Here is a 48,560-nt window from a genome sequence, read left to right on the forward strand (position 1 = left end):
CATAGGTCGGCAGGAACGCGATCGCGACCGTCGACCCTCCCATCAGCATCAGACTCGCCACCAGCGTCGACTTACGCCCGACCCGATCCCCGAAATGCCCGAAAGCCACCGCCCCCACCGGCCGCGCCACAAACGCCAAACCGAAACTGGCATAGGACAGCATCAACTGTGCCGCCGGGGATGATGCCGGGAAGAACAACGGCCCGAACACCAGCGCCGCCGCCGTCGCATAGATATAGAAGTCGTAGAATTCGACCGCGGTTCCGGTCAGACTGGCAAGCAGGATGCGGCGGTGTGAGGCAGGACTATCCATGCCCCCGGCCTAGCCCAGTCCCGTGCCAATGCAAACGTTCACGCGGCGCCGACAACCCTCACGAAACCCAGCAACAGCCAGTAGAGCAAGCCGGAAAGCAGCATAGCCGCGGGCAGCGTCATCAGCCAAGCCAACGCCATGTTGCGGATCGTACGCCGCTGCAGTCCGGCGCCGTTCGCCACCGATGCACCCGCCACGCCGGACGACAGGATATGGGTCGTCGATACCGGGGCGCCGAAGCGTTCCGCGAGCAGGATGGTGGAAGCCGCCATCAGCTCGGCCGCCGCACCCATGCCATAGGTCAGGTGCGTCTTCCCGATCTTCTCGCCGACCGTCACCACGATCCGCCGCCAGCCGACCATCGTGCCCAGCCCCAGGGCAAGCGCGACCGTCACCTTTACCCAGAATGGAATGTAGCGCGTGCCACGCTCCAGACCCTCGTCATAGGATTTCAGCGTCGCGACTTCCGCTGCGGTGAACCGTGCCTGAGCGGCGGGATCGGCCACCACCAGCTTGGTCGCGTCGAAGACCAGATACATGTCGTTGCGCAGGTTCGGCACTGCCGCCGCGGGCACCTTGCTCAATGCGCCGTAATCGTCGATCCGGGCGGCGACATCGCGGGACAGCGTTGCCAGCCCGGCATAGACCGCCGGTTTCGCCACGTGTTTCAGGCGCAGGGCCTCGGTGATCGTTCCCCGTGCCGCGTCGACGGTCGGCAGCGTCGTGCCCGCCTTGTCGGCATAGGCGCGCGCCGCGGCCTCGGCAGTCGCCACAAAGGCGGAGGTGGCGCTTTCCGGCATTGTTCGGTTGAGCGCATAGGCGGTTGGCGCGCAGCCGATCAGGATCAGCATGATGAGCCCCATGCCCTTCTGCCCGTCATTGCCGCCATGCGCGAAGCTGACCGCGCTGCAGGTAAAGATCAGCAGCGCACGAATGCCCTTTGGCGGCGGCGTTTGCCCTACGGGTTCGCGGTACAGCACCGGGTTCTTCAGGAAGCGCTTCATCACCAGCAGCAACAGCATCGCGCCGACGAAACCGACCACCGGGCTGAACAACAAGGCAGACAGCACCTTGCGCACCTGCGCGCCGTCCACGCCCGATCCGGGCGCAGCAGTCAGCCACTGATGGGCCAGCCCCACACCTAGAATCGACCCGATCAGGGCGTGACTGGAGGAGTTGGGCAGTCCGACGAACCATGTCGCCAGGTTCCACAGCACGGCCGCGAGTAGCAGCGCGAAGATCATGGCAAAGCCGCCGAGAGAGCCGACGTGCAGGATCAGGTCGATGGGAAGCAGGGTGATGATGGAATAGGCGACCGCCCCGCTCGAGGCCATGACGCCCAGGAAGTTGAACACCCCCGACCACACCACCGCCACGGGGGCGGGCAATGCATGCGTATAGATCACGGTCGCCACGGCGTTGGCGGTATCGTGGAAGCCGTTCACGAATTCGAAGCCGAGCGCGATCAGCAGCGCCAGCCCGAGGAACAGAAACACGCCGCCCGCCAGGGGCGCGCCCACCTCGGCCGTGTCGGCGGCCACGCTCACCCCGGCATAGGCCAGCCCGCCGATCAGCAATGCCAGAAAAGCCCAGCGTCCCCCCGGATGCCATCCGCCATCCAGCCGGGGCCCCCTGTGAGTGGACGCAGGCGCGTCCCCACGATCCAGCGCAATGCTTGTCATGGAATGCGGCCTGCGCCCCTTGGGTGACAGAATGATGACATGGATTAGCGGTACGTCCCGATTCGATACGGGATGTCAGCGACCGGCCAGCGCAACGGGCGCCCGTGCCGCCAGAGCAGCGATCTGAACCGATCCATCGCGCCGCATCTCCGCTTCGCACCGGCGGATGTCCGCGATCACCTTCAACTCGCGTCCCTGCTGACCGCAGGCGGTGTGCGCGGCACGGCGCACCCGCGTGTCCAACATGGCACGGTGATCGGCACGGGAAAGATCAAGATCGCCGTGACGCACCTGGACGCGCACGGGCTGACGATCCTGCGCGACGGCGGCGGACGGCAGGCACGCGAACAACGCCGCCGCAAGGGCAGTTGGAATAAGGCTATTCATGATGGTGGCTCCTGTGGATGGTGCCTGTTCTGCCGGCCTTCACGCCCGGTCATCGGCACACCACGACGCCGTTAGCTGCGATTCGTTGCGTGCCCGCTACGATCATGCGTCAGCGCCGTGACGTGTTGGTCGCGCTTGCTCCTTGGCGCGTCGTTCCCTACCTGTTCGCCGATGAGTCTACCCCAGCCGACGCCCGCCGATCCGCCCTATCTGCGCAACCTGAACGATCAGCAGCGCGAGGCGGTGTTGACCACCGATGGCCCGGTGCTGATGCTGGCCGGCGCGGGCACCGGCAAGACCGCGGCGCTGACCGCGCGGCTGGCGCACCTGCTCTACACGCGCAAGGCGTGGCCGTCGGAAATCCTGGCCGTCACCTTCACCAACCGTGCGGCGCGAGAGATGCGCGAGCGCGTCGGCCGTCTTGTCGGTGAAGCCGTGGAGGGAATGCCGTGGCTGGGCACCTTTCACGCCATCGGCGCGAAGATGCTGCGACGCCACGCCGAACTGGTCGGGCTCCAGTCAAACTTCACCATCCTCGACACCGACGATCAGTTGCGCTTGCTGAAACAGCTCATCATCGCGGCCGATATCGACGAGAAGCGGTTCCCCGCGCGCAGTCTCGCCGGCCTGATCGACGAATGGAAAAACAAGGGCCTCACGCCCGGCGACGTCGATGCAGGGGAGAGCGAACGCTACGCCAATGGCCGCGGCGGCGAACTGTACGAACAATATCAGACGCGGCTTCGCGCGGTGAACGCCTGCGACTTTGGCGACCTGCTGCTCCACATGCTGACCGTCCTGCGCACCAACCGCGAGGTGCTGGAAGCCTATCAGCAGCGCTTCCGCTATATCATGGTGGACGAGTATCAGGACACCAACAGCGTCCAGTATCTGTGGCTGCGCCTGCTGGCCCAGGCCCGGCGCAACATCGCCTGCGTCGGGGACGATGACCAATCCATTTATTCGTGGCGGGGTGCCCAGGTCGAGAACATCCTGAAGTTCGAAAAGGACTTCCCGGGCGCAAAGGTCATCCGCCTCGAACAGAATTACCGCTCGACCCCCCACATCCTTGGCGCCGCGTCCGGCGTGATCGCCAACAACGGTGGGCGCCTCGGCAAGACGCTGTGGACCGAACTCGATGTTGGCGAGAAGGTTCGGGTGCTGGGTGTCTGGGACGGGCCGGAGGAGGCGCGCCGGGTCGGCGAGGAGATCGAGGCGGCACGCCGGGACGGCACCTCGCTCGACAATATCGCCATCCTGGTCCGCGCACAGCACCAGACCCGCGAGTTCGAGGACCGGTTTATCGCGATCGGCCTGCCCTATCGGATCGTCGGGGGCCTGCGCTTCTACGAGCGTGCCGAAATCCGCGATGCGCTCGCTTATCTGCGCGTCGTCAACCAGCCGGCCGACGATCTGGCTTTCGAGCGCATCGTCAATGTCCCCAAGCGAGGGCTGGGCGACAAGGCGCTGGCCAAGATTCATCAGCTTGCCCGCGCCGAACGCGTGCCGCTTACCATCGCCTCCGCGCGGATCCTCGACACCGATGAACTGACGCCGCAGGCGCGTCGCTCGCTCGGCAATCTGGTCGGCGATATCGCCCGCTGGCGCGACATGGCGCGCGACCTGCCCCATGCCGAACTGGCCCGCCAGCTGCTCGATGAAAGCGGCTACACCGCGATGTGGCAGGCCGAGAAGTCGGCCGAAGCCGCCGGCCGGCTGGAGAACCTGTCCGAACTCGTCCGTGCGATGGAGGATTACGAGTCGCTCGGCGCGTTCCTCGACCATGTCAGTCTGGTCATGGATACCGAGGGCGCCGCGCGCGAGCCGCAGATCACGATCATGACGATGCACGCGGCCAAGGGCCTCGAATTCGACACCGTGTTCCTGGCGGGCTGGGAGGAAGGCCTGTTCCCGTCACAGCGTGCGCTGGACGAGGGTGGCACGCGCAGCCTGGAGGAGGAACGCCGCCTCGCCTATGTCGGGATCACCCGCGCGCGGCGCCGGGCGACGATCCTCCATGCGGCCAATCGCCGCATCTATGGGCAATGGACATCCAGCCTGCCCAGCCGCTTCGTCGCCGAACTGCCGCCCGAGCATATCGATGCGGAGACGACGATGTCGGGTGGCGAGAGCCTGTGGCGGGCCAACTGGACCGAACATGCCGATCCCTTTGCCGACGTTTCGCGCGGCACCGGTCGCGGACCCGGCTGGCAGCGTGCCGCCGCCACCAACTCGACCTTCTCCACCAAGCCGCAGCGGATCGTGGAGGCCCGCGCGAGCGCGGTCAGCCTGGGCAACAAGGGGCGTAGCGATGTTTCGCTCGGCCAGCGCGTCTTCCACCAGAAGTTCGGCTATGGCGTGATCGCCGCGATCGAGGGCAACAAGCTGGAGATCGACTTCGAGCAGGCCGGTCGCAAGCGGGTGATGGACAGCTTCGTCACGCCTGGCTGAGCGTCGTTCAGGAACCGTATCGATGGCCGTCCGTATCGCTCTGGTCGCCCGGCCGTCGGGCGCCAGAGGACCGCACCCATGAAGACCTCGCTCCTGCTCGCCATCACCCTGGTCGCTGCCGCGACGCCAGCCGCCGCCCAAAGCGCGTCGGATGAAGCCCGCTTCCGCGCCGCGCAGGAGCGTTTCGACCGCGAATATCAGCGCTACCGGCAGGAGGTGGATCTGTATCAGTCGCGCCGCGCGGGTGACGATTACCGGGAGTTCCCCGGCGCGCGGGACGATGGGCGATACCAGTCGCAGGCCGGGCCCGGCGGCTACCGCGCGGCGCCGGCCATTCCGGCCGATGGCTATGACGGGGACGAACCCTTTTACGATCCGGCGCCAGATTATCGCAGCGGCGATTACCGGGAGCGGACTCTGTCGTCCGACGAGCGTGTCTATGCCGGCACCGACGGGCGCTATTACTGCCGCCGTTCGGACGGCACCACCGGACTGATCGTCGGCGGTGCAGCCGGCGGTATCCTGGGCAATGTCATCGATGGCGGGCGCAGTCGGGTGGTGGGGACGTTGCTGGGCGGCGCCGCGGGTGCGTTGGCGGGGCGGTCTATCGACCAGAACCGGCAGATCCGCTGCCGCTGAGCGCCGTCAGCGCGGCGACGATCACCCGGTCCGCACAGGGCCGGATGATCGTCGGTGTCGCCACCTCTCCCGGCATCTGATCGACGCGATCGGTGAGAACAAGAACGCGGACCGTCGGCCATTGCCGGGCAATCACCGCGGCCAGTTCGGCGCCACGCGCCCTGCCCGGCCGGTCCAGATCGGCAAGCACGATCGCGATATCGCTCCGCTTGGCGAGCATTGCGACGGCATCCTGCGCATCGCCAGCCGTCACCACCATGAACCCCGCCTGTTCCGCCAGATCCACCGCAGCAAGGCTCAGCAAGGGCTGATCTGCCACAACGAGGATCACAGGAGGGATGGCGGACATGGTCATGGCGGTTCGGTAGCGGTGTAGGGTCCGCCCGCTACCCGCCTCAAGCTTTACGTCTGCTGTACCTGTACCAAAGGGGCACGGAAATGTGCCGCAAAACCCGTGGGATGGAAGTGGCGCTCGACATGCCCGGTGCCCACCAGCCCCATGCCGATCAGGCGGGAGCCGAAGCCGCCGCGCGCCGGCGCGACCACCGCCGGCCCGCCGCGCTCGATCCAGTCCAGGCACAGGTCCTCGCCATCGACCCGCCAACTCAGGTCGACATGACCGCCCGCCACGGACAGCGCGCCATGTTTCACCGCATTTGTCGCCAGTTCGTGAAGCAGCAGCGACAGCGACAATACCGCGCGCGATCCCAGTTGCACTGGCGCCCCTGTAACCGCGAAGCGCTCGCTGTCGTCATGCAGCCGCAACGCCGTGTCGACCACCGTCTCGATCGGCGCCGCCGCCCAGTTCTCCTGCAACAGCACGTCATGGGCATGGCCCAACGCGACGATGCGCGCCTGAAAGATTTCCACGGCTTCGCGCTCGACCACGCCCTTCAGCGATTGCGACGCGATCGCCCCGACCATCGCCATCGTGTTCTTCAGCCGGTGGCCCAGCTCGCGATTGAGCATGACCATTTCGGCCCGTGCCCGCATGGCTTCGGATGTTTCGATCAGGATGTCGATGAAGCCGGCAACCTGCCCCTTCGCATCGCGAACCGGGCTGCACGCATAGGAGCAGGAGGCCACCTCGTCCGGATCGTCCCGGTGCAACGCGATCGGGCGATCATCTCCCTTCACCGTCTCGCCGCGCCGCACCTGTTCCACCACGGCGGCACAGCCAGGCCAGTGCCCAGCCCATATGGCGTCGAAAGCCTGCCCGTTCGCATCGAGGCCGATCAGTTGCGCGAAGGCTGCATTGTGGATCGTGACCAACCCGACGCCCCACACCAGCGCCGCCGGCACACCCATGGTCAGCACCATGCCAGCCGCGCTCTGCAATTCGGGCGGCCAAGCAGAAAATGGCCCCAGGACGGTTTCGACGGGCCGGATATGGGCGATCGTGGCCATGTCCGGCCATGCGGTTACAGCTTGGCGTGTGTCACCACTCAACGGCCCTTGCCCCCGTGCTCCCCCGCACCGACAAGAGGCATAGGACCGAAAGGGCCTTGCGGCAATGGTTTACGTCCGAATTGAAACTATTGCCGCCGTGTGATCAGCCCGCTTCGACCGCCATCAGCAGCACGCCGGCATATTTGGGATCATGCGCCAGAAACAGCGAACTGGTCGTGAAGCGGCGCGGCGTCAGGCGCAATGCCCCCAGTCCGGCCAGCTTGAACGTACCCAGCTTCTCCTCCTTGGGCGGCCGCCCGTCGCGCTCCAGCGTGGTCGCGTCGACGTAAAGCTCGCCGTGCCGCGTGTAGATGGCGTGCGGCGCCAGCGTCACGTCCCCGCGATTATAGGTCGCAGCCACCGCGCGCAGCTTCACGATCGCCTCGAAGATGATCGCAGGAGCGCCCGCCGCCGGCTCTGCCGGACTGCGCTCGATCGTCGTCATGTCGGTCATGCCCTCGCTTCTGCCCGCATCGCTGCAATGCAGCAAGACCAATGCGTAACATTTGCCGCATCAAGGCGGCGGAACGCACGAGTGTCGTGCGGGTTCAATCCGCCATGACCGACACCGCCGAGCGCACCGACCCGGATCTGTGGGAAACCGTCAAGGCGGAGATCACCGCCGGCGCAAAGGGCGGCCGAAAGGGCGAATGGTCCGCCCGTAAGGCACAGATGGCGGTTGCCGCGTACAAGAAGCGTGGCGGCACCTACAAGGGCAAGCCCGACGCGGACAACAGCCTGCATCAATGGACCAAGGAAGACTGGGGAACGAAGTCGGGCAAGAAGAGCGGCGACACCGGTGAGCGCTATCTGCCCAAGGCTGCACGCGACTCGCTATCGGACGACGAATATCGCCGCACCACCGCGCGCAAAAAGGCCGATCGCGCCAAGGGCAAGCAATTCTCCGCCCAACCCGAGGACATCGCCGCCAAGACCGCACCGTTCCGCGATCACCGCAGCAAGGCAGAACTGTATCAGGAGGCCCGGCGCCGGAACGTGCCCGGCCGATCGAGGATGACCAAGGCGCAACTCGCGGCGGCACTCCACACCTGATGCCGCAGAAACGGTGGGAGGGGTCGCTCTGCCGGCCTGGCATCCACCGACATGCGCCCCGCCCATTTATCAGGAGAACTGCACCCTGCGGCGCAGTTCCCCTGCTCGTTTAATCCTGGCCGCATCCGTGGCCATGAAGGCTTTCGCAAACAGTCTACCGGGCTGCGGTGGCCGCTCCGGCCGTTGCCGGCCCCATCAGCTTTTGAGCGAAATAGGTGGTCTGCAGCGCCTGCAACCGGGCGCCCTGCCCAATGTCGGCATCGCCCGAATGTCCACCCGCCGTGTCCTCGTAGAACAGGTAGGGAAGACCATATTCTCCCAGCCGCGCCGCAAACTTGCGGGCATGCTGCGGGCCGACGCGGTCGTCCTTGGTCGTGGTCCAGATATAGGGCTCGGGATAGGCGACCCCTTTGCGGATATTCGCATAGGGCGAGATCTTCTCCAGGAACGCCTTCTCCGCCGGATTGGCTACCGACCCATATTCATCGACCCAGGAGGAGCCAGCGGCAATCTGTTCATAGCGCACCATGTCGAGCAGCGGCACCTGGATCGTCACCGCCTTCCACAGATCGGGCCGCTGGGTGAACTCGACCCCCATCAGCAGGCCGCCATTGGAGCCGCCATAGATGCCCAGCTTTTGCGAGCTCGTAATCTTGCGCGCGGTCAGGTCGTTCGCCACCGCGACGAAATCGTCATAGATGATCTGGCGCTTGGTCTTGCGGCCCGCGTCATGCCATTTCGGCCCGAACTCGCCGCCGCCGCGGATATTGGCGAGCACGAACGCACCGCCCCGCTCCGTCCACATCTTGCCGGTCGACCCCAGATAGGTCGGCAGACGCGCGATCTCGAAACCGCCATAGGCGGTCATCAGCGTCGGCGTCGTGCCGTCGAGCTTCACACCCTTGGGCAGAACGACGAAGTAGGGCACCTTGGTGCCATCGCTCGACGTCGCCTGATATTGGTGAACGGCAACGCCCTGCGCGTCGAAGCGCGGCGGCAGGCTCTTGATCGTGCGCGGCGGGGCATTGCCCGCAGCGTCGAAGGTGGACAGCGTGGTGGGCGTGGTAAAGCCGTTCACCGCCAGAAAGACATGGTCGCTGCGATCGGTCGTGGACGCCACGCCGATGCTGACATTCTCGGGCACCGTCACCGCACGCGACGTCCAGCCGGTACCGCTGGGCGCAAAGACGCTCGCGCGGCCCTGTACGTTGTCGATATAGGTCACGATGACGCGGTTCTGCGTCGTGCTGACACCCTGCACCGCCTGCGTCGCGCTCGGCGCGAACAGCACCTGCGGACGCACTGTTCCGCGCTGTACCTCGGCCAGCGGCGCCCAGGCGACGGTACCGGGCGCGATCGATCCCCAGGGATCGCTCGTCTCGAAGATCACGCGGCCGTCGATCATGCCGACGACATGCGCGCGGGCCGGAATGTCCAGCTTCTTCGTGCCCCCTTCCGGGGTCCATACCGAGGTGTCGCCGCCGAAAAACGCCTGGCGTCGCTGCATCAGCACCAGCTTGTTGCCCTTGGCATCGGTCATCACCCCGGCATAGGTGCCCAACTGATCACCCGGCGCGCCGCGGTACAGTTCGGTCGCGGCGGATAGCGGCTGGCCGCGCTTCACCATCTTGACGACGAACGGGTAGCTGGACTGGGTCATGCTGCCGGCGCCCCAGTCGCGGCTGACCAGCAGCGTGTCCTTGTCCAGCCATGCCGCACCTTGTTTGGAGGTCGGCAAGGCAAAGCCGTTCTCCACGAACCGCCCCGCCTCAAGGTCGAATTCGCGGTAGCTGATCGCGTCCTCGCCACCCTCGGACAGGGCGATCAGGCACAGCCGCTCCTCCGGCTGGAGGCAGCTTGCCCCCTTCCAGACCCACTTCTTGCCTTCCGCCTGGCTCAGCTTGTCCAGGTCGATCAACGTCGTCCAGCGCGGCGTGGCCGAGGCATAGTCCGCCTCGCTCGTCCAGCGCCACAGCCCCTGCGGATGATCCGCATCGCGCCAGAAGTTTAGGATCTTGCCCGCCAGTTGCTCGGGCATGGGGATACGGTCCTTGGCCGACGCGATCGCCAGCGCCTCGGCGTAGAAGGTCTTGTAGCGGGGATCGTTCTGCAACCGGGGCAGCGTCTTGGCATTCTCTGCCTCCACCCAGGCCAGCGCCTTCGCGCCGTCCTTGTCTTCCAGCCAGATATATGGATCGTTCGCCGCTGCCGTCTGGGCCACACCGGCGTCGCCCGCTACCATGCCCGTCATCAGGCTCGCCGCTGCCAGAAATCGCCAACCACGCATCAAAATCTCCTTACCGGCACAATGGGTCAGTTGTGGCGCCGTATTTCCGTCGATGCAATGCACCCGGTTGGCCGGCAATGGGTTAAGGGCGTCATGATGCACGATGGCCTGCCCACTCCCCGCCGCTTCGTTGCGATCGCCGCGATCTCTGCCGGTACGGCACTGGTCGTGATCGACGGCGCGATCGCCACCGTGGCGCTACCCACCATCGCCCGCGATCTGGGCGTCGGCTCCAGCGCGGCGGTGTCGGTCGTCACCGTCTATCAATTGACCCTGGTCATGCTGCTCCTGCCCTTCTCGGGCCTGGGCAACCGGATCGGGCTGAAGCGGATGTATCAGACCGGGCAACTCGTCTTCACCGTCGCCACCGTGCTGTGCTTCTTTGCCAAGAGCCTGCCATTCCTGCTGGTGGTGCGCGTCGCGCAGGCAGCGGGGGCGGCGGCGGCGCTCAGCGTGTCCTCCGCGCTTGTCCGGTCGATCTATCCCGCTCGCCAGCTTGGCCGCGGGCTGGGCGTCAATTCGGTCGTGGTGTCCAGTTCCGCGGCACTGGCGCCGACGCTGGGCGGCCTGATCCTCGGCGTCGCGCCGTGGCCCTGGGTGTTCGCCAGCGCGGTGCCCTTTGCCATCCTGTCGCTGGTGCTCGGCCGCGCCTTGCCCGAGCCGCCCCGCGGGGAGGAACCATTCGACGTTCTGGGCGGCGTGCTGTGCGCCGCCATGTTCGGGCTCATCATCGGCGGCCTGGAAACGGCCGTGCACGGCGACAGTCCGATCGTGTCCGCCGCGATCGTCGCACTCGGCATCTTCACCGGCGTCATCTTCATCCGCCGCGAGCGGGGCGAGATCGCGCCGATCCTGCCGGTCGATCTGCTCGGCCGACCGGTGCTGGCGCTGTCCACGCTCGGCGCCTTCACCGCGTTCGTGGCATCGATGACGCTGCTCCTGTCGCTCCCCTTCCGCCTCCAGCACGCCTATGGCCTGTCGCCGTCGGAGGTGGGGGCGATGATCGCGCCGTGGCCGCTGACCACCATGATCGTGGCACCGCTGGCCGGGTGGCTCTCGGACCGCTATCCCGCCGGGCTGCTCGGTGGTATCGGCATGACCATCGCCATCGGCGCGCTCTGCCTGCTTGCCTTCCTGCCCGCCCAGCCGGATTATGGTGATGTCGCATGGCGGATGGCACTATGCGGCGCGGGGTTCGGGATGTTTCTGTCCCCCAACGCCCGGCTCATCATCGGCTCTACCCCGCGGGAGCGGGCAGCGGCGGCCGGCGGGCTCATCTCCACCACGCGCATGGTGGGACAGACGACGGGCGCCACGCTGGTCGCGGCCCTTCTGGCGATGGGGATCGGCGGTGGAAGCGGCCCCGCGCTGATCGCCGCCGGACTGGCGCTGGTCGCCGGGCTGTGCAGCCTTGCCCGCCTGCGCCCCTCGATCCGCAACCCCCAAGGGCTCGAAGCCGACGACGTCCAGCCGGGCGCACAGGTCCGCTAAAGGACCAAGCCCGGCCCGACCGGAACGGGGCATCGTTCGATCCGTTGGCGCTGCGAACTTTTGGAGCCAGGAGACGATCATGCCCTATGTGAAAACCCGCGACGGGACGGACATCTACGTCAAGGACTGGGGATCGGGCCGCCCGGTCGTCCTGCTGCATGGCTGGCCGCTGTCGTCGGATATGTGGGACCCGCAGATGATGGCGCTGGCCGATGCCGGTTTCCGCGCCATCGCCTATGACCGGCGCGGCTTCGGACGGTCCGGCCAGCCCTGGTCGGGCTATGATTACGACACGCTGGCCGACGATCTGGCGGACGTGCTGGAAGCGACGGGCGCGACGCAGGACGTCACGTTGGTCGGCTTCTCGATGGGGGGCGGCGAGGTCGCCCGCTACATGAGCCGCCATCAGGGCAAGGGTGTCGTGGCCGCCGCCCTGGTCGCCTCTGTCGTGCCCTATATGCTCAAGACGGACGACAATCCCGACGGCGTACCGGAATCGATGCTGCAGCAGATCGCACAGGGCATCCAGGACGACCGCCCGCACTTCTTCCGCGATACCTTCTTCAAGCAGTTCTTCGGCGTTGGATACCTGACCAGCCCGGTCAGCGACGATGCGTTGGACTGGGCCACGGCGGTGGCGATGCAGGGCGGGTTGAAGCCGACCCTGGCCTGTGCGGAAGCGTTCGGTCACACCGATTTCCGCCCCGATCTGGCGTCGTTCCGCGTGCCGACCCTCATCATCCACGGCACCAGCGACCAGACGGTGCCGATCGATCCGTCGGGGCGTGCCGCGGCGGCCGGCATTCCGGGCGCGCAGCTGGTGGAATATGACGGCGCCCCGCACGGCCTGAACGTCACGCATGGCGAGCGGCTGACGCACGACCTGCTGACCTTCCTGGGTCGCTGACGATAAAGGGGCCGGCATCGCTGCCGGCCCTTTGTCATTTCAGTGGAACGATCACCTCGTCAGGGTGCGTGACGTTCAGTTCCTTGCGAACCATCTCGTCCACCATGTCCGGATTGGCGTGATCGGGGTCGAGCAGTGCCACCCGGTTCTTCAGCACGGTGCGCTTCTGATCCAGCGTCGCATAATAGCGTTCGCGCTTCGCCAGTTGCTGCTGATAGTCGCCATAGGCGAGCAGACCGTTGCGCCCCAGCACCGCATAGGCGCCGAAAAACGCGATCAACGTCAGCCCGAGCGCCGGCCACGCGGCCCGGCGCATCGTCTTGCGGAAAGGGGACGGCTTCTTCACGCCTGCCATTTTCGTGCGCCCGCCGCCCCGGATCAAGTGGCTTATCGCGTGAACAGGACGTCACGGCCCGCATAGCGCGCCGAGTCGCCCAGTTCCTCCTCGATACGGATCAGCTGGTTGTACTTGGCGAGCCGGTCCGAGCGCGCCAGACTGCCCGTCTTGATCTGTCCGCAATTGGTGGCGACCGCCAGATCGGCGATCGTCGCGTCCTCGGTCTCGCCCGAACGGTGCGACATGACCGCGGTGTAGCGCGCGCGGTGCGCCATCGACACCGCTTCCATCGTCTCGGTCAGCGTGCCGATCTGGTTGACCTTGACGAGCAGCGAGTTGGCAAGGCCGTCCTCGATGCCCTGCTTCAGGCGCTTCGGGTTGGTGACGAACAGATCGTCGCCAACCAGCTGCACCTTGTCGCCGATCAGGTCGGTCAGCGCCTTCCAGCCTTCGAAATCATCCTCGGCCATGCCGTCCTCGATCGACAGGATCGGATAGCGCCGGGTCAGGTCGGCCAGATATTCGGCCATCTCGTGGCTCGACAGGATCTTGTTCTCGCCGGAAATGTCGTACTTGCCGTTCTTGAAGAACTCGGTCGCGGCACAGTCCAGCGCCAGCATCACGTCGTCACCCGGCTTGTACCCGGCCTTTTCGACCGCCGACATGATGAAGTCGAGCGCGTCGGTCGTCGATGCGATATTGGGGGCGAAACCGCCCTCGTCGCCCACGCCCGTCGCCAGCCCCTTGTCGTGCAGCGCCTTCTTCAGCGTGTGAAAGATCTCCGACCCGCAGCGCACCGCTTCCAGGATGTTGGAAGCGCCGACCGGCATGATCATGAATTCCTGGAAATCGATCGGATTGTCGGCATGTTCGCCGCCGTTGATGATGTTCATCATCGGCACCGGCAACAAATGGGCAGAGACGCCGCCGACATATTTATAAAGCGGCAGGCCACGGGCCTCGGCTGCGGCCTTGGCCACCGCCAGGCTGACGCCCAGGATCGCGTTCGCGCCCAGCCGGCCCTTGTTCTCGGTGCCGTCCAGCTCGATCATCACGCGGTCCAGATCGGCCTGGTCCTCGGCGTCCAGACCGATCACCGCCTGCGCGATCTCGTCGTTCACCGCATCGATCGCCTGATCGACACCCTTGCCCATCCACCGGCTCTTGTCCCCATCCCGCTTTTCAACGGCTTCGTGCGCACCGGTCGAGGCGCCCGAGGGTACGGCGGCGCGTCCGAAGCTGCCGTCTTCCAGCAACACGTCGACCTCGACGGTGGGGTTGCCGCGGCTGTCCAGGATCTGGCGCCCGTGGATGTCGATGATTGCGGTCACGTAACGAAGCTCCTAAAATGCCCGTGTGGTCGCGGGCGGCTGTATCTCGCACACGCGTTCAGGGCAATTGCGACCACGATGGAACCTCGTTTCCACTGACGGGGTTAAGCTGCGAACCGCAAAAGAAAGGGTTCCGTCATGGCCGACAACGACACCACACCGCCGGCAGCGACCGGGTTCGAACCGGCAGCGCCGCTGAAGACCGCGGGCGTGAATTTCAACCCGGAATCAAACGCTTCCGCCGAAAGCGGGACGAGCAGCGGTGCCACGGATGGCACAACCTCGACCAGCCCGAAGCAGGCGATCAAGGATGGTGCCGCCAAGGTGCAGCAGCAGGCGACCGACAAGATCTATGCACTCGCCGATGACGGCAAGGCCCGCGCCGGCAATGCGCTCGATCAGTTCGCGCAGTTGCTGACCGATGCCGCCGCACAGGTCGATGAGAAGCTGGGCGAGCAATATGGCCAATATGCCCGTTCGGCCGCCGATACGGTCACCGGCTTCTCCGGCCAGATCAAGGACAAGCAGATCGACGATCTTCTGGACGATGCCCGCGCCTTCGTGCGGAACAGTCCGGCGGTCGCCATCGGTGTGGCTGCGGCGCTCGGCTTCGTCGCCGCCCGCGTCGTTCAGTCGGGTCTGGACCCGCGCGACGCGTGATGCAGGCGTCGTCGCCTATCCGGCCCCCCGCCCCCGCGGATGAGGGCGAGACGCTGACCACACTGGTCGGGCGGCTCGTCGACGACAGTCGCAACCTGGTCGGCGCGGAGATCGCGCTGTACAAGGCACGCGGCCTGGAACGGGTATCGCGGTACAAGTCTGCCGCCATATTCTTCGTCGCGGCGGGCGTTCTCGCCCTCGCAGGGCTGATCGCGCTGCTCGTCGGGTTGATATTGTCGCTCGCGACGCTGATCGGGCCTCTCGGTGCCACCGCCGTTGTCGTCGTCGTGGTGCTGGTCGCGGCCGGCATCCTGGCCATGATCGGCAAGTCGCGCATGAAGCAACCCATCCTGCCGGAGCATGGCGAATGAGCGACGAGCCCGTACGTCACCTCGCCGATGCAGAGGCGCAGGCCGCTGCCGCACGCGAACGGCTGTCCAACACCGTCGGCCAGTTGCAGGCCCGGCTCGACCCCAAGCTGCTCGCGCGCGAGGCCAAGGAGGCCGGCCTGCAGGCGGTACATACCGGCGTCGACAACGCCCGGCGCAATCCGGGCGTTGTCGCCGGGGCCACCGGCCTGCTCGGCCTGTTCCTTATCCGCAAGCCGCTTTGCCGCATGATCCGCCGCCGCCCCAAGAACAATGACATTCCAGCGAAACACCCCGCCTTGCGGGGCCGGTCCGCTGCCGAGAAGGAGTGATCCATGACCGACACCTCTAACGCCGATACGTCGCACACCGACCGCACGCAGGCAGCCAAGGACAAGGCGGCCGATGTCGCCCATCAGGCGGCGACGCGTATCGAAACCAACCCGCTCGGCATCCTGGTGGGTGGTCTTGCCGTGGGCGCGCTGGTCGGGGCGTTGATCCCGCGCTCCACCCGCGAAAAGGCGCTGCTCGCCCCGCTGGGCCGCAAGCTCACGGAAACGGTGAAGACCGCCACTCAGGCCGCTCGCGAAGCCGGCATGCAGGAGCTGGATCAGCGCGGATTGACCAAGGACGCGGCCAAGGACCGCGCAAAGTCGATCCTGTCGGACGTCGCGAAGGCGGCCGGTTCGGCCGGCACCGCCGCCGCACAATCGGCACGCCAGCACTGAGGGCGCGCACCGGGGACGTGTTCCACCACGTTCCCGGTCCAGCCTTGGCGTCCGGACAAACGGTTCGCAGGATTTGCGCCGATCCACTCGCCGCCGTCCCATCCGCCAGCGCGGACCCGACCTTGCGGAAAACCGATCCGCTCCACTAGGCTGTCTCCTCTTCCAGGAGACATCATCCCTTGCTTCCCAGATCCTGTTTCGCGCTTCTGCTCGCCGGCGCTGCCGCACCCGTATTGGCGCAGGCCGTACCGCCCCCCGCTCCGGTCGCCGGTGACAGTCGCGCCGATGTGAAGCTCAAGAGCCTCTTCCACGACAGTGACGAGGCCTCACTGCGTCGCAACCCCTTGTCGGGCGTTTATCGCGGGGATCTGCGCCATGTCTCCGGCCTCGCCGATATCTTCTCCGACGCGTACATGGCCGCCGAGCGCAAGGCGGCGGCGGACGATCTTGCCGCCCTCGGTCGGATCGACCGTTCGCGCCTCAGCCGTGTCGACCAACTAGCCTATGACGTATTCCGCCATCAGGCGGACCTGACGCTGCGGGGCTGGGCACCCGACCTCGTCGCGATATCCAGGCTGCTGCCACTCGATCACTTTGGCGGCATCCAGGCCTATTATCCGGATGTCGCATCGGCCGAGGGGGCCTCACCCTTCCGCACCGTGATCGATTATAAAAACAATCTGCGCCGCAATGCGGACTATGCCCGGCTGCTCGACGCCGCGATCGTCCGCTTCCGGCAAGGCATCGCCGCAGGTGTCGTCCAGCCGAAGCTGGTGGTGCAGAACATGATCGGCCAGTTCGACAATCTGATCGGCCAGGGCGTCGAGGGATCGTCCTTCTATGGCCCGGTAAAGACTTTCCCGGCCGCAATTCCCGCGGCCGAACAGGCGCGCCTGCGAACCGCCTATGCCGCACAGGTCCGCGATGTGATCCTACCGGCCGAACGACGGATGCGTACGTTTCTGGCCGATACCTATCTGCCCGCGGCCCGGCCGACCATCGGCCTGTCGGCATTACCCGGCGGCGACCGGCTCTATGCCTATCTCATCGAGTCGAACACCACCCTGCCCCTCAAGGCCGAGGAGGTACACCAGCTCGGTCTTTCTGAGGTCGCACGCATTCTGAAGGAGATGGAGGCACAGCGGCAGGCCGCGGGCTTCAAGGGCACGCTCCCGGCCTTCTTCACCTATCTTCGCAGCGACCCGCGCTTTGCGCCAAAGACACCGGACGAACTCCGCCGCGCCTATGAGGCGATTGCCGCACGGGTGAACGCCCGTATCGGCACGCAATTCTCGCTGGTCCCGAAAACCCGGCTGGAAATCCGCCCGGTGCCGGCGTTCCGCGAGAAGACCGACGCCGGTGGCTCCTACCAGGGCGGCACGCCCGACGGATCGCGGCCCGGTGTCTTCTATTACAACACCTATGACCTGCCTTCGCGCTACACCTGGGGTACCGAGACGCTGTACCTGCACGAAGCGGTGCCGGGTCACCACTTCCAGATCAGCCTCGCCCAGGAAAATACCGCCCTGCCCGCCTTTATGCGGTTCGGCGGCAATACCGCCTATGTCGAGGGCTGGGCGCTATATGCCGAGACGCTGTGGCCAGAGCTTGGCCTGGAAACCGATCCCTATCAGCGCATGGGCGGGTTGAGCGACGAGATGCTGCGCGCGATGCGCCTTGTCGTCGATACCGGCATCCATGCCAAGGGTTGGACCCGGCAACAGGCGATCGACTATATGCTGGCCAACTCGCCGATGTCGCCGACCGATGCCACGGCGGAGGTCGAACGCTACATCGCCATTCCGGGTCAGGCGCTGGCCTACAAGGTGGGTCAGTTGACGATCCTGCGGACCAAGGCGAAGGCCAGGGCTGCGCTGGGCGACCGCTTCGATCCGCGTGGCTTCCATGCCGCGGTGCTCGACAGCGGATCGCTGCCGATGCCGGTTCTGGAACGCAAGATCGACGAATGGGTGGCAGCGCAGCGCCCGACGGGCTGACGTCATGCCCATAGGCCCGGGCCTTTCCCCTAGCGGACGGGTCCGGCGCCTTACGGCACGTGTCGCTTCTCCAGTTTGCGCGCCAGGGTACGGCGATGCATTCCCAGGCGGCGTGCGGTTTCGGATATGTTGAAACCGGTGTCGGCGAGCGTTTCGTTGATCCGCTCCCATTCCAGCGTCTTGATCGAACTGGGCCGGTCGGTGATCGCGGTGGTGGCGTCGCCGCTCGCCTTGTGGAATGCGGCCTCGATATCGTCGGTGTTCGACGGCTTGGCGAGATAATGGCACGCTCCCAGCTTGATCGCCTCCACCGCGGTGGCAATGCTGGCAAAGCCGGTCAGCACGACGATCAGCATCTCGGGATCATGCGCATGCAGCGTCTTGACGCAGGTCAGCCCGGAGGCCTGCCCCAGTTTCAGGTCCACCACCGCATAGCCCGGCGTCTCGCGCGTCAGCACATCCGCCAGTTGATCCGGCGACCCGGCGACGGTGACGTGATAACCGCGTCGCTCGAACGATCGCTGCAGCGTGCGTGCGAAGGTTTCGTCATCCTCGACGATGATCAGCGACCGGTCGTCCGCCATGTCTGTCCTCTCGCTTCGTGTTCCTGGTCTCGCTCGTTGATGCCTATGGTAGATAAGGGAAGCGTCAACGTCACCTCCGCACCGCCATCGGGACCGCTTCTGTTGCGCGCCTCGGCCGAACCGCCAAGCTTGCGCATCACCATGGCGGCCAGAAACAAACCGACGCCATGCCCTTCGCCCTTGGTCGACTGCGTCGGTTTTCCGAACTGTTCCAGGGTCTTCGGCGTAAAACCCGGTCCACGGTCGCTCACCACCAGCCGTACGGCATCGTCCTCCCGCCGAACCCGCAACCCAACCCACGCCGGAGACGCTTCCCCCGCATTATCCAAAACATTAACCACCGCCTGTTTTATCGCGGGATCGGACACGATGCTGGCATCCTGCGCATCGCATTCATATTCCAGGGTTATCGCGGAATGGCTTGCCCGCCACCCTTCGACGATCGCACCGATGAAGTCGCCGACATTCGACGCCATGGCCGCCTCTCCCCTCGGCTCCCCTGCCGACTGCAGGATGCGCGTCACGATCGCCTTGCAACGCTGCACCTCCCCCTGCATCTCGGCGATCTCCCCCATCAACACCGGATCATCCCGCAACCCCGGCATCCTCCGCCAGTCACCCAGAATGACGGACAGGCTGGCCAAGGGCGTGCCAAGCTCGTGCGCCGCGCCTGATGCGAGCAGGCCCATACGAACGATATGCTCCTCCTCAGACGCCTGCTGGCGCAGATCGGCCAGCCGCCCGGCGCTGTTGCGTTGATTACGGCTGATCCGGGTGACGAACAGGATCAGCAGCGTCGCGACCAACGCGAACCCGAGCCAGTTTCCCCAGGTATGCAGCCCGGCAATATCGCCGAACAGCCAGGGCGGGTATGCCAGCGGACGGTTATGAAGCGACAACAATCCGAAGCACAGGATGGTGAGCGCCGCCAAGGCCCATGCCGACCAGCGCTCCAGCAGAACCGCGCCCAGAACCACCTGCACGAGATAGAGGGAAATGAACGGGTTGGTGGCGCCGCCGGAGAGGAAGAGTTGCAGGGTGAGCGTCCCAACGTCGAACATCAGGGCAAAGAGGAGTTCGGTGTTCGTGACCCTGTCGAAGCGCAGTCTGATGTGATTGGCGAGGTTGACGATCGCCGCCATGGCGACGACGCCGAGCATCGGCGCGATCGGCAGGGGGACGGCCATCACCTGGCTGACGACGATGATGGTCAGCAATTGCCCCGCGACCGCAAGCCAGCGCAAATGGATGAGCTGGCGCATGTTGGCGGTGCCGGCGGCGACATCGGGGTCGCGGGGCCGTATCGTGAAGGGTAGGATCGGGCGGTCGCTCATCGACGGCCGCGGCGGATTGCGATCACCGTCCCCACGACCGACATCAGCGCCAGCGTGTACCAGGTCAGCGCATAGCTGAGATGCGAGTTGGGAAAGGTCGTCTGCGTCAGGCCGGGAATGGGACCGCCGGGCACCGCAGGTCCCGAGGCGTCAATGAAGTAGGGCGCCACCGCCCCCAATCCCTTTGCCGCAGCGATCGCGTCGACATCGCGCGAGTACCAGCGATCGGCGACGGGATCGTTGTTGCGCAGGAAGCCCCCCTTGGGTTCGGACATGCGGATCAGACCGGTGATGCGGACGATCCCCGTGGGGCGCGAAAAGCCGGTGCGGCTGGGGACGAAGCCGCGATTGACCAGCAGGATGAAGTTGGAGGTTTGCAGCGGCGTCACGACCCAGAAACCGGGTCCGTGGACGGTTACCGCCTGGGTCAGCACGGTGCGCTCGTGCAGAAAACGCCCGGTGGCGAAGACGCGGGTGTAGATGTCGTCGGCGTCGGCACTTCGCGGTGCAGGAATGGGAGCTGCGCGCTGCCTGGCCTCTACCTTTGCGATCAGGTCCAGCTTCCATGCGCGGCGCTGCACCTGCCAGGTGCCGAGCGCGAGGAACAGCGCGACGAGCGCCACCCCGAGCGCGGCCAGGACGAACCGGCCGGAACCCCGCGCCGGTTCGCCCTTGCCGGTCACATGGCGCCCATGGCTTCGGCGGCCATCTGCGGCATCATGTTGGTGTTCATGTGATACATGACCCAGATCGATCCGCTGAGTGTGATGACGACCAGTACGACGGTGAAGGCCAGCGCCATGATCGTCCAGCCCCCCTCCGAACTGGTGTTCATGTGGAGGAAGTAGATCATGTGGACGATGATCTGCACAAAGGCGAAGGCCATGATCGTCAGGGCGGTCGCCTGTGTGTCGCCCAGGGCACCAGTCATGACGAGCCAGAAGGGGATCGCCGTCAGGATGACCGACAGGACGAAGCCGATCATATAGCCCTTCATCGAGCCATGGCCGTGCGTGTCGCCGTGCGAGTGCAGGTCGGCGTCGTGATTGGCGTGGTTGTCGAGGCTCACCGGAGGACTCCGAGCAGATAGACGAAGGTGAAGACGCCGATCCAGACGACGTCGAGGAAGTGCCAGAACATCGACAGGCACATCAAGCGGCGCTTGTTGTCCGCGGTCAGACCGAGGCGGCCGACCTGCACCATCAGCGTCACCAGCCAGATGATGCCGAAGGTGACGTGCAGGCCGTGCGTGCCGACCAGCGTGAAGAAGGACGACAGGAAGGCCGAGCGCTGCGGCGTCGCGCCCTCATGGATGAGGTTCGCGAACTCGTAGAGCTCGATCGAAAGAAACGCCGCGCCGAACAGCCCGGTGATCGCCAGCCAGGTCTGAACCTGCCCCTTCAGCCCCTTTTCCATCGCGATCATGGCAAAGCCATAGGTGATCGACGACAGCAGCAGCATTGAGGTGTTGAGCGCGACCAGCGGAAGCTCGAAGATCTCCCGCGGGGTCGGCCCGCCCGCATAGCTCGTCCCCAGCACGCCGTACGTGGCGAACAGGATGGCGAAGATGAGGCAGTCGCTCATCAGGTACATCCAGAAACCGATGGCGGTGCTGCCGCCGGTTTCGTGATGATGGTCATCGTCCTCGACCACGTAGAAGGTCGGGTTCTTGGTGGGGTCCTGGCTCAGGACGTCGGTGGACATGCTCAGGCTCCCTGGGCGAGCAGCTTGGTGCGCTCGTCCTCTTCATGGGCGACTTCGTCGACGGGGATGTAATAGTCGCGGTCGTAGTTGAAGGTGTGGCCGATCGCGACGCCGAGGATGGCGACAAGGCTGAGTGCGGCGAGCCACCACATGTACCAGATCATCGCAAAGCCGAAGGCCACGCTGAGCCCGGCGATGATGACGCCGGTGCCCGTGTTCCGGGGCATGTGGATCGGGCGATAGCCCTTCACCGGACGCTCATACTTCTTGTCCTTCATGTCGTGCCAGGCATCCAGGTCGTGGATGATCGGCGTGAACGCGAAGTTGTAGTGCGGCGGCGGCGACGAGGTCGACCATTCCAGCGTGCGGCCACCCCAGGGATCGCCCGTCAGGTCGCGCAGCTTGTCGCGGTTCAGGATCGACACGCCGATCTGGATCAGGAAGGCGGCGATGCCGACCGCGATGATCGCAGCACCGATTGCGGCGATGATGAACCAGATCTGGAGCGAGGGATCCTCGAAATGGCGCAGACGACGGGTGACGCCCATCAGGCCCAGCACATAGAGCGGCGCGAACGCGACCCAGAAGCCGATGACCCAGCACCAGAAGGACAGCTTGCCCCACTTCTCGTCCAGCTTGAAGCCGAACGCCTTGGGCCACCAGTAGTTGATCCCTGCGAACATGCCGAACAGCACGCCGCCGATGATCACGTTATGGAAGTGCGCGATCAGGAACAGCGAGTTGTGCAGCACGAAGTCCGCCGGCGGCACCGCGAGCAGTACGCCCGTCATGCCGCCGATCACGAACGTCAGCATGAACGCGACCGTCCACATCATGGGCAGCTCGAACCGGATGCGTCCCTTGTACATGGTGAACAGCCAGTTGAAGATCTTGGCGCCCGTCGGGATCGAGATCACCATGGTGGTGATGCCGAAGAACGAATTGACGCTGGCGCCGGAGCCCATGGTGAAGAAGTGGTGCAGCCACACGAGGTACGACAGGATCGTGATGACGATCGTGGCGTAGACCATCGAGGTGTAGCCGAACAGGCGCTTGCCCGAGAAGGTCGAGGTGACTTCCGAGAAGATGCCGAACGCCGGCAGGATGAGGATGTAGACCTCCGGATGGCCCCAGATCCAGATGAGGTTGAAATACATCATCGGATTGCCGCCGGCATCGTTGGTGAAGAAATTCGTACCGACATAGCGGTCGAGCGTCAGCAGGGTCAGCGTGGCGGTGAGGACGGGGAAGCTCGCGACGATCAGCACGTTGGTGCACAGCGACGTCCAGGTGAACACCGGCAGCTTCATCATGGTCATGCCGGGCGCGCGCATCTTGATGATGGTCGCGACCAGGTTGATGCCGGACAGCGTCGTGCCGACACCGGCCACCTGCAAGGCCCATAGATAATAATCGACGCCGACATCCGGGCTGTAATCAAGCTCCGACAAGGGCGGGAAGGCCAGCCAGCCGGTCCGCGCAAACTCGCCGATGAATAGCGACGCCATGATCAGCACCGCACCGCCCGCCGTCATCCAGAAGCTGAGATTGTTCAGGTACGGGAACGACACGTCGCGCGCGCCGATCTGGAGCGGCAGGACGTAGTTCATCAGGCCGGTCACCATCGGCATGGCGACGAAGAAGATCATGATGACGCCGTGGGCGGTGAACACCTGATCGAAATGGTGTGCGTTCAGGTAGCCCTCGTTCGCGCCGAACGACATGGCCTGCTGGCCGCGCATCATCAGTGCGTCGGCAAAGCCGCGCAGCAGCATGATGACGCCCAGCACCATGTACATGATGCCGATCTTCTTGTGGTCGACGCTGGTGAACCACTCCTTCCAGAGATAGCCCCACAGCTTGTACTTGGTCAGCAGGCCGAGCACGGCAAGGCCGCCCACCAGCACGCCGGCAAAGGTCGCCACGAGGATCGGCTCATGGATGGGGAAGGATTCGAACGATAGCCGCCCGAAGATGGTCTTGATGAGTGTTTGATCCATGATCGAATACCTCAGCCGCGATCCACACCGGCAGTGCCGGGGATGTGCGGGGTGTTGGTGAAGCTCATGCGGCGGTTCTTTGCGTTACCGGGATCGGTGTTGCCCGGCGCCGGCAGGGGTTCCTTGCTCTGGTGCGGCGCCGTCTCGATCTCGTCGGGCGACTTCTGGAGCGCGCCCTTGGTGGCGTCGCCATGCATCGGGCCGGTGTTGTTGACGGGCGGATTGCCCTCCCCGGCCTTGATCTTGTGCGGGTCGCCGCCGGCCTTGCGATCGTGCATCATGACGTCGCTCATGCACGGCTTGCCCGGCTCGACGCAGCGATTGACGACCAGATCGAACAGTCCGGGCGCCACCGCCGAAAAGCGCATCGGCGGCACCTTCTCGCTGGGCTTTTCAAGCTGCACGAAGGTCGCGCGGCTGAGGCTGCCCTGCCCACCCTTCACGCCCGCGACCCACTGGTCGAAGGCGCCGTCCTGCATGGCATAGACCTTGAAGTTCATGTCGGAGAAGCCGGCGCCGCTATAGTGCGACGAGAAGCCGTCAAACGTGCCCGGCTTGTTGATCACCGCATGCAGCGCGGTTTCCATGCCCGGCATGGTGTAGATCATGCCGGCCATGGTGGGCACGTAGAAGGCGTTCATCACGCTGGTGCCGGTCAGGCGGAACCGGACCGGGCGATCCACGGGCAGCGCAAGCTGGTTGACGGTCGCGATGCCCTGTTCCGGGTAGATGAACAGCCACTTCCAGTCCATCGAGACGACCTGCACCTCCAGCGGGCGGACGTCCTGCGCCACCTTCTTGCCCGGCGCGGTGCGCTCGATCGGGCGATAGGGATCGAGCAGATGGGTGCTGGTCCAGGTGACCGCGCCCAGGCAGATGATGATCAGCAGCGGCGCGGCCCAGATGACGAGTTCGAGCGGGGTCGAATGGTCGAAATGCGGATCATAATCCGCCTCCTTGTTCGCGGCCCGGTACTTCCACGCGAACAGGCAGGTCAGGATCATGACGGGGATAATGATGAGCAGCATCAGCCCGGTCGAGATCAGCACGAGATCGCGCTGCTGCACGGCAACATCGCCGGCCGGGTTCATCACAACCGCGTCGCATCCACCCAGCATGGCCAGGACCGGCAAGGCAAGGAGGGGCGGGGCAGCCCGGCGAAGGGAGCGCACGCGCGCAAGGCTCGAGGAATGAAGCATATCGACCGCGCCGCTACGCCTTTGCTGCACCTGCGCACATTGGACAGTTTGTCCAATCCCCCCAGGTAGCGGAAAGGCGCATAGGGCCATGCAATCAGAGGGTTTGCGCGCGTTGCACCGCGGGAACCCGGAACGTGATATGCAGTCAGGACCGGCAGCCATGAGCGCAGAACTAACCGCGTCGAGCTCGACGCCCCTCGAGCGGGACGCCCGCCTCGTCAACGCGCGCGAGCATCGCATCGCGCCGGGCGAGATCGCAATCGGCGTCATCATCGGCCGTACCTCCGAATTCTTCGACTTCTTCGTTTATGCGATCGCATCGGTGCTGGTCTTCCCGTCGCTGATCTTTCCGTATGTCGATGCGTTGACGGGTACGATGTATTCCTTTGCGCTGTTCGCGCTGGCGTTCATCGCGCGGCCGATCGGCACCTTCGGCTTCATGGCGATCGATCGCCGGCATGGCCGCGGCGTGAAGCTGACCATCGCTTTGTTCCTGCTCGGCGGATCGACGATGGCGATCGCCTTTCTGCCCGGTTATGCTCAGATCGGCACGGCCGCTGCCGTGTTGCTGGCGATCTTCCGCGCGGCGCAGGGCATCGCGCTTGGCGGCGCATGGGACGGCCTGCCCTCGCTCCTGTCGTTGAACGCGCCGGAGAACAAGCGCGGCTGGTATGCGATGGTCCCGCAGCTGGGGGCGCCGCTGGGCCTGCTGGTCGCCAGCGGCCTGTTCGCCTTCTTCATGGCGACGCTGAGCCGCGCCGACTTCCTCGACTGGGGATGGCGCTACCCCTTCTTCGTCGCCTTCGCGATCAACGTGGTGGCGCTGTTCGCACGGCTGCGCATCGTGGCGACGCCGGAATTCCAGCGGCTGTTCGAAACCCGCGACCTGCAGCCGGCACCGGTGGGCGAGACGCTGCGCGAAGAGGGCCGCACCGTGGTGCTGGGCGCGTTCGCACCGCTTGCCAGCTTTGCGCTGTTCCACCTCGTCACCGTATTTCCGCTGTCCTGGGTGGTGCTGTTCAACCGGGAGCAGCCGACCGACTTCCTGTTGATCGAGATGCTGGGTGCCGTGTTCGGCGTGCTCGCCATCCTCGCCTCGGGCATGATCGCCGATCGGGTCGGGCGGCGCACGCTGCTCGGCACTTCGGCCGCGCTGATCGCGGCCTATAGCGGCTTTGCGCCGCAGCTGCTCGACAATGGCGGCTGGGGCGAGCTGGCATACATGATCCTGGGCTTCGTGCTGCTGGGCCTGGCGTTCGGCCAGTCCTCGGGCGCGGTGAATTCGGGCTTCTCGGCGATGCGCCGTTATACCGGTGCGGCGATTACGTCGGACCTGGCATGGCTGATCGGCGCCGGCTTCGCGCCGCTGGCCGCGCTGTTGCTGGCGGCGCATTTCGGGTTGCTGTCGGTTGGTTTCTACCTGCTGTCGGGTGCGATCTGCACGCTGGCGGCGCTGGGCATCAACAAGGAGCTGGCCAAGCGGATCGAATAATCGATCCGGTCCTTCGCCGGCCTCTCGGAAAGCCGGGCAGTTCATGCTGCCCGGCTTTTTTCGTGGGCGTTCAGCGGGGCAGCATGGAACCCTTTGCGGCGATGTTGCGTCCCCTCCCCCACATGCCACTGGAAGGGACGAGAGTGACAATGGCCGATGACGCGCTGACCATCGTGAAGGGCACGCTGGAGGACAATGCCGGGGACCGGCAGGTCGAGTTCGTGGGCGAGATCGACGGCGAGGAATATCAGTTCGCCGTCCAATATGACCTGCTGGAAGCGCTTGGCGGCGACGCGCCGGATGGCGACGCCATCGAGATCTTCGAACGCTACAGCGACGACATTTTGGAGGCGGCCCTGACCGCGCTGGGCCGTGACATGGAGCAGCCGGTGGTGATCGTCAGCGAGAATGATCTGGAGTGATAATGGCCGCCAACCCCTTGTATCCATTGCGCTGAGGGAGAATATGACGCTTTTGTAACAACTCGCCTGAAAATGGCCTTATTCCACGAACATGGCTGAAGATGTTAATGCCGTGTGCGGCCAGCGAAGGATAAAGTGGTCGATGCCGATCAGGATGCCGATCGACGGAAGTGATGGGTTGATCGGCCGGATCGGCGGCGGGCTGGCGCGGCTCACCTCGGCGGAGTTCCGCGTCCGGCGCCCGGCCCAGACCGTGCGTCTGGACGGGCGGCGAATGGGCGGCGTGCAGCGGATCGGCGTGATCTGCAACGCCCGCGCGCACCGCAACCTTTCCCGTGAATTCTCGCCGTTCACCAGTGCGTCGGGCATCGACTTTGCCGCACCGCGCACGCAGGAGGAATTGCACGCGGTTCTCGCCCGTTTCGCGTCGCGTGGGATCGACGCGCTACTGATCGACGGCGGCGATGGCACGATCCGCGATGTCATCACCGCCGCGGCCCAGCATTTCGGCGATGCAATGCCGGACATCGCGGTCGTGCCGGCGGGCAAGACCAATGCTCTGGCCATCGACCTGGGCGTCCCCACCAACTGGACGATCAAGGCGGCGATCGAGGCGATCCATGGCCCGTCGCGCACGCAGCGTTCGCCCGTGGAAATCCGCCGGGTGGACGGTCGTGAGCCGATGCGGGTCGGCTTTCTGTTCGGCGCCGGCGCGTTCGTGCGTGCCACGGCGCTGGCCCAGGAAACCCACCGGATCGGCGCCTTCAACGGCCTGGCGGTCGGCCTGTCGCTGGCAGGCGGGATCGCACAGACGCTGTTCGGCGGACGCGACAATGTCTGGCGGCGCGGTGATCCGATCCGGGTCGAACTGGATGACGGGCGCAGCGTGGAGCGGCCCTTCTACCTGCTGCTGGCATCGACGCTGGAGCGCCTGCCGCTCGGATTGAAGCCGTTCGGTCGGCCGCGGCCCGGCATGAAGCTGCTTGGGGTTGATGCGCCCCCCAAGGCGCTGTTCGTCTCCGCACCGATCCTGGTGGCGGGGTCGGAGGCGGGATGGCTGGCGCGCGCCGGCTATCATCGGCTGGATGCGAACCGCGTCGGCCTGACGCTAGACACCGGCTTCGTGCTGGATGGTGAGACCTATGCCGGTGGCGAGTTGATCGTTGCCCAGGGCCGCGCGCTCAACTTCGTGGTGCCCTGAGCCGTACGATGACGCTGGACGACTTCGTCGCGGCGGAGCTGGCGACGCCCCTGCCCCCGCCCATCGCGATGATGGCGGAACGCCTGGCGGGCGATGCGGATGTCGCCGCGGTCCTGTTCTATGGATCGGTGCTGCGGACCGGCGATCTGGACGGCGTGCTGGATTTCTACGTCCTGACGGATGCGCGTCGTGGCGGCGTGCTGCACCGGACGGCAACGCGGTGGCTGTGGCCCGATGTGAGCTTTCACGAAATGGCGATCGGTGATGCCGTGCTGCGGGCAAAGGTCGCGACGATGCCGCTGCAGACCTTTGAGGATGCCGCATCGGGGCGGATGCTGGATACGACGATCTGGACGCGCTTCGTGCAGCCGGCGGCGCTGGCCTGGGTTCGGGATGCGGACACTGCAGCCCGGGTTCGCGCGAGTGTGGCGGCAGCGGCGGCGACGGCGGCGGGATACGCCGCGGCGCTGGGGCCTGAGAACGGCACCGCCGACAATTATTGGCGGGCGCTGTTCCGTCAGACCTACCGGGCCGAACTGCGCGTGGAGAAGCCCGGTCGCGAGGACCAGATCCTGCGCTACGATCCGGCGCGGTGGCAGCGTCTGTTGCCGCTGGCCTGGAACGCAGGCGGCATCCGGTACGACACGCACGGTGAGTTGCTGACGCCCTCGGGCGACCGCGCATACCGGCTGCGGCGGTGGCAGGCGCGGCGGCGTGCGGGCAGGCCGTTGAACGTGGCGCGGCTGGTGAAGGCGGCCTTCACCTTCGACGGGGCGGCCCGATACGGCCTGTGGAAGATCGAGCGGCATACCGGCATCCACATTCCCCTGACCCCGTGGCGCGAACGGCACCCCGTGCTGGCGGCACCGGCAGTGTTGTGGCGGGTGATGCGCGCGCGGTCGGCGGAGGCGGCACGATGAGCTTCCACGCGCTGATCCTGGCCGGCTCCCGCGGTGGCCCAGACCCGGTCGCGCTGCATGCCGGGGTGAGCGACAAGGCGCTGGCGGTGGTCGGTGGTCGCACGATGCTGACCAGGGTTGTGGAGGCGGTGCGCGCGGCCGGCGCGGATCGCATCATGGTGGCGGCATCCTCCACCGCTGTGGCCCAGGCGGCGACAGCATTGGGCGCCGAAGTTCTGCAGGCAGCGGCGGGCCCGAGCGCGAGTACGGCCGCAGGATTGGAACAGCTTGGTGCGCCGTTGCTCGTGACGACCGCGGACCATGCCCTGCTGGAGGCCGGATGGATCACCCGGTTCATCGCCGACGTGCCGACGGACGCCGATGTCGCGGTGCTGCTGGCGCGACGTGACGTGATCGAGCGCGACGTGCCCGGTACGCAGCGTACCTATCTGCGCTTTGCCGATGGTGCCTGGTCGGGTTGCAACCTGTTCCTGTTGCAGACTGCCGTGGCGGCCGACGCGGTGGCGCTCTGGCAGCGGGTGGAGCGGGATCGCAAGCGGCCCTGGCGGATCGTGCGTCGGCTGGGGCCGGGGCTGCTGCTGCGCTACCTTGCAGGGCGGCTGACGCTGGACATGGCATTGCAGCGGATCGGGGAGACTGCGCGGGTGCGCGCCGCGATGGTCGCCAGCCCGTTCGGACGCGCGGCGGTGGATGTCGATAAGCCGGAAGATCTGGCGCTGGTGCGGACACTGGATGCCGGTTGATGCAGCGCATCGCCATCTACGATTTGGACCGCACGATCACACGCGCGCCGACCTGGACCCCCTTCCTGCTCCATGCCGCGCGCGGGAGTTGGCGCATGGCGATGGCGCCGGTGGCCGCGGGTGCCGCATTGCTGCACGCGCTGAAGCTGTACGATCGTGACCGGTTGAAGCCGATCATGCACCGGCTGATGCTGGGTGCGGCGCTGGACGAAGCCAGATCGACCGCGCTGGCGGAGGCATTCGCCGCCATGACGGACGACGGCAACATCCGGCCAGGTGCAAGAGAGCGGATGGCGGCGGACCGGGCGGCGGGCTATCGCATCGTCATCGCGACGGCCGCGCATCGCTTCTATGCACAGGCGATTGCCGTTCGGCTGGGCGTGAAGGACCTGATCGCGACGGAGGCGATGCGGGATACCACCGGGCGGATCGTGCCGGCGCTGTCGGGCGCCAACTGTTACGGCCCGGCCAAGCTGGCGATGATCCGGGATTGGCTGGCCGCTCAGGGTGTTGAACGCGAGGAAGCGCATGTGCGCTTTTATTCGGATCATGCGTCCGATGCCCCGACCTTCGCTTGGGCGGACGAGCCGGTGGTGGTCAGCCCGGGTAAGAGAATGACCGCACTGGCGATCGAGTGCGGGTGGCCGATCGAGCGGTGGTGAAAAAGATATGCGCGATATCGGGGTGATGCCGCAGATTAGAACATTTCATCCAGCATGAGATGAAATTGCAGTTTGCGATTGTCCACGTCCGCAATTCCGTAGCGCCTCAGGAAGTGTGAACGAAGCGCATCGTCGAACTCGCCCAGACAGTTCCACAGGATCGCAATGTCCTGGTAGCGGTCGGCGATGCCGACCCGTCCGGCATCGATCAGCCCAACGACTTGGCCATCTTCCAGCAAGATGTTGTCGAGCGAGAAGTCGCCATGGGTCACGACGCGGTCGAGGGTGAACGGCATCAGGTCCTGCATGGCTTGCCATACCTCTTCGGCCGACCAGCCTTCCCGTTCCTCATCGAATTCATCTTCGGCGACGAGACCCTGGTCGATGCGCGTTCTGGCTTGCATCAGGCGATGATGATGGTCGCTGATGAAGGGGCATGTGTCGACCGGGATGGCGTGAAGCTGCCGAAGGAACGTGGCCAATGCATCTACGACGTCAAGGCGATCGTGCGGACGAGCCGTCAGGTGTTGATAGGCCGTCTGGCCGGGTATGGCCGTCATCAACATCCATGCCTCGTCCCCCGTATGGACGAAATGCCGAATGGTCGGCACGGATATGTGCTTGCTCAGCCAGCGCAGGCGGACCATTTCGTCGGCGATGTCATCGGCCACCATGCCCCGACCATGTTTCAGGAAGAGGTCGGGCGCATCCTGTCTGCCGTGCAGGCGATACACGCCGCCGCCGGATTCGCCGATCATGTTGCGCATCCACCGGTAGCCCATCGTTGCGGTCGCGAGTCCCGGCGGCATTGCTATCGCCGCACACGCTTCTTCGCGACCGTCGGTCATGGTTTCCCCCTCCCCTTGGCGTCTTTGCCGAACCGCTCCACGATAGCACGCGCGGCGCGCAGGGCGGCGGGTTCGGCGCCTTGATCGAAGGTGTGGTGGAAGGCCGCTTCCTGCGCCGCGCGGTAGCCGGCGAACTCCGCCTGCGCGCTTTCGATGGCAGGGCCGAGGGCGGAGATATCATCCACCACGCGCCCCAGATGCCAATGGGCAAAATTGGGGTCGGATGTCCATTCGACCTTGGCCGGGTTGAGGAAGACGGCGGGGCGTATGCGAGCGATCCATTCGTAGATCTGGCTGCTGACGTCACCGAGATAGATGTCGGCGGCGCGGGTGTAGGTCATGTCGACGGAGGCGGTGCTGCCGGAGTCGAAGCGGATGTTCGGGCAAGCGCGGTAGCGATGGGCGAGGTCGCGGCGCCAGCGCAGGCGAGCGTGTTCGACGGAAGCATGGATGCGCCTGCGGAACAGCATGACGTGGGGTGCGACCATCAGGTTGAAGCGGTCCTGTCCGGCGAACCAGTCCATCACCCCCTCCCCCATGTCGTACCACGATGACAGGCGGGGTTCGAAATGCGGATTGTAGAGGGCGGTCGGGCGGCCATTGTCGAACAACGGCGCGGGCGGCGTGGCAAAATCGATCGTGTCGAACTTGGGATAGCCGATGATCTGCGCCTGGCCCGGCGCAATCAGGCCCATGACCTGCATCCGGTCATGCACCTTCTGCCCGGACAGCAATACGAGGTCGAAGCCACGCATGACGCCCCGGTACCCCACCGATCGGTCGCCGGCGCCGTGGGGGAGCCAGACATAGCGGAGATCGCGCAGGCCGAAGCGGTCGCGCAGCAGCAGCGAGGTCGTCTCGGGCACCACCAGAACATCGAGCGCCGCAAAGGCGGACAGGTTTTCGCGCAATATCGCGACCCGGCGAAAAGGTGCCATCCAGCGCAGCCCGGCATCGAGCGCACCGGCAAGCGCGCCGACATCGAGCGAAACAAAGGTTACGCGGGCGGCCACCTCCGTGCCGATCACGGCGCGCACCCGCGCCTGCTGCTCGGGCGAGCTTGTCAGGACGTGGACCTGGACATCCGGGAAAGTCGCGATCTGCGCGATGATCGGCGCGGTATGGCCGATCTGATGAAGCGCATCGTGGTTGAAGAGGAAGCCGACCTTCACCGCGCCAGCACCGCCGCTACGGCCTGTGCCGCCCGGGCAGCGGCACCGGGCGACCGGTCGCCGAGCGAGGCATCGGCCATCACTTCCTGCCGGGCGCGGTAGAGGGCGTGACGCGCGGGCGCAGCATGGATCGCCGCCATCAGGTCGGCAGGGTCGTCGACGACGTCGCCGAGGTGCCAGTGGGCGAAGCTGGGGTCGTCGCGCCAGTCGATGCGGTGGGCGTTCAGGAAGACGCAGGGGCGCGGGCGCATCAGGAATTCGTACACCTGGCTGCTGACGTCGCCGACATAGATGTCGGAGGCGACGGCGTAGGTCATGTCGACGGAGCGGTCGGAGCCGGGGTCGATGAGGACGTTGGGGGTACTGCGCGCGCGCCAGTTCGTGCGGTGTCGTTCGGGGTGTCGGCGGAAGAGTTTGACGTGGGGGGCGACGATCAGGTTGAGGGAGGGGTCGGCCGCGAAGCCGGCGAGCATCGGTTCGATGAAGCGATGCCAGGAGGTCAGGCGCGGTTCCTTGTGGGCGTTGTAGAACACGGTGGGCGCGGCCTGCGAAAAGAGCGGCGCTGCGACCTCCCCGACGTGGAAGCCGGTTTCCAGCTTCACCGATCCGGTAAGCGTATAGGCGTCGGGGCGGATCAGCCCCTCGCGCAGCATGCGCTCGGCGGTCTTGGGCCCGGCGAGCAGGACATGGTCGAAGACCGCGATGTCGCGCACGAAGCCGCGTGCCCGGTCGCCGACGCCGTGGGGATGGTAGATCAGCCGGGGGCGCCGGACGCCGAGGCGGCGCAGCGCCGCCGCCGTATCCTCCACCGCGAAGATCGCGTCATAGCCGTCCAGTTCGGCGGCATTGTCGCGCATCACCAGATCCTTGAACATGCCCAGCCGCTTCAGCCGCTGAAGCGCGACGGTGAGCGGCGATCGGTGCAGGCGGCGGGTTTCGATCGGCGGCACGCCGTAGGCGGCGCGTATCCGCTCCAGGTGATGCGGCGTTTCGGGATCGTTATGGTAGTTGACCACCGTCCAGCCGGGGCGGCGCGCCAATTCGAACGCGATGGCCGCGCCATGGTAGCACTGATAGGCTTCGGCGATATAGAGGAAGGCGATGCGCATGATCCGTCACCCCCTTAGCCTCTGATCGCCCTCGGAAGAAAGCCGTTGAACGTGTCCAAGTCCGCGCCGACCCCATTCGGCCGTGCGCTGCGCAATGTCGGCTGGCTGCTGACCGGCAAAGGCGTCGGCGCGGTGCTCAGCCTCGTCTATCTGGCGCTCGCCACGCGCTCGCTGGGCGTCGTGCGGTTCGGCGAGTTCACGCTGATCCTGTCGACGGGCCAGGCGGTCGCCGCGCTGGTCGGTTTCCAGACATGGCAGGTGGTGGTGCGCTACGGCATGGCGCCGCTGAAGGCGGGTGACGGGGCGATGCTGGGGCGGCTGGTGCGCTGGTGCACCGCGCTCGACCTGGGCGCGGCGCTGTTCGGATGCCTGGTGGCGAGCGTCGCGGTCGCCGTGTTGCGGGTGCGGCTGGGATGGGATGCGACCTTCGCGACCGAGGCCCTGCTGTTCTGCTTCGTGCTGCTGCTGACCTTTCGATCGACCGCGGTCGGCATCCTGAGACTGCACGACCGGTTCGCGGTGGGCGCGATGGCGGATGCGGTGACCCCCTTCGCGCGCTGTGCCGGCGCGATCACGGCGGTGCTGATGCATGCGACGGTGCAGGGGTTCCTGCTCGCCTGGGCGGGAGCCGAGGTGCTGACCGCCATCGTCTACTGGACGGCGGCCCACCGGGCGGCGCCGGGCCTGCTGGGATGGTGGCGCGGGGCACAGGCCGCACCGCGCGAAAATGCGGGGCTGTGGCATTTCGCGGTGGTGACCAACATGAACGCGTCGCTGAACGCCGCGAGCAAGCAGGTGGTGGTGGTGCTGGTCGGCTTTGCGACGGGGCCGGCGGCGGCGGGCGCGTACCGGCTGGCCTATCAGTTGAGCCAGGCGTTGACGCGGGTGTCCGATATGTTTTCGCGCGGGGTGCTGCCGGAGTTCACGCGGGCGGGGGCCGAAGGGGACAAGCGGGACATGACGACCCTGTTCCGGCAATCGACGCGGCTGGCGCTGGTGGCGGGTGGGTCGATCTGTCTGCTGGTGCCCCTGCTGGGAGAGCCGGCGCTGCGGCTGATCGCGGGCAAGACCTATCTGGGGGCGTATCCGGTGCTGGTGCTGCTGGGGCTTGCCGCCGGGCTGGAGGTAATGGGCGTGGCGTTCGAGCCGGTGCTGCTGGCGATCGGGCGGGCAGCGACCGCGCTGCGCATCCGCGTCGCATCGGTCGTTGCGCTGTTCGCCGCAATGGCGGTGCTGATGCCCGCCTACGGCGCGACGGGCGCGGCGGGGGCGACGCTGGTCGGGTCGGCCGTCGCGTTGATCCTGTTCGGGCGGGTGGGATACCGGCTGGCGCGGGCGGGATAGCGTATCAGAGTTCGGCCCCGCACAAGGTCGCGGCGGCCTGGATCAGGGCGAGATGGGTCAGCCCCTGCGGCATGTTGCCGAGATAGGCGCCGGTGTCGGGGTCGATCATCTCGGCATAGACGCCGACACCACTGTCCAGCTTTTCGATGGCGGCCTCGAAGGCGGCCTCCGCTTCTGCCTTCTGGCCGAGCATCGCGCGCGCCTCGATCATCCAGAATGTGCAGGCGAGGAAACACCCCTCCTCCCGGTCGACATCGGTGTAGCGATAATGGAACGCGCCCTTGCCGAGGTCGCGGTCGATCGCGTCCAGGGTACGACGCAGCCGGTCCTGTCCGTCGAAGCGGAAGCGGACGGCGAGCGCCAGGCTGGCATCGAGCATGTCGCTGCCCGGATAGAAGAGATAGGCGCCGCGTTCCTCCGACCAGCAATGCTCGTCGATCCAGGCGGCGATCCGGTCGCGCTCGCGCAGCCAGCGGGCGCGGCAGGTGGTCGGGATCTGCCCGTCATCGGCCAGCTCGACCGCGCGGGCCAGCGCCTGCCAGCAACTGATCTTGGACATGGTGTAATGCCGGCTTTCGGGCAGTTCCCACAGCCCGGCGTCGGGCAGGCGCCAGCGGTCCGCGCAGTCGTCGGCGAGATGTGACAGGGTTTCCGCGCTGGCGGCATCGAGGATGTTGCCACAGGCGACGAAGCGGCTCGCCGTCTCGAAAATGTCGCCGTAGATACCATGCTGATGCTGCGACCCGGCAAGGTTGCCGGTGCGGACGGGTCCCGAGCCGCGATAGCCGGGCACGTCGACGATCTTTTCCCCCGGCACCATGTCGCCCTGCAGCGTGTAGCAGACCTGCGGTTCGCTCTCGCCCAACCGCTTGAGCAGCCAGGTAAAGGCCGCCTTGGCCTCGGCCAGCGCGCCGATGCGCAGGAACGCCTTGATCGTGTAGCCCGCGTCCCGGATCCAGGCGTAGCGATAATCGTAATTCTTCTCGCCACCGATCCCTTCGGGCAGCGAGGTCGTCGCGGCGGCGGCGATCGCGCCGGTGGGCGAGTAGAGGAGCAGCTTCAGCGCCAGGGCGCTGCGCATGATCAGCGCGCGAAAGCGATCGTGGCAGCGCAGCCGCTCCGTCCATTGCCGCCATTCGGCATCGGACAGGTCGATACGGGCATCGATTTCCTCGATCGCGGGGCAGACGAGCGGTTCGTCCTCCCCCGCGACGATCGCCACCACCGCGCGCTCGCCCGGCCCGACCGCGACGGTGCCGGTGATCTGCCCGTCGATCAGGGGATCGAGCTGCACATTGTCGGAGTGGCGGAAGAGGCCGAGGACGTGGCCGACATGGAACACGTCATGCCCGCCGGCCTTGGCGAAATACGGGCTGACCGTGTCGGCGCGGCGGCCGAAGCGCAGCGACACGGCGAAGCGGACATGGCCGTCCAGCCCGTCGAGCCGGCGCGCGAACTCCGCCCAGGGCAGGCGACCGGCGGTGCCGCTGTTCATCGACTCGGTCAGCTTGGCCCGGCCGGTGTCGGTGGTGAAGATCGTCTCCAGCACATTGCTGTCGGCGCGGTAGCGCCGCTCGACGGTAAAGGGCGCATCCGGGCTGAGCGCGAAATAGCCCCCCTGCTCCGCATCGAGCAGACGGTCGAACAGGGGCGGCGAGTCCATGTTGGGAACGCACCACCAGTCGACCGCCCCGTCCGCGCCGCTGAACACCACGCTGCGCCCGTCGCCGAGCGTGCCATAGCGTTCGAGCGGCAGATGGCCGTCGGCATGGCGCAATCCCTGTTGCGACAGGGCGGTGGCGGGTTCGGCGCCGTCGCCCAGCGTCGGGCCATCCCCCTCGCCCCGCCGGAACGGGTTCAACATGCGCGCGTGCGGTTAACGTATGTCATCCCGCGTTAACTCGCCAGCGGGGGTTACGCTCCGCGCTCGGGAGTGGGCACAATCGAAGTGCACGCATCCGCACCGAGATGATCGGGCATTTCGGCGATCAGCGCGGCGAGCAGCTTCTGGAGCAGCGTATCGAGCTGCGCGCGGTCATCGTCGTCGAAGGCGACAAACAGCCTTTTGGTCAAGGCGACGCGCATCGGCTCGCTGGCATCGATGGCGCGCTGGCCGGCGGGCGTGATGTGCAGGCGCTTGACCCGGCGATCCTGCGGGTCGGGTTCGCGCCGGACCAAGCCGTCGCGCTCCAGCGCGTCGACCGCGTCGGTGACGCTGCGCGGCGCCATGGTGAACACCTCCGCAATGTCGGCGGCGCGCGCGCGCCCGTTGCCGGCCTGGATCAGCAGGAGCAGACGCGTGCGGGCAAAGGACGCGCCCTGAGCGGTCATCGCCCGGTCGGTCAGGCGATGGGCCATCAGATAGACGCGGGCCAGGTCGCGGAGCAGAACCTCACTGGACTTCATGAGGAACCTCACTAAATGGCCTTGCCTAGTTCGGCAAGCCGGCGCAGAAGGCATGCTGCAGATGCGAGGAAGATGATGGCCGACCTGTCCGATCAGCAAAATGGTGGCACGGATACGCCCGGGGACGAGCATGACGAGACGCCCGCCAAGGCGGCGTCCCCGGCCAAGAAGCGCCGTATCCGCGCGATCCTGCTGGTGGTCGTGGTCGTGCTGTTGGTGGTCGGTGCGATCTGGTTCACGCGGTATCAGAGCTTCGGCAAGTTCCAGCAATCGACCAACGATGCCTATGTCCAGGCGGACAGCGTGATCGTGTCGCCCAAGGTCGGCGGCTATGTCGACAAGGTGTTCGTGCGCGACAACCAGTATGTCCGCGCCGGCACGCCCCTCGCCCAGATCGACTCGCGCGATTATACCGCGCGCGCGGCCCAGTCGCAGGCACAGATCGGCGTCGCCGCCGCCACCGCCCAGGGTGTGGAGGCGCAGATTCGCGAGCAGCAGGCGGCGATCACGCGTGCCGCCGCCGACCTCGCCTCCGCGCGGGCGGATGCGGCGTTCGCCCGGTCCGAGGTGGCACGCTATGTGCCGCTGGCGGCATCGGGGGCCGAACCGCGCGAGCGCCTGTCGCAGTTGCGCAACCAGGCGACGCAGGCGGATGCCCGCGTCAGCGCGGCACAGGCGGCGTTGACCAGTGCGCAGCGCCGCGTCGGCACGCTGCGCGCGCAGATCCGGCAGGCCGAGGCGCAGGCCGAGGGCGCAGAGGCGCAGCTTGCCGCGGCGCAGAGCGATGTGGGCGCGACCCTGCTGCGCGCGGCGATCGACGGCCGGATCGGCGACAAGACGGTGCGCGTCGGCCAATATGTGCAGGCCGCGACCCGGCTGATGACCGTGGTGCCGGTCGATCAGCTTTATATCGAGGCGAATTTCAAGGAAACGCAGCTCGGCCTGATGCGCATCGGCCAGCCGGTCACGATCGAGGTGGATGCGCTGCCGGGCGTTGATATCCCCGGCCGGATCGAGAGCATCTCGCCGGGTACCGGTGCGCAATTCTCGGTGCTGCCGCCGCAGAATGCGACGGGCAACTTCACCAAGATCGTGCAGCGCGTGCCGGTGCGCATCGCGATCCATGCCGATCCGGAAACGCGCAAGCTGATGGTGCCGGGCATGTCGGTCGAGGTCAGCGTCGACACCCGGTCGGCCAAGGGCGCCAGGGACCGCATCGCCCGCGAACAGGAAAAGCATAACGAGAGCATCCGCCGGTGAGCGCGGCCACCGCGGACGGTGTTCGCGCATCCTCCGGCAAGGCATCCGCCGGTACGCCCGAGCGCGCTGATGCCGCCGCCTGGCTGGCGGTGGCGGCGGGCAGCCTGGGTGCGCTGATGGCGACGCTGGACATCTCCATCGTCAATTCGTCGCTGCCCACCATCCAGGGCGAGATCGGTGCGAGCGGCACCGAGGGGACATGGATCGCCACCGCCTATCTGGTGGCGGAGATCATCATCATCCCCTTGGCGGCGTGGCTGGAGCGGTTGTTCGGCCTGCGCACCTTTCTGCTGATCGCGACGACGCTGTTTACGCTCTTCTCGATGCTGTGCGGCATATCGACCAACCTGACGATGATGATCATCGGGCGCGTCGGCCAGGGCTTTACCGGCGGCGCGCTGATCCCCACCGCGATGACGATCATCGCGACGCGGTTGCCGCGCTCGCAACAGCCGATCGGCAATGCGCTGTTCGGCGTGACCGCGATCCTGGGGCCGCTGGTCGGGCCGCTGATCGGCGGCTGGCTGACCGAGAATATCTCCTGGCATTATGCCTTCTTCATCAACCTGCCGATCGGCATCCTGCTGATCGTGCTGCTGCTGGTCGGCCTGCCGCACCGCAAGGCGCACCCGGAGGAGCTGTTCCGCGCCGACTGGCTGGGCATCGCCGGGTTGATCCTGGGGCTGGGCGGGCTGACCGTGGTGCTGGAGGAGGGCCAGCGCGAGCAGTGGTTCGAAAGCGAGACGATCATCATCCTGTCGCTGATCGCGGCGCTCGGCTTCGTGCTGCTGCTCGCCGGCCAGTTCTTGGCGAAGCGGCCGGTGATCAAGCTGTCGCTGGTGCTGGACCGGCAGTTCGGGTCGGTGGTGGTGATGGGCATATTGGTGGGTGCGGTGCTGTACGGCACCTCCTACGTCATCCCCCAGTTCCTGGCGACGATCGCCGATTATAACGCGCTGCAATCGGGCAAGGTGGTGCTGCTGTCGGGTATTCCCAGCATCATCCTGATGGGGTTCACCCCGCTGATGATCCGGCACCTCGACATCCGGTTCGCGGTCGGCGCGGGCCTGCTGATCATGGCGTCGAGCTGCTGGATCGACACCACGCTGACTGCACAATCGGCGGGCGGCGACTTCGTCGACTCGCAATTGCTGCGCGGCGTCGGGACGATCCTGAGCTTCCTGTTCCTGAACCAGGCGGCGATCTCGTCCGTCCCGCCGTCCGATGCAGGCGACGCGGCCGGGCTGTTCAACGCGGCGCGCAACTTGGGCGGGTCGTTCGCGCTGGCGGGGATCTCGACGGTGCAGGACCAGCGCATGTGGTTCCACAGCCGCCGGATCGAGGAAACGCTGAATGCCAACTCGGTGCGCGTTCAGGACTATCTGGGCGGGCTGACCGCCCAGTTCGGGCAGGAGGGCGCGTTTCGCACGCTGGCCGGCCAGATCCAGCGCGATGCGCTGGTCATGACCTTCAACGACATTTTCTGGCTGCTGGCGATCGGGATCACGCTCGTCACGCCGCTCGTGCTGTTCCTCCGGCCGTTGCCGCAGGGGCAGGCGATCGCCATGCATTGAGGAACGCAGTTCGATGCGCACGCTGATCCTTCCCTCCCTCGTCCTTCTCTCCGCCTGCACGGTGGGGCCGAACTATCAGGGGCCCGAAAGCGCCGGTGCGGTGGCGCCGCCCGCCAAATTCGTCCGCGCGCAGCCCGAGACGGTGGCGGCGCAGCCGGTGGTGGCGTCATGGTGGACCGGCTTGCGCGATCCGATGCTCGACCATCTGGAGGCGCGCGCGCTGGCGGGCAATCCCAACATCGCGGTGGCCGAGGCGCGGCTGCGTCAGGCGCGGGCCGGGCTGCGGCTGGAGCGGGCGAACCAGTTGCCGAACGCGAACGCGCAGGCGATGGGCGTCTTTGCGCGCCTGCCCGGCATCGACCTGGGCGGTGCGGAAGCGGGGGCGCAAGGTGGCGGCGGCGACAGCGAGTCGCTGCAATTCTACAATCTCGGCTTCGATGCGAGCTGGGAGGTCGACCTGTTCGGCCTGCGCCGCCGCGGGGTGGAGGCGGCGCGCGCCTCGCTGGGCCGGGCCGAGGCCGGCGTGGCGGACGTGCAGGTGTCGCTGACCGCGGAGGTGGCGCAGGCCTATGTCGCATTGCGCGACCGGCAGCAGCGGCTGGCACTGGGACAGGCAACGGCGGAGCGCCAGCGGCGGATGCTGGCCCTGACGCAGGAACGCTACGGCGCGGGCACCACCTCTGCGCTGGAGGTGGAGCGGCTGCGCACGCAGCTGGAGCAGACCGATGCCACGCTGGTGCCGCTGACCGCGGAGCGCGATGCGTATCTGAACGCGCTGGCGATCCTGGTCGGCGAGGCGCCGGGCGCGCTGGACACGATGCTGGCGACACCGGGTCGCGTCCCCCTGCCCCCGGCCGAGGTCGCGGTGGGCGATCCCGCCGCCCTGCTCCAGCGTCGGCCTGACATTCGCGCGGCCGAGCGGCAACTGGCGCAGAGCAATGCGCGGATCGGCGTGGCGGAGGCGCAGCGCTTTCCGCAGATCAGCCTGATGGGCATGCTGGGGCTTGGCGGCACCGATCCCGGCGACGTGTTCGACACCGGCAACCTGTTCACGCTGGGCATGCCACGGTTGAGCTGGAACTTCCTGGACTTCGGTCGCAACGCGGCGCGCGTGGAACAGGCCAAGGGCGTGCGCGACGAGGCGGCGGCGCAGTACCGCGCGTCCGTCCTGACCGCGCTGCGCGATGCCGAGGATGCCTTGTCGCGCTACGGCGCGCGCAGGCGTACGGTGGCCAGTGCGGCGCGAACCAAGGCGTCGGCGGACCGCGCCGCCGCGCTCCAGCAGCAGCGCTATGCCGCAGGGGCCGCGACGCTGATCGACACACTGGATGCCGAGCGGCAGCGGCTGTCGGCGGAACAGTCGTTGGCGCAGGCGACGGCGGCGATGACCAGCGACTTCATCGCGCTGCAAAAGGCGCTGGGTCTCGGCTGGGGGCCGGCACCGGCGTCGTGAGGTTCAGGCCTCCGCCCAGCGGCGGAGCAGATTGTGGTAGACGCCGGTCAACCGGATGGTGATGGGATCGTCCTGCCCGTCGCGGCCGGCGATGTCCTGCACGCTTTGGTCGAGTTCGAACAGGATGCGGCGGGCGCCGTCGTCGCGCACCATCGACTGGATCCAGAAAAAGGATGCGACACGCGTGCCCCGCGTGACCGGCGTCACCCGGTGCAGGCTGGAGGCGGGATAGACGACCATGTGCCCGGCAGGCAGCTTGACCCGCTGTTCGCCGAACTGTTCCTCGATAACGAGTTCGCCGCCGTCATAGCTGTCCGGATCGGACAGGAAGAGCGTGGCGGACAGGTCGGAGCGGATGCGAAAGTCGCTGCCGCGCTGGATGCGGATGGCGTTGTCGACATGCAGACCGAAGGCGTCGCCCCCCGCATAGCGGTTGAACAGCGGCGGAAACACCTTGAGCGGCAATGCGGCGGCGATGAACAGCGGCGACCGGGCCAGCGCGTCGAGCACCATGCCCCCCGCCTGGCGCGCGGCCGGCGAGCCTTCGGGCAATTGCGCGTTGCGCTTGGCCAGCGCGGATTGCGGGCCGGAGGTAGCGTTGCCGTCCACCCACTCCGCGACATCGATCAAGCCGCGCAGCCGGGCCACGCCCTCCCCGTCCAGCACATCGGGTATCGCGATCAACATGCCCTGCCCTCCCTCAACGTTGCGGCATAGCGGCGGAAGGCGGGGATGTCGCTGGCGGCGCACCAATGGATGACGCGTGCGGCAAAGGCGGGCGTGCCCCCGGCCACCGCGCTTGCCAGCCATTCGAGTGCACCCTCGACCTGTCCCCCGGCACCGAGCATCCGGGCGTGATTGAAGGCGGCGCGGAAATCGCCACCCTCGGCCGCCCGGGCGTAGCAACGCGCGGCCTTTGCCATGTCGCGCGGCCCCGCCCAGCCATCCTCGGCAAAGCTGCCGATGAAGTTCACCGCCTTCGCATAGCCAAGGTCGCCGGCCCGCTGCAGCCAGCGGAGCGCCTCCGCCCGGTCGGTCGCGACGCCGTGGCCGAGCGCCAGTTGCGTGGCATAGTTATACATCGCCTCCGCCAGTCCCTGCCCGGCGGCGATGCGGTAGCAGGCGACGGCGCGCCCGGCATCGACCGCGCAGCCCCAGCCCAGTTCGTAGCATCGCCCGACCATGTTGAGCGCCATCGGGTGATGCTGCGCGGCAGCGCGGGTGAACCAGTCGAGCGCCGCCCGCCGATCAGCCGGCGTTTCGGTGCCATCGAGGAGCATCTGGCCATAGACCAGCTGCGCCTCCGCCTCCCCCGCCTGCGCCGCGGCATGGACCAGTGCGGCCCGGGCCGCGCCGGGGGTCGCCAGCCGCGCGGCCAGTTCCTCGGGCGGCAATGCGGCGGGGGCGGGCCAGGCGGGATCGGAAATGGTCATCAGAAGCGGACGTTGACCGTGCCGAACACCGTGCGTCCGGCAGCGACATTGGCGTTGTGGGTCGTGAAGGCCTGGCTAAAATACGCCTTGTCCGTCAGGTTCTGGGCGTTGACGCTGAGTTCGATCATGTCGGTCAGCTTCAGCGCGGCGCGGGCATCGAAGCGCCAATAGCCGGGGATTTCACGCAACAGCACCTTGGTGGCGGGATTAACGGTCACCACGCCGGCCGCCGTCTGCACCGCGCTGCGATTGTCCTGATAGCCGCCATACATGCGATCCATGTAGATGGCAGTGCCGCCGATGCTGAAGCGGCCAAACAGTTCGACATTGGTGCTGGCCGAGACACTGTTCCGCACCGTCTGCGGCATCTGTCGGCCGGTATTGACGGAGGGCACGGAGACGATCTGCGCGGGCCGTCCGCCGGTGGCCGGTGCGGTCAGCGCGGTGAAACCGCCGTCGAGGATCTTCGGGTCGAGATGGCTGTAGCCACCGAACACCGTCCAGCCGGGCAGGATCATGCCCGACACCGAAAGCTCGATGCCGCGCACCCGGCTGCGCCCGATGAAATCAACCGTATTCGCATCGGTCAGCACGCGCGCGTTGCTGATGTCGGTCTGGAACGCGGCGATGCCCAGTTGCAACCGCTCGCCCATCAGGCTGGCCTTTGCGCCGACCTCGTACGACTTGGTCTTTTGCGGCTCCAGCGCTTCAAAGATCGCGCGGTTGGCCTCGGTGGTCAGGTTGGTGGGCAGCGCATTGTCCTCACGCCCCTCCCCGATCAGGCTGTTGGGCGGCGTGGCAGACGTGGCGTAGCTGGCATAAACGCTCGTCTCCGGCGTCGGCTTGAAGACGAGGCCCGCCTGCCAGTTGAACAGTTCGTCGGTGCGCCGGATGCGGGTCTGGAGTGCGCCCGGCGGGGTCAACACCGATTTGAACCGGTCGAACCGGGCACCCAGGTTCAGGATCAGTTGCGGCACAAGGGTGATCGAGTCGAAGGCATATATCGCCTGCGTCGTCGCATCCTGCTGCGTTTCGGTCGTGGGCGCACCCTTCACGATCGGGGTGGCGACCGTCGAGATGTCGCTGGCATAGTTCACCCACGGATCGCCGGGCGTCGGGGCGAACAGATCGGTACAATTGTAGCGCGCGATGGAAGTGGTGTTGCACCGCGGGCTGACCGTGCTGCCATTGGCGAGGACGAAGGTGCCCCGGCGGGCCTTCTCCCAGGCGAATTCCGCGCCCATCGCAAAGCTATGCTCGATGCCGCCGGTGTCCAGCGTGCCGTACAGATCGGTCTGGTTGACGATGCTGTCCACCACGCTGTGGCGCGTGTTGCTGCGCCGCCAGACATAGCCGCCGTTCAGCCGGTCGCCCCGCGTCGCCGGATCACCGGTGGTCGGATTGGTCGCGGCGGTGCCAAACACATTGCCCTGGCTGTCGTCGGGCTGGGTGAAGATGAACGCCTGCGTCGTATGGGCATAGCGTGCGGTGTTGCGCAGCGTGACCGTGCCGGTCAGGTCGTGCTCGATGCGGACCATCGCCTGATCCGTGGTGGTGTCGCGGAAATCGCGGTCGACAAGGCCATAGAAATTCGCCCGGTCGACTATGCCGGTGCGCCCCCCGATCGTGGTGAAGCGGCCGAGTGCGGGCGTGCTGACGATGGTGCCGGTGCCCGGCGCATTGGCCAGCGTGTAGCGATAGGGCAGTCCGCCATCGGGCAGTTCGTGGGTTTCCAAACGGTAGTAGCTGGCGGTCAACCGCGTCGGCGTGCCCAACCCGACCGTCAGCGAAGGCGCAAAGCCCCAGCGGCGATTGTAGATCGCGTCGCGCCCGGCAAAGTCCTGATCATGCCACAGGCCCTGGATGCGGAAGGCGACCGTGTCGGCCAGCTTGACGTTCATGTCGCCGGTGACACGCTTGAAATCGGCATTGCCGTAGCTGCCGGAAATGGACCCGAAGGTGCCGAGTTGCGGCAGCTTCGACACGATGTTGATCGTGCCGCCCGCGCCGCCGCGTCCGCCCAGCGTCGAATCCGATCCGCGCACCAGTTGCACCCGGTCCACGGCGAAGACCTCGCGGCTCTGCGAACCGATGTCGCGCATGCCGTCGAGATAGATCGACCCTTGCGCATCGAAACCGCGGATGAACGGGCGGTCGCCCATCGGATTGCCGCCCTCGGCCGCGCCGAACGTGATGCCGGGGATGGTGCGCAGCGCCTCCTGCAGGGTCGTCGACCCGGTCTGCTGGATCACGTCCGATGTCAGCACCATGACCGACCGCGGCGTATCGACCAGCGGGGCGACCTGCTTGGGATCGGCGTCTGGCTTGGCGCGGTGACCGTTGACGACGATCTCCGGCCGATCCTGGTCCGGCGCGGCGGCGGGCGGGGTCTTCGCCTCGTCCGCACCGGCCGGCGCGGTCGCGAACGCACCGATGCAGGACAAGGCCAGAAATGCGCTGGTTGAGCGCGTGGCAACAGCAGTCATAGGGTCCCCCTCAGATTTTGAGGGCCTGCTATTGCGAATCTATCGCAGCGTCAATGCAAGTGCGAGGCGGTCGCAGAAATAATTCAGCAATCATTCCTCGTCGGGATAGGGACCCTTGCCGCCCTCCGCGATGAGGCGGTCGACCCGCGCGTCGATGACGCTGAGCGGCACCGAGCCGAGCTGCAAAATGGCATCGTGAAAGGCGCGAATGCTAAAGCGTTGACCCAGCGCCTTTTCGGCACGGGCGCGGGCCGCCTGGATCGCCAACTGCCCCATATAATAGCTGAGCGCCTGACCCGGCCACGCGATGTAGCGGTCGACCTCGGTCGTTATCTCGTGATCGGACAGCGCCGTATTGTCCCGCAGATAGGTTTGCGCCTGTTCGCGCGTCCAGCCCTTGGCATGGATGCCGGTATCGACCACCAGCCGCGCCGCGCGCCACGCCTGGTAGGACAGCATGCCGAACAGGTCATAGGGCGTTTCGTACATGCCCATTTCCTCGCCCAGCGCCTCGGCATAGAGCGCCCAGCCCTCGCCATAGGCGGACAGGTAGGAGTCGCGGCGGAACTTGGGCAGCCCGTCATTCTCCATCGCCAGCGGCATCTGGAAGGCATGGCCGGGTGCGCTTTCGTGAAGCGTCAGCGCCACCTGCGCATAAAAGGGCCGTGCGGGCAGATTATAGGTGTTGACCAGATAGATACCCGGCCCGCCGCGCCCGCCGGTGTAGAAGGGGGCGAGGTCGGCCGGCACCGGCTTGATCGCGAAGCGGCTGCGCGGCAGGCGGCCGAACCACTCAGACGCCTTGCCGTCAAAGGTCTTGGCGATCCACGCCGCGCGGTAGAGCAGTTCCTCGGGCGTCTTGGGGTAGAATTTGGGATCGGTGCGCAGATAGGTGAGGAAGGCGGGCAGATCGCCCCCGAACTTCACCTGTTGCATCACCTGCTGCATCCGCGCGCGGATCTTGGCCATTTCGGCAAGGCCGGTGGCGTGGACCGCATCGGCGGTCATGTCGCGCGTCACATATTCGCGGATCTTGGAGCGGTAATAGGCGGTGCCGTCGGGCAGGTCGGCCGCGGCGGTGGTCGGTCGCGCACCGGGAATATAATCGTTGCGCAGGAAGGTCAGCAGTCGGACATGCGCCGGCACCACGGCGGTGGTGATCGCGGCGCGTGCCTCGTCGCGCAGCGTCTTCTGGGTGGCGGCGGGGATCGAGGCGGGCATCGTCCGCATCGGCTCCCAGAAGGGCGAGTCCTCGACCGACTTGGCCTCGGCCACCTGCGCGACACCGATGTCGCGGCCGGTCAGCGTCACCCGCGGAATGGTGAAGCCGCGCTGCAACCCGGCGCGCATATTGGCGATCTGCTGGTCGAAATAGCGCGGCACGTCGCGCAGCGTCGCGATGTAGCGACGATAGTCACGCTCGGTCACGAGGCGGCCGCGCGCCGCGCTGGCGATGTCGCTCCAGAAGCTGGTGTCCGCGGTCAACGGCATCTCGTAATCGCGGAAGCGTTGCGCGGCGAGCAGCGCGTCGATCTGCCCCTTATAGACAGCATAATCCACCTGCGCGGCCGGCGACAGGGTGGCGGGGCGGATCGCCTGCAGCGCCTTTGCGGTCGCCTCCCAGCGGGCGAGCCGTGCCGCCTGTGCTGCCGGGCCGACATCGGGCAGGCCGCTCGCGGTGGCGTCGGGCTTGTCCTCCCCGGGGCCCTGCTGCCGCTCGCGCCAGGCATATTCCTCGGTGTAGAGCGTCTTCAGCCGGGCATCGGCACTTCCCTGTGCCGTCGCGATGGCCGGCGCCGCGCTGGCCAACAGCAGCGCGGCCAGCGCACCTGCCATGCGCCCCGTCCGCGTGCTGATCCTGCGGGCATGATAGGGCATGGCTTCCTCCGGTGGCGATGGTGACGGCCTCAGGAAGAGGCAGGCAAGCTCCTTATATACAGTATAATATTATCGCCAAGCGGTTTAGGCGGAATCGCGCTCGATCAACAGCGGCGGCATGACGACGCCGGGCGCGTCCTCGCCCCCGATGCGCGCGAACAGCGCCTGCACCATCGCACGCGCGCCCGCCGCAATTTCCTGGCGGACGGTGGTGATGCGCGGCACCGTCTGCATCGCGAGCGGCAGGTCGTCATAGCCGACGACGGGGATCTGGTCCGGCACCCGGATATTGCGGTCGGCAAGGACGCGCATCGCCGTCATCGCGATCACGTCGGATGCGGCGGCGATGCCGTCGATCCGGTCGCCCACCGCGGACAGATGCTGCGCGATCTCCTGCTCCATGATGTCGGAGGCGAGATGCGTGGTCAGTTGCAGCGGACCGTCCGCCAGCCCGGCCGCCGCCATCGCGGCCGCCACGCCCTCGTAACGCTGGCGGATTTCGGGGGCACGCACATCGCCCAGGAACGCGATCCGCTTTGCCCCACGCGCGATCAGGCGTTCGCCGGCCAGTCGCCCGCCCGCGATATTGTCGCTGCCCACCGCACAGTGAACCTGATCCGGCATGGTGCTGCCCCATGCGACGAGGGGGCGATAGCGACGCGCGACCCGCTCGATCACCTCGAACTGGTCCGACTGGCCGATCAGCAGGACCCCGTCCATCATGCCGGAATTGACGATCTGTTCCAGCCAGTCGTCCGCGTCCGGAATGATCCGCGACAGCATGACGTCATAGCCGTTTTCGGTCAGCGCATCGGCAAGATGGCCGAGCATCGTCATGAAGAAGGGGTCCGACAGGTGCTGGCGCCGTTCATGGCCGAGCGGCACCACCACGCCGATCACGCCGGTGCGCTTGGTACGCAGGCGGCTGGCCATCTGGTTGGGGCGGAAGTCGTGCGCAGTGGCCAGCGCCTGGATGCGCAGCCGGGTTTCCTCGTTCACGAGCGACTTGCCCGCCAGCGCGCGCGATACCGTTCCCGCCGAAACGCCGGCCAGGCGCGCGAGATCGGCAATGGTACGAACGCGCGACTGCGCAGGATCGATCAGATTGTCACTCATCCCATTGTGTTTAGACGAAGAATTGCACGCGTAACAATCGGTTATGATAGCGTTCACGGCGATTTCCCCCGCCGCGTCACGGGACGGCGGCGGGGGGTGGTCTTTACAGCTTTTCGGTGAGTTCGGGGACCAGCTTGAAC

The 48,560-nt window shown here is 66.5% G+C and carries 46 protein-coding genes; 20 read left to right on the plus strand and 26 right to left on the minus strand.

Annotation, left to right across the window (positions count from 1 at the left end):
• The 3 genes from OXR08_RS10440 to OXR08_RS10450 all read right to left on the minus strand — a co-directional run.
• Nucleotides 1-313, minus strand: a 313-nt coding sequence (locus OXR08_RS10440; RefSeq protein ID WP_267349614.1) for an MFS transporter, incomplete at its 3' end; no start/stop codon positions are given.
• A 38-nt stretch (nt 314-351) separates the two neighbouring features.
• Nucleotides 352-1,995 (minus strand): inorganic phosphate transporter, encoded by a 1,644-nt coding sequence (locus tag OXR08_RS10445; RefSeq protein ID WP_149682953.1) that lies wholly within the window; start codon nt 1,993-1,995, stop codon nt 352-354.
• Between the two features lie 75 nt (nt 1,996-2,070).
• Nucleotides 2,071-2,382 (minus strand): UrcA family protein, encoded by a 312-nt coding sequence (locus tag OXR08_RS10450; RefSeq protein ID WP_267349615.1) that lies wholly within the window; start codon nt 2,380-2,382, stop codon nt 2,071-2,073.
• A gap of 171 nt (nt 2,383-2,553) precedes the next feature.
• Between OXR08_RS10450 and OXR08_RS10455 the strand changes: the two genes are divergently transcribed.
• On the plus strand, nt 2,554-4,833 hold the full coding sequence (locus OXR08_RS10455) for a UvrD-helicase domain-containing protein (protein WP_112383216.1): 2,280 nt from the start codon (nt 2,554-2,556) through the stop codon (nt 4,831-4,833).
• A 78-nt stretch (nt 4,834-4,911) separates the two neighbouring features.
• The gene (locus OXR08_RS10460) at nt 4,912-5,472 is read left to right on the plus strand and encodes a glycine zipper 2TM domain-containing protein (RefSeq protein WP_267349618.1); all 561 of its coding nucleotides are present in this window, start codon (nt 4,912-4,914) and stop codon (nt 5,470-5,472) included.
• Here the strand turns inward: OXR08_RS10460 and OXR08_RS10465 are convergent.
• The 3 genes from OXR08_RS10465 to OXR08_RS10475 all read right to left on the minus strand — a co-directional run bounded on the left by OXR08_RS10465 (nt 5,438) and on the right by OXR08_RS10475 (nt 7,366).
• Nucleotides 5,438-5,827, minus strand: a complete 390-nt coding sequence (locus OXR08_RS10465; RefSeq protein WP_267349620.1) for a response regulator — start codon at nt 5,825-5,827, stop codon at nt 5,438-5,440. The two genes, OXR08_RS10460 and OXR08_RS10465, sit on opposite strands and share 35 nt — an antisense overlap.
• A gap of 47 nt (nt 5,828-5,874) precedes the next feature.
• On the minus strand, nt 5,875-6,879 hold the full coding sequence (locus OXR08_RS10470) for a sensor histidine kinase (protein WP_267349622.1): 1,005 nt from the start codon (nt 6,877-6,879) through the stop codon (nt 5,875-5,877).
• Between the two features lie 145 nt (nt 6,880-7,024).
• Nucleotides 7,025-7,366 (minus strand): hypothetical protein, encoded by a 342-nt coding sequence (locus tag OXR08_RS10475; protein ID WP_112383366.1) that lies wholly within the window; start codon nt 7,364-7,366, stop codon nt 7,025-7,027.
• Between the two features lie 113 nt (nt 7,367-7,479).
• On the opposite strand from OXR08_RS10475, the gene OXR08_RS10480 reads away from it, so the two are divergent.
• Nucleotides 7,480-7,974: a hypothetical protein gene (locus tag OXR08_RS10480; RefSeq protein ID WP_267349624.1), complete on the plus strand. Its 495-nt coding sequence runs from the start codon at nt 7,480-7,482 to the stop codon at nt 7,972-7,974.
• A 154-nt stretch (nt 7,975-8,128) separates the two neighbouring features.
• Here OXR08_RS10480 and OXR08_RS10485 read toward each other — a convergent pair whose 3' ends face one another.
• Nucleotides 8,129-10,261, minus strand: coding sequence for a prolyl oligopeptidase family serine peptidase (locus tag OXR08_RS10485; RefSeq protein ID WP_267349626.1), 2,133 nt, complete (start codon nt 10,259-10,261; stop codon nt 8,129-8,131).
• Between the two features lie 96 nt (nt 10,262-10,357).
• Here OXR08_RS10485 and OXR08_RS10490 point away from each other — a divergent pair, with 96 nt between their 5' ends.
• Nucleotides 10,358-11,752, plus strand: a complete 1,395-nt coding sequence (locus tag OXR08_RS10490; RefSeq protein ID WP_267349679.1) for an MFS transporter — start codon at nt 10,358-10,360, stop codon at nt 11,750-11,752.
• A gap of 79 nt (nt 11,753-11,831) precedes the next feature.
• Nucleotides 11,832-12,659: an alpha/beta hydrolase gene (locus OXR08_RS10495; RefSeq protein WP_267349628.1), complete on the plus strand. Its 828-nt coding sequence runs from the start codon at nt 11,832-11,834 to the stop codon at nt 12,657-12,659.
• Between the two features lie 34 nt (nt 12,660-12,693).
• On the opposite strand, the gene OXR08_RS10500 is transcribed toward OXR08_RS10495, so the two are convergent.
• Entirely contained in the window at nt 12,694-12,975 is a 282-nt protein-coding gene (locus tag OXR08_RS10500) for a septum formation initiator family protein (RefSeq protein ID WP_235904105.1), read from the minus strand.
• A gap of 71 nt (nt 12,976-13,046) precedes the next feature.
• Nucleotides 13,047-14,327 (minus strand): phosphopyruvate hydratase, encoded by a 1,281-nt coding sequence (gene eno / locus OXR08_RS10505; RefSeq protein ID WP_267349630.1) that lies wholly within the window; start codon nt 14,325-14,327, stop codon nt 13,047-13,049.
• A 138-nt stretch (nt 14,328-14,465) separates the two neighbouring features.
• Between eno and OXR08_RS10510 the strand changes: the two genes are divergently transcribed.
• The 5 genes from OXR08_RS10510 to OXR08_RS10530 all read left to right on the plus strand — a co-directional run bounded on the left by OXR08_RS10510 (nt 14,466) and on the right by OXR08_RS10530 (nt 18,080).
• The gene (locus OXR08_RS10510; RefSeq protein WP_267349632.1) at nt 14,466-14,987 is read left to right on the plus strand and encodes a hypothetical protein; all 522 of its coding nucleotides are present in this window, start codon (nt 14,466-14,468) and stop codon (nt 14,985-14,987) included.
• Nucleotides 14,987-15,358, plus strand: a complete 372-nt coding sequence (locus OXR08_RS10515; protein WP_267349682.1) for a phage holin family protein — start codon at nt 14,987-14,989, stop codon at nt 15,356-15,358. Before OXR08_RS10510 ends, OXR08_RS10515 begins: the two co-directional genes overlap by 1 nt.
• Nucleotides 15,355-15,687 carry a DUF3618 domain-containing protein gene (locus tag OXR08_RS10520; protein WP_112383207.1) on the plus strand — a complete coding sequence of 111 codons (333 nt, stop codon included), beginning with the start codon at nt 15,355-15,357 and terminating at the stop codon, nt 15,685-15,687. Before OXR08_RS10515 ends, OXR08_RS10520 begins: the two co-directional genes overlap by 4 nt.
• A 3-nt stretch (nt 15,688-15,690) precedes the next feature.
• The gene (locus tag OXR08_RS10525; RefSeq protein ID WP_175580850.1) at nt 15,691-16,083 is read left to right on the plus strand and encodes a hypothetical protein; all 393 of its coding nucleotides are present in this window, start codon (nt 15,691-15,693) and stop codon (nt 16,081-16,083) included.
• A 179-nt stretch (nt 16,084-16,262) separates the two neighbouring features.
• Nucleotides 16,263-18,080 carry a DUF885 domain-containing protein gene (locus OXR08_RS10530; protein ID WP_267349636.1) on the plus strand — a complete coding sequence of 606 codons (1,818 nt, stop codon included), beginning with the start codon at nt 16,263-16,265 and terminating at the stop codon, nt 18,078-18,080.
• Nucleotides 18,081-18,130: 50 nt separating this feature from the next.
• Here OXR08_RS10530 and OXR08_RS10535 read toward each other — a convergent pair whose 3' ends face one another.
• The 7 genes from OXR08_RS10535 to cyoA form a co-directional block, all read right to left on the minus strand.
• Nucleotides 18,131-18,664 carry a response regulator transcription factor gene (locus OXR08_RS10535; protein ID WP_112383205.1) on the minus strand — a complete coding sequence of 178 codons (534 nt, stop codon included), beginning with the start codon at nt 18,662-18,664 and terminating at the stop codon, nt 18,131-18,133.
• Nucleotides 18,643-19,998 carry an ATP-binding protein gene (locus OXR08_RS10540; RefSeq protein ID WP_267349639.1) on the minus strand — a complete coding sequence of 452 codons (1,356 nt, stop codon included), beginning with the start codon at nt 19,996-19,998 and terminating at the stop codon, nt 18,643-18,645. Before OXR08_RS10540 ends, OXR08_RS10535 begins: the two co-directional genes overlap by 22 nt.
• Nucleotides 19,995-20,681, minus strand: a complete 687-nt coding sequence (locus tag OXR08_RS10545) for an SURF1 family protein (protein WP_267349641.1) — start codon at nt 20,679-20,681, stop codon at nt 19,995-19,997. Before OXR08_RS10545 ends, OXR08_RS10540 begins: the two co-directional genes overlap by 4 nt.
• Entirely contained in the window at nt 20,678-20,995 is a 318-nt protein-coding gene (cyoD, locus tag OXR08_RS10550; protein ID WP_112383363.1) for a cytochrome o ubiquinol oxidase subunit IV, read from the minus strand. The genes OXR08_RS10545 and cyoD overlap by 4 nt, the downstream gene beginning before the upstream one ends.
• Nucleotides 20,996-21,063: 68 nt before the next feature.
• A complete protein-coding gene (gene cyoC, locus OXR08_RS10555; RefSeq protein WP_112383202.1) occupies nt 21,064-21,702 on the minus strand; it encodes a cytochrome o ubiquinol oxidase subunit III in 639 nt (212 codons plus the stop codon).
• A gap of 2 nt (nt 21,703-21,704) precedes the next feature.
• Nucleotides 21,705-23,702, minus strand: coding sequence for a cytochrome o ubiquinol oxidase subunit I (gene cyoB / locus OXR08_RS10560; RefSeq protein WP_112383201.1), 1,998 nt, complete (start codon nt 23,700-23,702; stop codon nt 21,705-21,707).
• An 11-nt stretch (nt 23,703-23,713) separates the two neighbouring features.
• Nucleotides 23,714-24,901: a ubiquinol oxidase subunit II gene (gene cyoA, locus OXR08_RS10565; RefSeq protein WP_267349644.1), complete on the minus strand. Its 1,188-nt coding sequence runs from the start codon at nt 24,899-24,901 to the stop codon at nt 23,714-23,716.
• Between the two features lie 160 nt (nt 24,902-25,061).
• Here cyoA and OXR08_RS10570 point away from each other — a divergent pair, with 160 nt between their 5' ends.
• The 6 genes from OXR08_RS10570 (at nt 25,062) to OXR08_RS10595 (ending at nt 30,341) form a co-directional block, all read left to right on the plus strand.
• Nucleotides 25,062-26,393, plus strand: a complete 1,332-nt coding sequence (locus tag OXR08_RS10570; RefSeq protein WP_112383200.1) for an MFS transporter — start codon at nt 25,062-25,064, stop codon at nt 26,391-26,393.
• Between the two features lie 149 nt (nt 26,394-26,542).
• Nucleotides 26,543-26,815, plus strand: a complete 273-nt coding sequence (locus OXR08_RS10575; protein ID WP_267349684.1) for a DUF1488 family protein — start codon at nt 26,543-26,545, stop codon at nt 26,813-26,815.
• Nucleotides 26,816-26,957: 142 nt separating this feature from the next.
• Nucleotides 26,958-28,016 carry a diacylglycerol kinase family protein gene (locus OXR08_RS10580; protein ID WP_267349647.1) on the plus strand — a complete coding sequence of 353 codons (1,059 nt, stop codon included), beginning with the start codon at nt 26,958-26,960 and terminating at the stop codon, nt 28,014-28,016.
• Between the two features lie 8 nt (nt 28,017-28,024).
• Nucleotides 28,025-28,936, plus strand: coding sequence for a hypothetical protein (locus tag OXR08_RS10585; RefSeq protein ID WP_267349649.1), 912 nt, complete (start codon nt 28,025-28,027; stop codon nt 28,934-28,936).
• On the plus strand, nt 28,933-29,679 hold the full coding sequence (locus OXR08_RS10590) for a nucleotidyltransferase family protein (protein ID WP_267349652.1): 747 nt from the start codon (nt 28,933-28,935) through the stop codon (nt 29,677-29,679). Before OXR08_RS10585 ends, OXR08_RS10590 begins: the two co-directional genes overlap by 4 nt.
• Nucleotides 29,679-30,341 carry an HAD-IB family hydrolase gene (locus tag OXR08_RS10595; protein WP_267349654.1) on the plus strand — a complete coding sequence of 221 codons (663 nt, stop codon included), beginning with the start codon at nt 29,679-29,681 and terminating at the stop codon, nt 30,339-30,341. Before OXR08_RS10590 ends, OXR08_RS10595 begins: the two co-directional genes overlap by 1 nt.
• 35 nt (nt 30,342-30,376) lie before the next feature.
• Here OXR08_RS10595 and OXR08_RS10600 read toward each other — a convergent pair whose 3' ends face one another.
• From OXR08_RS10600 to OXR08_RS10610, 3 genes are read right to left on the minus strand one after another with little or no spacing between them, the layout of a single operon-like run.
• Nucleotides 30,377-31,189: an APH(3')-I family aminoglycoside O-phosphotransferase gene (locus tag OXR08_RS10600; RefSeq protein ID WP_267349656.1), complete on the minus strand. Its 813-nt coding sequence runs from the start codon at nt 31,187-31,189 to the stop codon at nt 30,377-30,379.
• Entirely contained in the window at nt 31,186-32,361 is a 1,176-nt protein-coding gene (locus tag OXR08_RS10605; RefSeq protein WP_267349658.1) for a hypothetical protein, read from the minus strand. Before OXR08_RS10605 ends, OXR08_RS10600 begins: the two co-directional genes overlap by 4 nt.
• Nucleotides 32,358-33,470: a CDP-glycerol glycerophosphotransferase family protein gene (locus tag OXR08_RS10610; protein ID WP_267349660.1), complete on the minus strand. Its 1,113-nt coding sequence runs from the start codon at nt 33,468-33,470 to the stop codon at nt 32,358-32,360. The genes OXR08_RS10605 and OXR08_RS10610 overlap by 4 nt, the downstream gene beginning before the upstream one ends.
• A gap of 51 nt (nt 33,471-33,521) precedes the next feature.
• On the opposite strand from OXR08_RS10610, the gene OXR08_RS10615 reads away from it, so the two are divergent.
• Complete coding sequence (locus OXR08_RS10615) at nt 33,522-34,814, plus strand: lipopolysaccharide biosynthesis protein (protein WP_112383361.1); 1,293 nt, start codon at nt 33,522-33,524, stop codon at nt 34,812-34,814.
• Between the two features lie 4 nt (nt 34,815-34,818).
• Here the strand turns inward: OXR08_RS10615 and OXR08_RS10620 are convergent, their stop codons facing one another.
• Both OXR08_RS10620 and OXR08_RS10625 read right to left on the minus strand, forming a co-directional pair.
• Complete coding sequence (locus OXR08_RS10620) at nt 34,819-36,678, minus strand: glycoside hydrolase family 15 protein (RefSeq protein WP_267349662.1); 1,860 nt, start codon at nt 36,676-36,678, stop codon at nt 34,819-34,821.
• Nucleotides 36,679-36,728: 50 nt separating this feature from the next.
• The gene (locus OXR08_RS10625) at nt 36,729-37,220 is read right to left on the minus strand and encodes a MarR family transcriptional regulator (protein WP_162844007.1); all 492 of its coding nucleotides are present in this window, start codon (nt 37,218-37,220) and stop codon (nt 36,729-36,731) included.
• Between the two features lie 72 nt (nt 37,221-37,292).
• Here OXR08_RS10625 and OXR08_RS10630 point away from each other — a divergent pair, with 72 nt between their 5' ends.
• The 3 genes from OXR08_RS10630 to OXR08_RS10640 are packed head-to-tail and all read left to right on the plus strand — an operon-like array spanning nt 37,293 to nt 41,507.
• Entirely contained in the window at nt 37,293-38,480 is a 1,188-nt protein-coding gene (locus OXR08_RS10630; RefSeq protein ID WP_267349665.1) for an HlyD family secretion protein, read from the plus strand.
• The gene (locus OXR08_RS10635; RefSeq protein ID WP_149682979.1) at nt 38,477-40,054 is read left to right on the plus strand and encodes an MDR family MFS transporter; all 1,578 of its coding nucleotides are present in this window, start codon (nt 38,477-38,479) and stop codon (nt 40,052-40,054) included. The genes OXR08_RS10630 and OXR08_RS10635 overlap by 4 nt, the downstream gene beginning before the upstream one ends.
• Nucleotides 40,055-40,067: 13 nt before the next feature.
• Entirely contained in the window at nt 40,068-41,507 is a 1,440-nt protein-coding gene (locus OXR08_RS10640; protein ID WP_267349668.1) for an efflux transporter outer membrane subunit, read from the plus strand.
• Nucleotides 41,508-41,510: 3 nt separating this feature from the next.
• Here the strand turns inward: OXR08_RS10640 and OXR08_RS10645 are convergent, their stop codons facing one another.
• The 5 genes from OXR08_RS10645 to OXR08_RS10665 all read right to left on the minus strand — a co-directional run bounded on the left by OXR08_RS10645 (nt 41,511) and on the right by OXR08_RS10665 (nt 48,420).
• Complete coding sequence (locus OXR08_RS10645; protein ID WP_267349669.1) at nt 41,511-42,194, minus strand: Fe2+-dependent dioxygenase; 684 nt, start codon at nt 42,192-42,194, stop codon at nt 41,511-41,513.
• Nucleotides 42,188-42,940: a tetratricopeptide repeat protein gene (locus OXR08_RS10650; protein ID WP_267349671.1), complete on the minus strand. Its 753-nt coding sequence runs from the start codon at nt 42,938-42,940 to the stop codon at nt 42,188-42,190. Before OXR08_RS10650 ends, OXR08_RS10645 begins: the two co-directional genes overlap by 7 nt.
• The gene (locus OXR08_RS10655; protein WP_267349673.1) at nt 42,940-45,426 is read right to left on the minus strand and encodes a TonB-dependent receptor; all 2,487 of its coding nucleotides are present in this window, start codon (nt 45,424-45,426) and stop codon (nt 42,940-42,942) included. The genes OXR08_RS10650 and OXR08_RS10655 overlap by 1 nt, the downstream gene beginning before the upstream one ends.
• 90 nt (nt 45,427-45,516) lie before the next feature.
• A complete protein-coding gene (locus tag OXR08_RS10660) occupies nt 45,517-47,304 on the minus strand; it encodes a DUF885 family protein (RefSeq protein WP_267349675.1) in 1,788 nt (595 codons plus the stop codon).
• Nucleotides 47,305-47,388: 84 nt separating this feature from the next.
• On the minus strand, nt 47,389-48,420 hold the full coding sequence (locus OXR08_RS10665) for a LacI family DNA-binding transcriptional regulator (protein WP_112383184.1): 1,032 nt from the start codon (nt 48,418-48,420) through the stop codon (nt 47,389-47,391).
• Between the last annotated feature and the right edge of the window lie 140 nt (nt 48,421-48,560).

The sequence above is a fragment of the Sphingomonas sp. GM_Shp_2 genome (genome assembly GCF_026540875.1).
Classification (GTDB): Bacteria; Pseudomonadota; Alphaproteobacteria; order Sphingomonadales; family Sphingomonadaceae; genus Sphingomonas; species Sphingomonas carotinifaciens.

Excerpts from the sequence above, each read along its gene's own strand:
- OXR08_RS10445 (WP_149682953.1), bottom strand. The coding sequence starts at position 1,995 with ATGACAAGCATTGCGCTGGATCGTGGGGACGCGCCTGCGTCCACTCAC.
- OXR08_RS10450 (WP_267349615.1), bottom strand. The coding sequence starts at position 2,382 with ATGAATAGCCTTATTCCAACTGCCCTTGCGGCGGCGTTGTTCGCGTGC.
- OXR08_RS10455 (WP_112383216.1), top strand. The coding sequence starts at position 2,554 with ATGAGTCTACCCCAGCCGACGCCCGCCGATCCGCCCTATCTGCGCAAC.
- OXR08_RS10460 (WP_267349618.1), top strand. The coding sequence starts at position 4,912 with ATGAAGACCTCGCTCCTGCTCGCCATCACCCTGGTCGCTGCCGCGACG.
- OXR08_RS10465 (WP_267349620.1), bottom strand. The coding sequence starts at position 5,827 with ATGACCATGTCCGCCATCCCTCCTGTGATCCTCGTTGTGGCAGATCAG.
- OXR08_RS10470 (WP_267349622.1), bottom strand. The coding sequence starts at position 6,879 with ATGGCCACGATCGCCCATATCCGGCCCGTCGAAACCGTCCTGGGGCCA.
- OXR08_RS10475 (WP_112383366.1), bottom strand. The coding sequence starts at position 7,366 with ATGACGACGATCGAGCGCAGTCCGGCAGAGCCGGCGGCGGGCGCTCCT.
- OXR08_RS10480 (WP_267349624.1), top strand. The coding sequence starts at position 7,480 with ATGACCGACACCGCCGAGCGCACCGACCCGGATCTGTGGGAAACCGTC.
- OXR08_RS10485 (WP_267349626.1), bottom strand. The coding sequence starts at position 10,261 with ATGCGTGGTTGGCGATTTCTGGCAGCGGCGAGCCTGATGACGGGCATG.
- OXR08_RS10490 (WP_267349679.1), top strand. The coding sequence starts at position 10,358 with ATGCACGATGGCCTGCCCACTCCCCGCCGCTTCGTTGCGATCGCCGCG.
- OXR08_RS10495 (WP_267349628.1), top strand. The coding sequence starts at position 11,832 with ATGCCCTATGTGAAAACCCGCGACGGGACGGACATCTACGTCAAGGAC.
- OXR08_RS10500 (WP_235904105.1), bottom strand. The coding sequence starts at position 12,975 with ATGCGCCGGGCCGCGTGGCCGGCGCTCGGGCTGACGTTGATCGCGTTT.
- OXR08_RS10510 (WP_267349632.1), top strand. The coding sequence starts at position 14,466 with ATGGCCGACAACGACACCACACCGCCGGCAGCGACCGGGTTCGAACCG.
- OXR08_RS10515 (WP_267349682.1), top strand. The coding sequence starts at position 14,987 with ATGCAGGCGTCGTCGCCTATCCGGCCCCCCGCCCCCGCGGATGAGGGC.
- OXR08_RS10520 (WP_112383207.1), top strand. The coding sequence starts at position 15,355 with ATGAGCGACGAGCCCGTACGTCACCTCGCCGATGCAGAGGCGCAGGCC.
- OXR08_RS10525 (WP_175580850.1), top strand. The coding sequence starts at position 15,691 with ATGACCGACACCTCTAACGCCGATACGTCGCACACCGACCGCACGCAG.
- OXR08_RS10535 (WP_112383205.1), bottom strand. The coding sequence starts at position 18,664 with ATGGCGGACGACCGGTCGCTGATCATCGTCGAGGATGACGAAACCTTC.
- OXR08_RS10540 (WP_267349639.1), bottom strand. The coding sequence starts at position 19,998 with ATGAGCGACCGCCCGATCCTACCCTTCACGATACGGCCCCGCGACCCC.
- cyoD (WP_112383363.1), bottom strand. The coding sequence starts at position 20,995 with ATGAAGGGCTATATGATCGGCTTCGTCCTGTCGGTCATCCTGACGGCG.
- cyoC (WP_112383202.1), bottom strand. The coding sequence starts at position 21,702 with ATGTCCACCGACGTCCTGAGCCAGGACCCCACCAAGAACCCGACCTTC.
- cyoB (WP_112383201.1), bottom strand. The coding sequence starts at position 23,702 with ATGGATCAAACACTCATCAAGACCATCTTCGGGCGGCTATCGTTCGAA.
- cyoA (WP_267349644.1), bottom strand. The coding sequence starts at position 24,901 with ATGCTTCATTCCTCGAGCCTTGCGCGCGTGCGCTCCCTTCGCCGGGCT.
- OXR08_RS10570 (WP_112383200.1), top strand. The coding sequence starts at position 25,062 with ATGAGCGCAGAACTAACCGCGTCGAGCTCGACGCCCCTCGAGCGGGAC.
- OXR08_RS10575 (WP_267349684.1), top strand. The coding sequence starts at position 26,543 with ATGGCCGATGACGCGCTGACCATCGTGAAGGGCACGCTGGAGGACAAT.
- OXR08_RS10580 (WP_267349647.1), top strand. The coding sequence starts at position 26,958 with ATGCCGATCAGGATGCCGATCGACGGAAGTGATGGGTTGATCGGCCGG.
- OXR08_RS10585 (WP_267349649.1), top strand. The coding sequence starts at position 28,025 with ATGACGCTGGACGACTTCGTCGCGGCGGAGCTGGCGACGCCCCTGCCC.
- OXR08_RS10590 (WP_267349652.1), top strand. The coding sequence starts at position 28,933 with ATGAGCTTCCACGCGCTGATCCTGGCCGGCTCCCGCGGTGGCCCAGAC.
- OXR08_RS10595 (WP_267349654.1), top strand. The coding sequence starts at position 29,679 with ATGCAGCGCATCGCCATCTACGATTTGGACCGCACGATCACACGCGCG.
- OXR08_RS10600 (WP_267349656.1), bottom strand. The coding sequence starts at position 31,189 with ATGACCGACGGTCGCGAAGAAGCGTGTGCGGCGATAGCAATGCCGCCG.
- OXR08_RS10610 (WP_267349660.1), bottom strand. The coding sequence starts at position 33,470 with ATGCGCATCGCCTTCCTCTATATCGCCGAAGCCTATCAGTGCTACCAT.
- OXR08_RS10620 (WP_267349662.1), bottom strand. The coding sequence starts at position 36,678 with ATGTTGAACCCGTTCCGGCGGGGCGAGGGGGATGGCCCGACGCTGGGC.
- OXR08_RS10625 (WP_162844007.1), bottom strand. The coding sequence starts at position 37,220 with ATGAAGTCCAGTGAGGTTCTGCTCCGCGACCTGGCCCGCGTCTATCTG.
- OXR08_RS10630 (WP_267349665.1), top strand. The coding sequence starts at position 37,293 with ATGATGGCCGACCTGTCCGATCAGCAAAATGGTGGCACGGATACGCCC.
- OXR08_RS10640 (WP_267349668.1), top strand. The coding sequence starts at position 40,068 with ATGCGCACGCTGATCCTTCCCTCCCTCGTCCTTCTCTCCGCCTGCACG.
- OXR08_RS10645 (WP_267349669.1), bottom strand. The coding sequence starts at position 42,194 with ATGTTGATCGCGATACCCGATGTGCTGGACGGGGAGGGCGTGGCCCGG.
- OXR08_RS10650 (WP_267349671.1), bottom strand. The coding sequence starts at position 42,940 with ATGACCATTTCCGATCCCGCCTGGCCCGCCCCCGCCGCATTGCCGCCC.
- OXR08_RS10655 (WP_267349673.1), bottom strand. The coding sequence starts at position 45,426 with ATGACTGCTGTTGCCACGCGCTCAACCAGCGCATTTCTGGCCTTGTCC.
- OXR08_RS10660 (WP_267349675.1), bottom strand. The coding sequence starts at position 47,304 with ATGCCCTATCATGCCCGCAGGATCAGCACGCGGACGGGGCGCATGGCA.
- OXR08_RS10665 (WP_112383184.1), bottom strand. The coding sequence starts at position 48,420 with ATGAGTGACAATCTGATCGATCCTGCGCAGTCGCGCGTTCGTACCATT.